The organism is Ruegeria sp. E8 (assembly GCF_056533985.1).
Map to the genome: position 1 here is coordinate 53,385 of NZ_JBQFOY010000012.1, position 56,559 is coordinate 109,943.

Sequence of the window (56,559 nt, forward strand, 5' to 3'; positions counted from 1 at the left end):
GTGGCGCGACCCTGTTTACATCCTCGCGGGATTTGCCGGGGTTCTGAGCATGGGGCTTTTGTTGCTGCAACCGTTGCTGGCGGGCAGAGATCTGCCGGGTTTGTCCGTTATGACAAGCAGACGCGCCCACCGTTGGGTGGGTCTGACTCTGGTGTTGGCCATTTTGGTCCACGTCATCGGGTTGTGGATCACCAGCCCACCGGATGTGGTGGATGCCTTGTTGTTCGTATCCCCGACACCTTTCTCGGCCTGGGGCGTCATCGCAATGTGGGCGGCTTTTGCGGCGGCCTTTTTGGGCGTCTTCCGCCAACGTCTGAACTTGCGGTTTCGTATTTGGCGGCTTAGCCATACCGGGCTGGCCTCGGTGACGATTGTCGGCAGTGTCGTTCACGCCATGCTGATCGAAGGCACGATGGAGATCATGACCAAAACCGCGCTTTGCGTTCTGGTTCTGTTGGCGAGTGTTCGGACACTCGCCAAGCTGAAGGTGTGGAATATCCGTCGGCGCGCTTAGACGCCAAGGCACCAGCGCATGACCGCCTTTTGCGCGTGCAGGCGGTTCTCGGCCTCATCGAAGATGACCGAGTTGGGGCCGTCCATGACCTCGGACGTGGCCTCTTCCTCGCGGTGGGCGGGCAGGCAGTGCATGAACAACGCATCGGGTTTGGCGTGCGACATGAGTTCGGTGTTGACTTGATAGGGACGCAGCAGGTTGTGGCGGCGTTCCTTTGCGGATTGGGAATCGTGCATCGAGACCCAGGTATCCGCCACCACCAGATCGGCACCTTCGACAGCTTTGAACGGATCGCGTTCCACCACGATTTGCGAACCCTTCTGGCGCGCGAAGCCCATGAATTCTTCCTCGGGGTCAAATTGCGCGGGGCCGGTGAAGGTCAGGTTGAACCCGAACTGGCCTGCGGCGTGCAGGAACGAGGCGCAGACATTGTTGCCGTCGCCGGTCCAGACCACCTTTTTGCCCGCGATGGGGCCGCGGTGTTCCTCGAACGTGAGCACATCGGCCATGATCTGGCAGGGATGGGTGCGGTCGGTCAGACCGTTGATAACGGGCACGTCCGAGTATTCCGCCATCTCGGTCAGAATGGTCTCATCAAAGGTCCGGATCATGATCATGTCGACATAGCGCGACAGGACGCGGGCGGTGTCGGCGATGGTTTCGCCATGGCCCAGCTGCATGTCCTTGCCGGACAGCACCATGGTCTGCCCGCCCATCTGGCGGACGCCGACGTCAAAAGACACCCGAGTTCGGGTTGAGGGTTTTTCGAAAATCAACGCGACCATACGGTCTTTCAGTGGCTGATCTTCGTCCAGAGCGGCCTTGGGACGGCCCAGACGCGCCTGTTTCATCGCGCCTGCCTGATCGATCATGGCCCGCAGGTCGGTGGCATCGGTTTTATGGATGTCGAGGAAATGGTTCATTTTGCTTCGCTTTTGACTGATGGCGGGTGGGGGCCAGCCCCCACACCCCCGGAGTATTTGGGAAAAGATGAAGCTCAGGCAGTTGCGAGCTGGGTTTCGACCTGCCTGGCGGTTTTGTCGAGGCGGATCATGGCTTGTGCGATGTCATCCTCGGTCAGTGTCAGCGGCGGCAGCAGGCGGATCAAGTTGTCCGCAGCGGGGACGGTGATGACCTCGTTGTCATAACCCGCATTGACCACGTCGATATTGGCTGGCTTGCATTTCAGGCCCAGCATCAGGCCGGCGCCGCGGACTTCTTCGAACACCTCGGGGTGATCCGCGATCAGACCTTCGAGTTTTTGGCGCAGCAGGCCCGCCTTACGGTTGACGCCTTCGAGGAAGGCGGGCGTTGCGACCTGATCCAATACCGCGCAACCGACAGCACAGCCCAGCGGGTTGCCGCCATAGGTCGAGCCATGGGTGCCCGCAGTCATGCCGCTTGCCGCGTCCTCGGTGGCGAGTACAGCGCCCAAAGGGAAGCCGCCGCCGATGCCTTTGGCGATCATCATGATGTCCGGGGTGATCCCTGCCCATTCATGGGCAAAGAGCTTGCCGGTCCGACCGACGCCACATTGCACCTCGTCAAGGATCAGCAGCAGCCCGTTGTCGTCGCAGATCTGGCGCAGCGCTTTGAGCACGGCATCGGGTACGGGGCGGATGCCGCCTTCGCCCTGGATCGGCTCGATCAGGATGGCGGCGGTCTTGCCGGTGATGGCGTTGGTCACGCCGTCGAGATCTCCGAAGGTCAGGTGCACAAAGCCGGGCAGTAGCGGGCCGAAGCCTTTGGTCATCTTTTCCGATCCGGCTGCGGCGATGCCTGCCGATGACCGGCCGTGGAAGGAGCCGTCGAAGGTTATGATCTCGACCCGCTCGGGCTGGCCTTTGTCATAGAAGTACTTGCGAGCCATTTTCACAGCCAGTTCGCAGGATTCCGTACCGGAGTTGGTGAAAAAGACCGTGTCGGCAAAGGTGTGCTCGACCAGCTTGTCGGCCAGCGCCTGCTGCTGCGGGATGTTGTAGAGGTTCGAGACATGCCACAGCGCGTGGGCCTGCTCCGTCAGCGCATTCACCAACGCCGGATGGGCGTGGCCCAGCGCGTTCACAGCGATACCCGCGCCAAGGTCCAGAAAACGTCGGCCATCCGCTTCGGTCAGCCAGGCGCCTTCGCCCTTCACAAATGTCAGGGGCGCGCGATTATAGGTCGGCAGAACGGACGGGATCATCGGATCATCCTTTTCAGGTAGCTTGAGCCCAAGTGAGTGATACACCGGGGCCGGGTTCGTCAACTGATTTGGTGGGAATTGCGCGGATTTGGACAGCGCAAAGGATCAAACGGGCCGGTTACGCGGTCAGGCGTCGGCGTCGAAGGCGCAGGATATGAGCGTGTTTGATCATGACGCGCCGTATAGCGGGGTGTGTGCGATCTGGGAAGCCCGAAATTCGCTGCCACTGAAAAAACGGATCACGTACATATTTATCGCTTGCCATCTGACACGCACTGGCGCACCGGTGGCCTATGACACCCCCGCGCCATAACCCACCCCTAGCTGCTTTGTTGATCCTGGCCGCCAGCGCTTTGCTTGCCGGAACGACTCTGTTGGCCAAGGCGCTGGGAACGGACGAGTTGGGCCCCGCGCTGCACCCGATGCAGATCAGCCATGGGCGGTTTCTTTTTGCGTTTCTTGTCATCGTTTCGGCCGTTGGCATCCTGCGCCCGCGCCTGAGCCGCCCTCATTGGGGGTTACATGTGGGGCGGACGAGTTTTGGCTGGCTGGGGATCACGTTGATGTTCGCCTCGGTGGCATTCATCCCGATCGCGGATGCCACGGCGATTTCCTTTCTGAACCCGGTTTTTGCGATGATGCTGGCGATCCCGTTGCTGAAAGAGGGCGTTGGCCCGTGGCGCTGGCTGGCCGCAGGGGTGGCGCTGGCCGGGGCGCTGGTGCTGCTGCGCCCGACGCCTGCGAGTTTCCAGCCCGCCGCATTGCTGGCACTGACGGCGGCCGTGGTGATCGGGATGGAGCTGATTTTCATCAAGAAACTCTCGGGTCGGGAAATCCCGATCCAGATTCTGTTGATCAACAACACGATGGGGCTGACCATCGCCTCGGTCGCGGTGAGTTTCGTGTTTCAGGCCCCGACCCCGGCGCAATGGGCCGGGCTGGCAGGAATTGGTGTTCTGATGGCCTGTGCGCAAGCGTGTTTCGTCAACGGCATGGCGCGGGCGGATGCCTCGTTCGTGGCGCCGATCAGCTATGCGACTCTGATCTTCGCGGCGTTTTACGATTTCGCCATTTTCGGTGTGATCCCGGACGAAATCAGCATGATCGGGTCGGCCATTATTCTGACCGGTGGCTTGATTCTGGTCTGGCGCGAGGCGCGGGCGCGTCAGGTTTGAAGGTGCAAGTATTTGTCACCATCGGCTAAAGGTAACTTTCTCTCTGGCGGTGATAGCTTAGGCCTTGAGGCGATAGCCCGTCCGCAACATCTGCCAGGTCGCCGCGCCGACCAGCAGCGTAGCCCCGGTGCAGACAACGATGCCCAGCCAGGGTGAACTGTCCGACACGCCGATCATGCCATGGCGCAGCCCGTCGATCAGGTAAAAAAACGGGTTCACGTGGCTCAGGCGGTTCAGCACCGGCGGTAGCGCCTGAACCGAGTAGAACGTGCCCGACAGGAAGGCCAGCGGTGTAACGACGAAATTGGTAATGGCCGCCATCTGGTCAAACTTGTTGGCGAAAATCCCGGCAAACAGGCCCAGCGCGCCCATGAACGCCCCACCGAGCACGACAAAGATCAGGGCGATCAGCGGGCGTTGCGGCACAATCCCAAGAACCAGCGCCAGCGCGGCGGCGACAACAAAGGCGATCAGCACACCGCGCGCGATGCCGCCCGCAAGATAGCCAAGCAGAATTTCCAGCGGCGACAGCGGCGGCATCAATGTGTCGACGATATTACCCTGCACCTTGGCAATCACCATCGAGGAGGAGGTATTGGCAAAGGCGTTCTGGATCACGGTCATCATCATGATCCCCGGTGCCAGAAAGGTCAGGAACGGAACGCCCATGACATCCGGTCGTCCCGGACCGATGGCAATGTTGAAGATCAGCAGGAACAGCCCCGCCGTCACCAGCGGTGCCAAAAGGGTCTGCGTCCACACGGACAGAAACCGCAGCGTCTCGCGCTGGGCCAGCGTATAGAGGCCCATCCAGTTGACCGCTCCGAAACGGCGTTCGTTCTGTTCTGCGTGAATCTGCATCATCTGCCCCATACCTGATTCGAAGACAGCTTGTAACTCGGGCCGCAGTGTTTAGAATAGGGGGCTGAGACGAATTCCCAAGGCGGCCCGAATCCGGGGCCGCTTTCCGCTTTTGAAAGGCAAATGATGTCCTGGACTGACGAGCGTGTAGAGCTGCTGAAGAAGATGTGGGGCGAGGGCCAGTCGGCCAGCCAAATCGCCAAGGAACTGGGTGGCGTGACCCGCAACGCGGTGATCGGCAAGGTTCACCGTCTGGGCCTGTCCAACCGCGCAACCGGCGCGACCCCGGCCAAGTCTGAACCCAAGGAAAAACCGGCACCCGCGCCCAAGGCCGAGGCCAAGCCAAAGCCCGCGCCCAAGACCGAACCGGCGCGCCCGGCCCCTGCCCCGGCAGCCGAGGCGAAACCCGCCGTTCCGGCCCGTCGTCAGATCATCCCGGCTGGTCAGCCGTTGCCGCCGCAACCGTCGGCCAACGAGATCAGCCCCGAGGCGCTGGCCAAGGTCAACGAGGTCGAGAAGAAGGCCAAGAAGCTGACACTGATGGAACTGACCGAGAAAACCTGCAAATGGCCGGTGGGCGACCCCGCGACCGAGGATTTCTGGTTCTGCGGCCTGCCGGTTGAGGCGGGCAAGCCCTATTGCGAGGCGCATGTGGGCGTGGCCTTCCAGCCCATGAGCTCGCGCCGCGACCGGCGGCGGTGATTGGGATCACTGGAACCTAAATCATTTCTATTGAACGTGAAAAGGGTGCGGGTGCTTCGTCACGCCTCTTGCCGGACGCGTTGCATAGACAGGATCGGCGCAAGGCGTAACTAGCTCGGACAAGGAAAACACCCTCGCTGAAAGCTGCGAGGGTGTTTTAGTTCGGAGCGTCGGCTGTGCGGACAAAGTCGACATTCAGCTCGTATCAATGAACGACTGTTTTCCGGTTCTGGAGCATTAATTGATACCGGATATCAACCTTTAATGACCACGTCATTTACGGCTTTTGGATACTCAGTAATAGCCTCCAAACCATCCTCGGTTATGATGAAACTGTCGCCGACCTGCGCGCGAAAGTCACCGACTGAAACCGACCCGTCAACTGCCAAAACCATCCCCGGTTGCAGAATTGTACGGTCTCCAGTGACCAATTGCGGTTTCTCCAAAAAACTGAACCCGGTTCCACGACCGCACCGGAAAGGGTACTCAAACCCCGCGTTTTGAATAACCTCGGCATAGGCCGCGTGCACAGTTTCCGCAGCGACGCCGGGGCGTAGAGCGCCCAGTGCGGCACGTTGGCTTGCGACGGCGACCTCGTAAATCTCTGCCTGTCGCTGGTCGGCAACTTCGCCTATCCAGAACGTGCGATCAAATCCTAGTTTGAAGCGGTGGAAGTTTGTCATCCCACAAAAGCACAGAAAAACCGGCTCACCATGGCGCATGATGCGCGTGGTGGCACGGTGATGCGTTTTGGTGATCGTTTCGCCCGACGCCATGATCTGCAGGAAATGGGTGTTCGGAGACATATCCGCGTCATCGTAATGATCAGTCAGTAGCTGGGCTGCCTTTCGCGTGCCCGCCTGAGATGTCGCCAGGGCGACTTCAAATTCCGGCACCCCATGCCCAATGGCCGAGCGTCCTGCCGCCATCATTGCCATTGCTACCTGCCCCGCATGGCGGGCAAGTTGCAGTTCTTCGGCGGATTTTATTATGCGCATGTCAGAAAGGATCGATGTCACGTTTGACTGCTGATCGGATGACACCAACGAATCAACAAAGGCACGCACCTGCGGTGGCATATAGTCTGGTTCAATTCCGATATTTTTCGCACCCTTCAGCGCATCGGGCAGTTCGGCCCGCCATTCATCTCCCTTTCCGTCATTCCAAGCAGCGATCCGGTCAACCTTCGCCGTTGAAAGAGCGGTGTTGAGGTCGATCGTCGGCGTAATCAAAAGGCATTCATCTTCCCGAGAGACAACGAGTATAGTTGGGCGACCAAACTCCATGTGCAGGTAGTCGTAGTAGCCGGTCAGATAATAGACATTGTCGTCATCAGTAATCAGAGCAACATCCATTCCGACCTCTTGCATGTGCTTGCGAAATTGGTGAATCCGTTGAGCATGCATCTTCCGTCACCTTCATGAATGGTTTCGTCGAACGGTAGAACGCGATTTACCAAGGGTCCAGAATTACGGGACAGCACAATTTTGCAAAGAAAGCGAAAATTTTCCATCGGAGAGATTAGCCCGTGACCTTTTGCGGAACCTCCCGAACCCGATCTTCGTCCGCCACGCAGCGCTCGTTACTTTGGGCTCGAACCTGACACTGAGGTGTCGGTTACCTTGGAGCCGCTGGTACATGATCAGCCTTTCACTGCGCCGGATGCGACGGCAGGTTCGGCATCGGCACCCAGCCCGGTAGTTCATCCGGCGAGACGGAGACATGCAGCTTTTCGGACCGGTCCTTGCCCACCCTGCGATGCTTGCGCAGCAGGAAAATTTTGCCCCAGCCGCGCCATGTGCCAACCGAGGGCGCATGAACATCGACAGGGAACCGGTCGCGCCACCCTTCGGGCAGGGGCAGGCCATGCAGTTCGGCCTTGTCCAGCATCCAGATCAGGGAAATGTTGCTCAGCGGGCGGGCCTGTTCGAACCCGTTCAACTGCCCGCCGACATCGCCATGGGTGCCGCGGAACCAGACCTGTTCGACGTGGCCCTTGAACTCGGGGGTACATTTCCACAAGACCGGCTCGAACACTTCGCGCGTCTCGTCCAGCCCCATGGCGTGATAGCCGTGGCGGGTGGCGGGGCCAAGCTGGTGGTTGTGGAAGGAATGACGTTCCTCGGCCCAGCGCCAAAGTAGCGGCAGGCGCAGGCCCAACGCCTTGACCGTATCCCAGACACCGATCATTTCGATCGCCACATCCTCGTGACAGAAGGCCTGCCGGAATTCTGCCGCTGCCTTGCCGTTGGCGGCACATTCATAGTGGCGATAAGCTTGTTTGATGTTGCGAACGGTGGCGTGTTCGGCCTTGAGCAAACCAATCGCATCAATCACGCCCGCAAGGCTGCGTACCCCGTAGGCACCGCGTGAATACCCGATGAAATAGATGCGGTCGCCGGGTTTATAGCGGGACGCCAAATAGCCATAGGCGCGGCGAATCTGGCGGTTGATCCCTCGCCCCATCATCACATCCAGCGAGGACTTCCAGCTTTCCCATTGCACACCGGATTCGTAGAACACCGAGACCTTGCTGCCCATCTCGCGGCACAGGTGGTATGTCTGACCTGCATGGGTTTCGAACCCCTGCTCCAGCGTCGACATGGTTCCGTCCAGGATAATGACATGGCTGACGGGTTCGCGGTGAACCGACTCGGCGGAATGTTCGGACCGCAAGGGCCGTCCGAGCCATCCCAGTACCTTTCTACTCAGCCGCGACAGAACCATGCGTCAGCAATTCCCATACTCTGTGAGGTGTGAAAGGCATATCCGCCTGCCGCACCCCGTGATCCCAAAGCGCGTCCTGAACCGCGTTTGCCACAGCGGCCAGCGCGCCCACTGTACCGGCTTCTCCGCACCCTTTCATCCCCATCGGGTTCGAGGTTGACGGAACCGGCACCGAGGTAAACTTAATCATGGGTATGTCCGCCGCACGGGGCAAGGCGTAATCCATAAACGAAGCTGTGAGCAGTTGCCCATGTGCATCGTGCACCACATGTTCATTCAGCGCCTGACCGATGCCCTGCACCACCCCGCCATGCACCTGCCCTTCGGCCAGCATCGGGTTGATAAGATTACCGAAATCGTCAACCACCGTATAGCGATCCACCCGCGCTTCGCCGGTGTAAGAATCGATCACAACCTCGGCAACATGCGCGCCATTGGGATAGCTTCGGGCATCAAGATTGGCGCGGGCCTCATGCTGTAGCAGATCCATGCGCCCGTCGGCGCGCGCCATCTCGGCCGCCTCGGTCAGGGTCGGCGTCAGGTTGGACCCCGGCGCGCGGAATGTCTCGTGGTCAAAACTCACATCACTTTCCTCGACCCCCATCTTATCGGCGAGATAAGGCGTGAATGCGGCGATCATTTTGTCAATCGTGGCCAGAGTGGCCGTGCTTTGCACCGTAACCGAGCGTGATCCGCCGGTGCCGCCGCCATGGGAGAGCCGGTCGGTATCGCCCTGAATAACGGTGATTTTGTCCACAGGGATGCCGGTCTGGTCGGACAGGAAATGAGCGTAAACCGTCTCATGCCCCTGCCCGTTCGATTGTGTTCCGACACAAAGGTTCACCGTGCCATCCTCGCAAAACTCGACCTTCGAGTTTTCGGAAGGGTCCCCCAATATACTTTCGATATAGTAACAAAGGCCCTGCCCGCGGATCAGGCCAAGCTCGGCATCCGCCGCTTTGCGGGCCTCAAAGCCGATGGTCTGGCCAGCAGCGCGATTGAGGATCATGTCGAAATCGCCGACATCATAGGTTTCGCCCGTGGCGGAGGTGTAAGGAAAATCGCCGGGGCGGATGAAGTTCTTGCGCCGCAACTCCCACGGGTCAACGCCCAGCTCACGCGCTGCACGGTCCATCACGCGTTCCAGAACATAGATCGCCTCGGGCCGTCCGGCACCGCGATAGGCATCCACCTGCGTTGTGTTGGTATAAAACCCCTCGACCCGCAGATAGGTGGTTTGCACGTCATACACACCCATCAGCACCTTGCTGAACAGGCTTGTCTGGATCGCCTGCCCGAAATGGCTGTTATAGGCACCAAGGTTCACCTTGCTGTGGACCCGATACGCGGTGATGCGATGATCGGCGTCAAAGGCCAGTTCGGCCAGCGAGGTCAGGTCTCGGCCGTGGTGGTCGGACAGCATCGCCTCGGACCGGTCGGACATCCAGTGAACTGGTTGGCCCAGTTTCATCGCGGCCACTGCAACGCAGAAATATTCGGGATACGGCATCACCTTCATACCGAACCCGCCACCCACATCCGGAGTGGTGACGCGAATGTCGTCGGCATCGAGTTTCAGCTTTTGCACCAGTTGAGCTTTCATTGCCCAAACGCCCTGCCCGCCATAGGAAAAATGCAAACGACCGTTGGACCAATCCGCCTGACACCCGCGCGGTTCCAGTGAGCTGATGATGACCCTGTTGTCCTGCACGTTCAGCGATACGGTATGTGCGGCGGCCTGAAAGGCGGCCTCGGTGGCGGTTTCATCGCCCAGCCCCCAATCAAAGGAGCGATTGTCGGGCGCTTCGGGGTGCAACGGTTCGCCCCCTGCATCCACGTCCAGTTTGGCGAGGCGTTCGTCGGTGTCCATCCAGATCATCTCAACCGCGTCCTGCGCCTGAATCAGCGTGTCCGCGATAACCACTGCCACCGGCTCACCCACAAAGCGCACGCGATCCTTGGCCAGCATGTGCCGGTCCGGAGCGGCGGCTTTGGACCCATCGCGGTTCTGCAAAACGGCAGCGTTCAGCACCGTGTCGATCCCCGTGGTTGCCAGATCATCCAGTGTCATGACCAGCCGCACCCCGTCAGCGGCCCGTGCTGCGTCAAGGTCAAGCGAGATGATATCTCCATGGGCCACTGTGCTGCGAAAGAAGGCGGCATGCAGCGCGTTTTCCGGCACATCGTCATCCATGTAGCGCCCCTGCCCGGTCAGGAACCGTTGATCCTCGGTCCGTTTGACCGGCTGGCTTTTGCCGAACTTTTCCATGGGATGCTCCTGTCGCTGCCTCGGTGGCGACACTAGCCCTGCGCCCGCTTAAGTCCAGCGCCTTGCACGAAGCTGTGTGGCGACACCGATGTCGTAAACGGGATTGCGGGAAGCTGAACAGGGTCCGTAGGCTGGTTTTGGACACAACCTTTTGGAGGTCATTTATGCCCGAACCCATTCCCCTGACTCAGGGCCGTCTGGATGCCCTATCGGTCGAAGCCTACTGGCAGGATGGGTTTGCTTTTCCTATCCCGGTCTTTTCATCGGAAGAAACAGCCCAATTCCGCGCCGAGCTGGAGCAGATCGAGGACACCTGGCGCGAGGCTGACCTGCCGCTGCCGCTGACCATGTACAAGCGCCTGAACGCCCATGTGGTGATGCCGCTGGTGGCACGCATCGCGCTGGACCCAAGGGTTCTGGACGTCGTCGAAGGCGTTCTGGGGCCGGATTTGCTGTTGTGGTCTGCCGAACTGTTCATCAAAGAGCCGCGCACAAAGCAGGTGGTCGGGATGCATCAGGACCTGACCTATTGGGGCATGGGCGAAACGCCTGACCAGATGACCGCATGGATCGCATTGTCCCCCGCCACGGTTGCCAGCGGCTGCATGGATTTTGTCAAAGGCAGTCACAAAAACCCGATCCTGCCGCATAACGACACATTTTCGGACAACAACCTGCTGTCGCGGGGGCAGGAGGTTGCCGTCGATGTGGCGGACGACGACAAGACTCATATCGAATTGCAACCGGGCCAGATGTCTCTGCACCATGGTCTGACAATCCATGGCTCGGGGCCCAATACCTCGGATGATCGACGGATCGGTCTGGCGATCCGCTATCTGAACCCGAACGCACAGCAAAAGGTGGCGGACCGCGACTATGCCGTTTTGGCGCGTGGCGAAGATCGGGTTGGGAATTTCATCCACATCGATACGCCGACAGAGCTGTTTTCGGCACAGGCGTTGGAGCTGCACGCCCGTATCCGGGAAGATCAGGCCAAGGCAATGGCGCATGGGGCCGCACAAAGCACCCGCCTGTACGAAGCAGCGGTGTCCAACACGACGTGAAACCGGAGTTTGTCACCGTGCAGACCCTTCCCCTTTTGCCATCCATTCGCTATTGCAAGCGCTGACCCGAATTTGTTGACGCAGGACGCATCCCATGGCGATGGAAAAGACATTCAACGCGGCCGAGGCCGAGGCCCGCATTTATGAGGCCTGGGAACAGGCCGGAGCCTTCAAGGCAGGCGCGAACAAATCGCGCGACGAAAGCTTTACCATCATGATCCCGCCGCCCAACGTGACGGGTGCGCTGCATGTGGGTCATGCGTTCAACAACACCTTGCAGGACATCCTGATCCGCTGGCACCGCATGCGCGGCTTTGACACGCTGTGGCAGCCCGGGCAGGACCACGCGGGCATCGCGACGCAGATGCAGGTCGAGAAAATGCTGGCTGCGACGCAGCAGCCGGGTCGTCGGGAATTGGGCCGCGAGAAATTCCTCGAGAAAGTCTGGGAATGGAAGGGCGAATACGGCGGCACGATCATTGAACAGCTGAAGCGTCTGGGGTCCTCCTGCGATTGGTCGCGCAACGCTTTCACCATGGCGGGTGCGGCAGGTGATCCGCGCACGGGGCATGAGAATTCTGCGAATTTCCATGACGCGGTAATCAAGGTCTTCGTCGATATGTACGAAAAGGGCCTGATCTATCGCGGCAAGCGGCTGGTCAACTGGGACCCGCATTTCGAAACTGCGATCTCGGACCTTGAGGTCGAGAATATCGAAGTCGCGGGCCACATGTGGCACTTCAAGTACCCCTTGGCCGGCGGTGAGACATATGAGTATTTGGAAAAAGATGAAGATGGGAATGTGATCTTCCGCGAGGAACGCGATTACATTTCGATCGCCACGACCCGCCCCGAAACCATGCTGGGTGACGGTGCAGTTGCGGTTCATCCGTCGGATGAGCGCTATGCGCCAATCGTCGGGAAACTCTGCGAAATCCCGGTAGGGCCGAAAGAACATCGCCGCCAGATTCCGATCATTACCGATGACTACCCCGATCCCGAATTCGGCTCGGGCGCGGTGAAGATAACCGGCGCGCATGACTTCAACGACAACATGGTCGCCAAGCGCGGCGGCATTCCGATGTACCGCCTGATGGACACCAAGGGCGCGATGCGGGCCGATGGCGCGCCCTACGCAGAAGAAGCGAACAAGGCACAGGAATACGCGCGTGGGCGTGAGTTCACCGAGAACGAGATTGACGCGATCAACCTGATCCCCGATCACCTGCGGGGCCTCGACCGGTTCGAGGCACGGGCGAAGGTGGTTGAAGAGATCACTGCTGACGGTCTGGCCGTCATGACCCGCGCGGATGACCCGCGTTTGGGATCGACCGCTTTGAAGCCCGAACACGAAGGTGCCGACAAGCTGGTCCCGTTGGTCGAGAGCAAACCGATCATGCAGCCGTTCGGCGACCGCTCGAAAGTGGTGATCGAGCCGATGTTCACCGACCAGTGGTTCGTCGACGCCGCCAAAGTCGTCGGCCCTGCGCTGGATGCGGTCAAGGACGGCACCGTTAAGATCATCCCCGAGTCGGGCGAGAAGACCTATTACCATTGGCTGGAGAATATCGAGCCCTGGTGCATCTCGCGCCAGCTGTGGTGGGGGCATCAGATTCCGGTTTGGTATGGCCTCGACCTGTCCGCCGACGACTTCATCGACGACGAGAATGACGGCGACCTTGATCTGGTCGAGATGGGCCGTTTGCTGAACGAAGGCGGCATGCTGCACCGTGGCAATGTCATGGAGTGCGCAGCGAGCCTTGAGGCCGTTACCGAGAAATTCCTCGACGACAACGCAAACATTCCCAGCCCGCTGAGCCACGCGACAGTCATCGAAGTCGCCGACAAGCAGGAAGCGATCCATCAATTCGCCGAAAGCCTTGCTCAGTACGCAATCGAACAGGACCCGACCAAGCTGGTCTATCCGGTCTGGCGCGACCCCGACGTCCTCGACACATGGTTCTCCTCCGGCCTCTGGCCTATCGGCACGCTGGGCTGGCCCGAGCAGACCGAGGAGCTGGAGCGCTACTTCCCCACGGACGTTCTGATCACCGGCTTCGACATCCTGTTCTTCTGGGTCGCCCGGATGATGATGATGCAACTGGCCGTGGTCGATCAGATCCCGTTCCACACCGTCTACCTGCACCAGCTCGTCCGCGATGAGAAGGGCAAGAAGATGTCCAAGACCACCGGCAACGTCATTGATCCGCTTGAGATCGTTGACGAATTCGGTGCTGACGCGCTGCGGTTCACCAACGCCTCGATGGCGGCGATTGGTGGCGTGCTGAAACTGTCCCGCGAGCGCATCACCGGCTATCGCAACTTCGGCACCAAGCTGTGGAACGCCGTCCGCTTTGCCGAGATGAACGAGGTCTTCACCGACGCCGTCCCGCAACTGGACGTGGCCGACCTGAAACCCAAAGCCGCCGTGAACCGCTGGATCATCGGCGAAACCGCCCGCGTGCGGGAAGAGGTCGACGCGGCGCTGGAAAGCTATCGTTTCAACGACGCGGCCAACGGGCTCTATGCATTCGTCTGGGGCAAAGTCTGCGACTGGTATGTGGAACTGTCCAAACCCCTACTGCAAGGCGACAACGCCGAGGCGCAGGCCGAGACCCGCGCCACTATGCGCTGGGTACTGGATCAGTGCATGGTCCTGCTGCACCCAATAATGCCCTTCATCACCGAAGAGCTCTGGGGCCTGACAGGCAACCGCGCGAAAATGGTCGTCCACGCCGACTGGCCGACCTACGCCGCTGCTGACCTGATCGACGCGGATGCGGATCGTGAGATGAACTGGGTGATTTCGGTGATCGAAAACACTCGCTCTGCCCGTGCGCAGATGCGGGTTCCGGCTGGCCTCTACGTGCCGATGCTGGTGACCGAGATCGATGCCAACGGCCAAGCCGCCTGGGACCGCAACGAGGCGCTGATCAAACGACTGGCGCGGATCGATAGCCTGACATCGGCGGATGAGCTGCCCAAAGGCACCATCTCGATTGCCGCCCCCGGCGCGTCCTTCGGCCTGCCGCTGGCGGATATCATCGACATAGGCGCAGAAAAGGAACGGCTGGAGAAAGCCAAAGGCAAACTGGCCAAAGAGCTGGGAGGCCTGCGCGGACGCCTGAACAACCCGAAATTTGTGGCCTCGGCCCCGGAAGAGGTTGTGGAAGAGGCCAAAGCCAACCTCGCCGCCCGCGAAGAAGAAGAGGCGAAACTGAACGAGGCGTTGGCCCGTCTGGCCGAAATCGCCTGATCTTCATCTTTTTCCAAATACTCAAATCCCGAACCCCGCCGCACACGCAACGGCGGGGTTTTCTTTTGCACGTTAGGACCTTGCCCGCCCCTGCCCCGGCTTGTTAGCAATCGGCAAAAGCAATCTTCCGAGGTCGGCATGACGCGCACAGCCCCACCGCTCCAGACAGTTTCGACCGGTCTGGTCGTCGCCATCGTCGGCTTCTTCAGTTCCTTCCCGATCGTCTTGCAGGGGTTGGCGGCGATGGGCGCTTCCCCGGCCCAGGCGGCGTCCGGTCTGATGATGGCGGCCATTGCCATGGGCCTGACCGCCATTGTGCTGAGCCTGTGGTACCACCAGCCGATCAGCGTGGCCTGGTCCACGCCCGGGGCGGCTTTGCTGGCCGTTTCCGCAACACCTGCGCTTGGGTTCGCTGAGGCGACGGGCGCGTTCCTCTGCGCGGGAGCACTGACCGTGCTGGCCGGGCTCTGGCGACCATTGGGACGGTTGGCTGCGGCGATACCCACAACGTTGGCGCAAGCCATGTTGGGGGGCGTTTTGCTGCCGCTCTGCATCCTGCCGTTCAAAGCCGCAGTCGAGCTGCCATGGCAAGCCCTTCCAGTGATCCTGACATGGTTCATCGCAGGCCGGATCAATCGTCTGTTCGCCGTACCAGCGGCGGTTGTCGCGGCGGCCGTCGTCGTGGTGTTGAATGCCGGGGATGCGTCCTTGGCGCCGGTGCAGTGGGTCGCGGCACCGGTCTGGATCACGCCCAGCTTCTCTGTGGCCTCAATCATCGGGATCGCCGTTCCGCTGTTCATCGTGACCATGGCAACCCAGAACATCCCCGGCATCGCGGTGATGCGCAGCTTTGGCTATACGCCCCAAACGGGCAACCTGTTCTCGTCCGTAGGCGTCTCCAGCATCCTGTCCTCTCCGTTCGGCGCACCCGCCACCTGTCTGGCTGCAATCACCGCTGCGATGTGTTCGAACGAGGACAGCCATCCGGACACTTCACAGCGCTATTGGTCCGCCGTGATGGGCGGCGTGTTCTATTGCCTGTTCGGCGTGTTCGCGGTGGCAATCACCGGGTTCGCCATTCATGCTGATCCGCTGCTGATGGGTACGCTGACTGGCATTGCCTTGATCGGGGTGATGGCCAATGCCACCTCAGCCGCGCTCGAGGTTCCTGCCGAGCGCGAAGCGGCCATCCTGACCTTTGCCATCACAGCCTCGGGCATCACTGCGTTTGGACTGGGTGCTGCGGTCTGGGGTCTGCTAACTGGCGGAATTGCATATCTGGTGACACAGCGCGTCAGATAGCCGGTTTCATCCCCATTTCGAACCACGTATGATGAACGCATGTTCGGAGCGTTAGGAAAACTGGTCGAACGCCAGATCAAGAAAGCTCAGGCCGAGGGTCAATTGCAGGGTTTGGAGGGCGAAGGCCAACCGCTGCCCGACCGATCCTCGGAAGCGATGAGTGACCCAGCCATCGCCGCCGGTCATCGCATCATGGCACAGGCTGGCGTTTTGCCAGAAGAATTCGACATCAAGAAACAGCTCGATTCAGCGCGCCAGAACTATTCAGCCCTGACTGACCCGGCCGAGCGCAAGGCCGCAATGACCCGCATCGCCGACCTGGAGATGCGCTACAACATGGCCCGCGATGCAAGACGGGCCTTTATGCGTTAATCGTGGTGCAAGAAAGCGCGGCTCGAAACTGAAACAGAGTTTTTTGATGGGTCTTTTGTGTTAGCAAACTGATACCCGTCTGCTTGATGCACCGGCCCGAATTCCAAGCCGCGTCGCGCGGCTTGAGTGCAGAATTCTGCTACATCCGGCACATCGAAAACCAGTTTCACAGCCACCTGCCCCTCTCGAGCGCCCTTGGCTGCAGAGTGCAGCAGAAGATGTACGCCACCAGATTTTGGAACCAGTTCCACGATCCGATCACCCGGATTTCGCAAGACAGCGTAGCCAAAATGCGTTTCATAGAACGCCGCCATCTCGTCCATGCGCTTGGTGTACAACACCAGACGTGTAATTGCAGGAAAGGCGGTCATTTGAACTCGGGCTTCCGGCCCTGCATCTGTGCCATCACGACCTCCATTTGATCCGGCTTGCCGATCAGTTCCACTTGTTCGGCAGATTCCGCCATCAGAACCTCGGCGCGAGCTTGAGATTCAGCGACTTCGATCAGGCGCTTGGCAGCGCGTATGGCCGAGGGGCTTTGACCAGCGATGTTTTCGGCAATGGCCAGCGCCTCGGTCAGTGGATCATCCGATAGCTGCGTGACAAGGCCCCATTCCGCAGCCTGCGGGGCACCGATCGGTCGGGCCGTATAAGTCAGCAGGCGCAGTACATCCGAACGGACCAGCCGGGGAAGCAGGACCATGCCGCCCATGTCCGGGATGATGCCCCATTTCATCTCCATCACGGCCAGTTTCGCCTCGGGGTGCGCAATGCGAACATCCGCGCCCAGCGCGATTTGCAGACCGCCGCCATAGGCCACACCCTGAATGGCGCAGATCACCGGGACAGGGACACGACGCCAGATCAGCGCCAGTTCCTGCATCTCGTTGGCGTCTTCATGGCTGCGGGCCATCAGCCATTCGGTTGGATCGATATGGGCCATCTTGGCAAAGCTTGCCATGTCGAGCCCGGCGCAAAAGCTTTTGCCTTCACCCGAAAGGACCACGGCGCGGGCGTTCGAGGCGGCAACCTCCTGCCCGGCGGACAGCAGCGCCTTGATCATCGCGTCATCCAGCGCGTTCATCTTGTCACCACGGGTCAAAGTGACATGGGCTACGTGATCTTGGTAGGTGACGGATACGCGTGACATGGGGGACCTCCCGAAATTCAATTGTGGCAACCATGCCCGGCCCGGCTGTCGAATACCACTGCGACGTCAGGGCAAATCGCTGACAGGCATCCGCCCGAACCAAGGGGAGTCGAGGGTCATGATGTAGAGCTGATCGCCGACGATCTTGCCGCCTGTTGTGATGCCCATGCGGCCCTGCGGGTCCTGCACCGTGCGCAGGATGGTGCCGTTGCCATCGAACTGAACCATCATGCCGCGATGAATCGGTGCCGGGCGCACGGCCGGGCCCAGTCGCCAGATCACCTTGCGCAGGAACGGGTATGGCATCAGCGCCTCGGACGGGACTCGCGGGCTGGCGAAAGCCATCCAGTAGGTGCCATCGCCCTGTGCTTCGATGTTGTCGGGATAGCCGGGCAGGTTTTCCAGCAGGATCTCTTGCTGACCGGCTTTCGGTCCGGTCAGCCACAGCTTATGCACCCGCGCACGACCGGTTTCCGCGATCAGCAGAAAGTCTTCATCCGGTGAAAGGGCAACGCCGTTGGTGTAGACAAATCCTTCGGCAATCTTCTCGGTGGTGCCGTCAGGTGTGTGGCGGGCGACGTAGCCTGTATCGGACTGCTCCCAAATGGTCAGGACCGAGGTCGGCTTGGTCCCGCCCATGGTTTCCGGGTCAAACCGGTCAGAGGAGTTCGAGAAATAGATCGTGCCATCCTGCGCCACGTCCAGTTGGTTGGCATAGATCACCGGGGCGCCGTTGATGTCTGCAACCACAGGTTCCAACGTACCCGGGCCAGTCCAGCGCATCACGCCCCGAAAGCTGTCGGCGATGTAAAGCGCGCCATCAGGTCCGGCCTTGAGGCCCAGAGGACGTCCGCCAAGTTGGTCGACCTCAACAGGTTCAGCCCCGTCGATGCGGTAGAGGGTGCCTGACAGGCTGGTCGTGTAGATTGTGCCGTCGGGCATGACGGCAATGTCTTCCGGGCCGACCTCATCCCCCGGCAAGTGGATCAGCTGGGCCGCGTCCAGCGCCGTGTTTTCTGCAAAATCCCCCGTGAAACCGGCGTCTTCTGGCATCTCGGCAGCGACGGGCGCGACCGGCACGGGCCAGAACAGAAGGTAGGCAAATCCGAAAAGAAGTATGGCCAAGAGAATGCGCATTTGCGCTCCTATATTTCAAATCTTTCCCAGCGCGCCCAAAACGTGGTGCGCGCTTGCTCAATGATCGGGCTTGGGGTTATCTGCGAACATGACCGGACCTCGATACACCCCGCTTGCCCAATCCCTGCCCGCCACCGTGCCCTTTGTGGGCCCCGAAACGCAAGAGCGTCAAAGGGGTGCACCGTTTGTGACGCGTCTGGGTGCGAATGAAAGCGTGTTTGGCCCCTCACCCCGCGCCATTGAGGCGATGGCGCAGGCGGCGCCCGATATCTGGATGTATGGCGACCCCGAGAACCATGATCTGCGCCATGCGCTGGCAGATCATCATGGAGTGGCGCCAGAGAATATCGTTGTGGGTGAAGGGATTGACGGGCTTCTGGGTTATCTGGTGCGTCTGATCGTCGGACCCGGAGATGCCGTTGTCACCTCGGACGGGGCCTATCCGACCTTCAACTATCACGTGGCGGGGTACGGTGGCGAACTTCACAAGGTGCCTTACTCGGGCGATCACGAAGACCCGGCAGCCCTGTTTGCCAAGGCGGCTGAGGTTGATGCCAAGCTGGTGTATCTGGCCAACCCGGACAATCCGATGGGAAGCTGGCATTCCGGCGCGGATATTGTGGCTGCAATGGACGCGCTGCCGGACGGATGCCTGCTGGTTCTGGATGAGGCTTATGTCGAATGCGCACCGGAAGGAACGGCGGCACCGGTCAGCGCTGATGACCCTCGGGTGATCCGGATGCGGACCTTCTCGAAGGTCTATGGCATGGCGGGTGCGCGGGTTGGCTATGCCTTGGGTGCGCCGGAACTGATCGCAGCTTTCAACAAAGTGCGCAATCATTTCGGCATGAACCGCGCAGCGCAGGCCGGGGCTTTGGCGGCTTTACATGATGGCACTTGGCTGGAGCACATTCAGGCACAGATCGCAGAGGCGCGCGAGCGGATAGGTGTGATTGCCCGGGAAAACGGGTTGGGCCCCTTGCCGTCGGCCACCAATTTCGTGGCGATTGATTGCGGACGTGACGAGGTGTTTGCCAAGGCGGTGCTGGATGCGCTGGTCGCGCAAGGGATTTTCGTACGGATGCCGTTTGCAGCGCCGCAGAACAGGTGCATTCGGGTGAGTTGCGGCGAGGCATCCGATCTGGATGCCTTTGCGACCGCTTTGCCCAAGGCGTTGGCGGAGGCGCAGTCTCGGACTGGCTGATCATTGCTCCATTGGGTTCGCAAGCAAAGGGGGGCTGTCTGCCCCCCATCGCGCTGAAGCGCGATTCCCCCCGAGGATATTTGTGGCCAGATGAAGAGGCGGATCAGAGCAGTGCGTCGATGGGGGTTCAGGCGGCGAGCACGGCGGCCGCGGCTTCGAGGGCCCCTTTGCCACGCGGGATATCAAGTGCGGCCATGGCCGTTTCCATTCCGCCCAAAATGGCCATCACCATCTGCCCGTTGACATGGCCCATGTGACCGAGGCGGAAACAGCTGTCATAGTCCTCCATCCCCAACCCGATGCCCAGCGTCAGGCCCAACTGGTTTTCGGTGAATGCGCGCAGCGCTGTTCCGCGGCCATCGGTCAGGCGCAGAGCGGTGACGGCGTGGCTGCGGTAAGCGCGGTCGGCGACATTAAGGTGCAACGCGCCTTCTTCGGCCCATGTCTCGCACGCTGCCCAAATGGCCTTGGCCAAATGTTCGTGGCGGGTCCAGACCTGTTCGATCCCTTCCGAGTGGATCAGGTCCAGCGCGGCGCGTAGACCGTACAAATGGTGTGTGGGCGCGGTGCCGTTGAAATACTGATAGAACAGGTCCGGATTGGCGCGTGGCTGCCAGTCCCAGTATTGCGACACGCGCGGCATGGCGGCGCGCTTGGCCTGCGCCTTTTCGTTGAAGAAAACAAAGCCGACACCTGCCGGTGTCATCAGACCTTTCTGACAGGCAGTAACCGTGACATCGACGCCCCATTCATCCATCTGGAACCGGTCGCAACCCAGTGAGGCGATGCAGTCCGCCATCAACAGCGCGGAGTGGTCCAGATCGTCCAGAAGCTTGCGGAGCGCCGGAATGTCGTTGCGGATCGAACTGGAGGTATCCACATGTACCGCCAGAACGGCTTTGATCTGATGGTTGTCATCGGCGCGCAAAGCGTCTGCGATCCGGTCGAAATCCCAGGCAGAGGAAGTTCCGAAGTCGATCAGTTGCACCTTTGCCCCGACACCCTCGGCCGTGTCTGCCCAACCATGGGTGAACCGACCCGAAGCGGGGGCCAGAACGGTCTCGCCGGGGGCGATGACGTTGGACAGCGCCGCCTCCCACGTGCCATGGCCGTTGGCGATATAGATGGCGACGTCGTGTTGTGTTCCCGCGACCCGACGCAAATCGCGGGTCAGTGCAGGCATCATGTCGATCAGTTCGCCATCATAGATATTGGGCGACGGGCGGTGCATCGCTTGCAAAACCGCGTCCGGCATGACCGAAGGGCCCGGAATGGCCAAATATGCCCGCCCCTGGGAAAGGGAACCTGTCTGTGTCATGGGATCAACCTGTATGAATTGACGCCCACATTACCGAGGGGCCGCGCGGCGTCAATCCGCCAGTTTCGAAGCCTCGCGCGCAAGGGTCTCGATCCCGGCCCAGTCGCCGTTTTCGACCATGTGCTTTGGCGCTACCCAGCTTCCGCCGGCGCATACCACGTTGGGCAAAGACAGGTAGTCGCGGGCATTGGATGGGGATACGCCGCCGGTCGGACAGAAGCTGATTTGCGGCAGCGGCGCTCCGATTGCCTTGAGCGCGGGCGCACCGCCCGAGGCTTCGGCCGGGAAGAATTTCAGCATGTCATAGCCTTTTTCCAGCAACGCCATTGCCTCGCTGGCCGTGGCAGCACCGGGCAGCAGCGGCAGGCCCTCGGCCTCACACGCCGCGATCAGTGTGTCGGTCGCACCCGGAGAGACACCGAATTGCGCGCCCGCTTCTTTGGCGGCGCGGACGTCTTCGGGCGTGATCAGCGTGCCTGCGCCCACGACGCCACCGGGCACCTCGGCCATGGCGCGGATCGCGTCCAGGGCGGCCGGTGTGCGCAAGGTGACTTCCAGTGCGGGCAAGCCACCGGCAACCAGCGCCTCGGCCAAAGGGCGGGCCTGAGCGGCGTCATCGACGACCAATACCGGGACAATGGGCGCAAGCGCGCAGATTTCGCGGGTGCGTTGGGTTTTCGACATCTCTTATGCTCCGAATATGCTGGCGCCTGTGTCGGCAGACCCGACGTTCTGCCGGAACGCGCCGAAGAGGTCGCGCCCGACACCGTGTTGATTGGCGGACAGATCAGCGGTTGCCGGTGCGCGGTCGAGAACGCCGGGGGTGAGGATTTCCAACTCGCCCTTGACCGCATCGACACGCAGCAGGTCGCCATCTTGCAAATAGGCGATGGCTCCGCCGTCCAGTGCCTCGGGGCAGACATGGATGGCGGCGGGCACCTTTCCGGATGCGCCGGACATGCGGCCGTCGGTGACCAGCGCGACTTTCTGCCCCCTGCCTTGCAGGATAGACAGGATCGGAGTCAGCGAGTGCAGTTCGGGCATCCCGTTGGCCTTTGGTCCCTGAAAACGCACAACCACGATGACGTCATCAGTGAACTTTCCGGCCTTGAAGGCGGCTTTGACCTCATCCTGGTCGTGGAACACCCGCACGGGCGCTTCAACGACCTGATGTTCGGGCGCGACGGCTGATACTTTCATGACCCCGGTGCCCAGATTGCCGGTCAGGCGCGACAGGCCGCCGGTGGGCTGGAACGGGTCATTGGCCGGGCGCAGAATCTTTTCGTTCAGGCTGTGACCCGCGCCGTCCTGCCAGATCAACTCGCCTTCGATCAGCTTGGGTTCCTTGGTGTAATTGTGCAGGCCCTGCCCTGCGACGGTGAGCGTGTCGGGATGCAGCAAGCCATCCTCGAGCAGCGTACTGATCGTGTATCCCAGACCGCCAGCGGCATGGTAATGGTTCACGTCGGCCAGACCGTTGGGATAGACCCGCGCGACCAGCGGCACGACGGCAGAGATGTCGGAAAAATCTTCCCAATCCAACACGATACCACCCGCGCGCGCCATGGCGATCAAGTGGATCAGCAAGTTGGTGGACCCACCAGTGGCCATTAGGCCAACGATGCCGTTGACGAAGGCACGTTCGTCCAGAACCTGGCAAACGGGCGTGTAGTTGTTGCCCAAAGCGCTGAGCGACAGGGCGCGGCGGGCGCCTTCTTCGGTCAGAGCATCGCGCAAAGGTGTGTTCGGATTGACGAAGCTGGAACCGGGCAGGTGCAGGCCCATGAACTCCATCAGCATCTGGTTGGTGTTGGCAGTGCCATAGAAGGTGCAGGTGCCGGGGCCGTGATAGGCGGCCATTTCGGCGGCCATCAGTTCCTCGCGGCCCACCTCTCCGGCGGCGAATTTCTGGCGGATTTTGGCCTTTTCGTCGTTCGGCAAGCCGCTGGTCATCGGACCGGCGGGCAGGAAGACCGCAGGCAGGTGACCGAATGCCTGCGCGCCGATGATCAGACCGGGGACAATCTTGTCACAAACCCCAAGAAACACAGCAGCGTCATAGGTGTTGTGGCTGAGCGCCACGCCGGTCGCCAATGCGATCACGTCGCGCGAGAACAGCGACAATTCCATCCCTGCTTCGCCTTGCGTGACACCGTCACACATGGCTGGCACGCCCCCCGCCACCTGCGCGGTTCCACCAGCGGCGCGGATCGCATCGCGGATCAGGGCGGGATAGCGTTCAAACGGCTGATGTGCCGAGAGCATGTCGTTATAGGCGGTGACGATGCCCAGATTGCCCGCAGTGCCGGTGGCCATCGATTGCTGGTCTTCGCCTGCGCCCGCATAGGCATGGGCCTGACCGCTGCAGGACAGGTGCGCACGTGCGGGGCCCTTGGATTTGGCCTGCTCCATCCGTTCCAGATGCGGGCCGCGCAGGTCGGCGCTGCGGTCGATGATGCGTTTGGTGACGTCGGATATGACAGAGTGAACCATGATTAACCTCCGATCTGACGCCAGCGGCGCCCATCGCGATGCATCAGCATCAATGCTTCTTCGGGGCCTGAACTGCCTTGATCATACCTTGAGGGGCGATCACCGCGTTGTTCCCACCCCTGAATGATGGGATCGACCCAGGCCCAGGCGGCTTCGGCCTCGTCCCCGCGCATGAACAGGGTCTGATCCCCACGGATGACGTCCATCACCAGACGCTCGTAGGCGTCCGGCGCTTGCGCCTCGGCCCCCAGGGCGTCAGCAAAACTCATGTCCAGTGCAACGTCCGACAGGCGGAAACCGCCCGGCCCTGGATCTTTGATCGTCGTGCGCAAAGTGATGCCCTCGTCCGGTTGTAACCGGATCACCAGCACGTTGCCATGCAGCGGGCCGACATTGGGGAAGATCGTATGCGGTGGGTCGCGGAAGAACACCGCAATCTCGGATTCCCGCGCGCGCAGGCGTTTTCCGGTGCGCAGGTAAAACGGCACGCCTGCCCAGCGCCAGTTGCCCAGATGCACTTTGAGTGCAATGAAGCTTTCGGTGCGGCTGGCTGGGTTGCCGACGTGATCGACATACCCGCCCTCGCCCTTTTCTGCGCGATACTGGCCACGCGCAATGTCAGCTTGAGCCACGGGTTCCAGCGCTTCGATCACCTTGACCTTTTCGTCGCGCACCGCGTTGGGCGAGAATTTCGACGGTGGTTCCATCGCGGTCAGACACAGCAACTGCACCAGATGGTTCTGAACCATGTCCCGCATCGCGCCGGATTGATCGTAGTAGGCCCCGCGCCCCTCGACACCCACTGTTTCAGCCACGGTGATCTGCACATGGTCGATATGAGTCGAGTTCCAAAGCGGCTCAAACAACGAGTTCGCAAAGCGCAGCGCCATCAGGTTCTGGACGGTTTCCTTGCCCAGATAATGATCGATCCGGTAAATCTGATGTTCTTCGAAACAGGCGCGCAAGCCTTCGTTCAGCGCCTTGGCCGAAGCCAGGTCGTGCCCGAACGGCTTTTCGACAACGATGCGGCTGTCAGGCGTCGCTAGGCCAACGTCATGCAGCCGTTGCGCGATGCCTGAAAACAGGCTTGGACCGACGGACAGATAAAACGCCCGCACGACATCATCGCGTACCAGTTTTTTCAGATCGGACCATCCTGCCTCACCCAGAGCGTCCACAGGCACGTATTCGACATGGGCCAGGAACCGATCCAGTGTCTCGTTGGAAAACCCTGGAGCGTATTGCTGCATCGATTTGCGGACCTGATCGCGAAACCCATCGCTGTCCATATCGGAACGCGCCGTGCCGATGATCCGTGCCCCGTCGGGCATTTGCCCAACCTCAAAGCGATGGTACAGGCCCGGCAGGATTTTACGTTGCGCCAGATCGCCGGTCGCGCCGAACAGCACCAGATCGAATGGCTCTACCGGAATTACGCGTGAAACCATCTCGGGCTCCTTTTGACTTTACCGATATCAGCTTAGCACGGCGAGATACTGCGCAAAACATGATATGTTATCGCTAACATTGTTTGCCTGATAAAAAGACCCCGCGAAAAAATCAAGCATAGTTTGTGGAATTCGGGGCGTTTTGCACATTAAGTCTGGTTGCGCAGCCATTCCATCACCGCGGGACGCACGGATTGTTCGCCACGGTGGCGTGCATCGGCGATGATTTTGCGAACCTCCGTCAGGTTGGATCGCAACAGCAGGCTTTTGACCGGGCCAATCGAGGCCGGCCGCATCGACAGCGTCCGTATCCCCATCGCGGCAAGACACAGCGCCTCAACCGGGCGACCGGCGTCTTCACCGCAGAAACTGAGCGGAGTGTCCGAGATATCGCAGCGTTCCACGATTCTCTCCATCAGGCTCAGGAAGCTGACATTCAGCGTGTCATAGCGGCGCCGAACCAGTTCGTTTTCCCGGTCAGCCGCAAAGAAGAACTGCTTGAGGTCATTGCCACCGATCGAAATAAAATCGACCTCGTCAAAGAACTTCTGCGGCGAAAAGGCGAGCGACGGGGTTTCCAGCATCGCGCCGACTTCCAGCGTTTCGGGCAGCACATGGCCCAGCCGCTTTTCACGCTCGATGGTTTTGTTCACCTCCCAGCGCGCTTCGCGGAATTCTTCGGCCTGCGCGACAAATGGGAACATGACGGTCAGAGGTCGTCCGTTGGCGGCGCGCAGCAGGGCCTGTAGCTGCATCCGCATGACACCGCGCTTGTCCAGTCCGACTCGAATGGCGCGCCACCCCAGGGCAGGGTTCGGTTCGGCCACGTGTTTCATATAGGGCAGCACCTTATCCGACCCGATATCGAGCGTGCGGAACACCACCCTTTTGTCCACTGCCGCGTCCAGAACACGCTTGTATTGCGTGACCAGCTCGGACCGTTTCGGCATCTGGTTGCGGATCAGGAACTGCAATTCGGTTCGGAACAGGCCGACGCCTTCGGCCCCAGAGGTGCCAAGCGACGGCAGATCGGCCATCAGACCCGCATTCATCACAAGATTGATCCGCGATCCATCCCGCGTCACGCATGGGGTTTCACGGATCGAGGCATAGCGTTCCTGCGCCTTGGCCTGCATTGCGATCTTGTCGCGGAACGCACCAACCACACTGTCTTCGGGGCGCAGATGTACGACACCGTGATCGCCATCGACCAGTATGTGGTCCCCGTTCAGCGCTTCGGTGGTGATCCGGCCCACATGTACGACCAAAGGAATCGCCAGAGCCCGTGCCACAATGGTGGCGTGGCTGCCAACGGACCCTTCCTCGAGCACGATCCCTTTCAACGCCCGCCCGTATTCCAACAGGTCGCCGGGGCCGATATTGCGTGCGATCAGGATCGGGTCGGGCGGCAGATCGGCACTGTCGGTCTTGCCCTGCCCCGTCAGGATGCGCAGCAGACGATTGCTGAGATCGTCCAGATCCGCCAGCCGTTCGCGCAAATATGGATCGGTGACCTGCCCCATACGCGCACGTGCCTGAGATTGCTCTTTCTCGACCGCGGCTTCGGCGCTGAGGCCCAGCGCAATATCCTCTTCCATCCGCCGCATCCAGCCTTTGGAATTGGCGAACATGCGATAGGCTTCCAGGACCTTCAGTTGTTCCTTGTCGCCGCCCTGCGAAATCTCGAGCATCTTGTCGACACCGACCCGCAGTTCATCGACAGCTTCGACCAAGCGCTCGCGTTCCTTGTGCGGATCTTCGGCAATGGGATTGGTGACAACCACGCGGGGTTCATGCAGCCAGACATGCCCCTCGGCAGAGCCTTCCTGCGCAGGGCCGCCGCGCAGCAGAACCGATTGCTGGTGCAGCGGTGACAAGGCCGCGCCCTCGCCGACGAATGCGCCCAACTCGGCCATTTCGGCCAGGACCATCGCCACCACTTCCAGAGCGTAGATCTCGTCTGCAGAAAACTCGCGCGCCTCGCGGGACTGGACGACAAGAACGCCCAGTTTTTCACCAAGACGCTGGATCGGAACGCCCAGGAAAGACGAATACCGTTCCTCGCCGGTTTCCGGCATGTAGCGGAAGCCTTTCTCGGATGGTGCGTTGGGGGTGTTCACCACCTTGCCGAATTTGGCAACGCGCCCCACAAGCCCTTCACCCATACGCATCCGGGTCTTGTGGACCGCTTCCGGGGACAGACCTTCGGTCGCGCACAGTTCCAGCGTTTCTTCATCGCGGAACAGGTAGACCGAGCACACCTCGGCCCTGATGCTGTCAGCGATCAGATGGGTGATCCGGTCCAGTCGTTCCTGACCGGCGGCTTCGCTCGCCATCTCTTCGCGCAAGCGCCGCAGCAGCTTGCGGGATTCTGTTTCCGTGCCGTCCACCATGGCCCAACCGATTTAGTGTGTCAGGCGAAACCTTTGGCCGATCAGCTCAGGCCGCCTTGTCCAGTTCAAAGGCATCATGCAGTGCCTGAACGGCAAGTTCCATGTATTTCCTGTCGACCAACACGGAAATTTTAATCTCGGAGGTTGTAATGACCTTGATGTTGATCCCCTCATCCGAGAGCACCTTGAACATTTTGGCCGCCACACCCGATTGCGAGCGCATGCCAATGCCCACGACCGAGACCTTGCAGACGTCATCGTCCGTGACCAGTTCGGCGTAGTTCAACTCGCCCTTTTCCTTGATGCCCAACAGCGCCTTTTCGGCGCGGGCGACCTGATCGGTCGGGCACGAGAAGGTCATGTCTGTGCGCCCTTCGTCCGAGATGTTCTGGACGATCATGTCGACGTTTACACCTTCTTCGCTGAGCGCCGAGAAGATGGTCGTGGCGATGCCGGGACGGTCCGCCACGGAAACAACGGTCATTTTCGCCTCGTCGCGGGAATAGGCCACACCGGCCACAACATTGGATTCCATGATATCCTCCTCGTCGCAGACCAGCGTACCGGCCTCGTCGGATTGTTCCTCGAAACTTGAAAGAACGCGCAGTTTCACCTTATACCGCATCGCCAGCTCGACCGAGCGGGTTTGCAGCACTTTCGCACCCAGCGATGCAAGTTCGAGCATTTCCTCGAACGAGATTCGGTCCAGTTTCCGCGCCTTTTCGCAAACGCGCGGATCGGTCGTGTAAACGCCGTCCACATCCGTGTAGATGTCGCAGCGTTCGGCACCAAAGGCGGCCGCAAAAGCAACCGCAGTCGTGTCCGAACCACCCCGGCCCAGCGTGGTGATGCGGCCTTCGGGGCTGATGCCCTGGAAGCCCGCGACAACGGCCACGCGCATACCTTCGCCGAATTTCTGGTTCAGGTTATCGGTCGGGATTTCCTCGATCCGAGCCTGGCTGTGGGCGCTGGTGGTCATCAGCGGCACCTGCCAGCCCTGCCAGCTGCGCGCGGGGATGTCCATTTCCTGCAAGGTCAGGGCCATCAGACCGGCGGTAACATTCTCGCCCGAGGACACGACGGCGTCGTATTCGCGCGCGTCAAACAGGGGCGATGTCTCATTCACCCAGCCCACCAGTTCATTCGTCTTGCCCGACATGGCCGAGACGATGACGATCACGTCATAGCCTTTGGCAACTTCAACACCGATACGCTTGGCGGCGCGGCGGATCCGGTCCAGATTGGCGACTGACGTGCCGCCGAATTTCATAACAAGTAAGGGCATGGGGGCAAAAGTCTCCGCGCCTTGGATTTGACGTTCCGTGCCTCATAAGCGAGGGGCACCGCAAGGGCAAGGGCGCAAAGGAGTTCTGCCTGCGGCGCAGGGCCGCTTTACATTGCTCAGGTGCAGTGTCAGCCTATGAATAACAACCAAATCAAGAGGTTCCTCATGTTTCGCCTAGCCTTTGCCTTTGCCCTTTTGTCGTCACCAGCACTGGCCCAGGTGGCAAGCGTTGCCGGAACCGACGGCCAGAACGCACTGGGCACAATTCCGTGCGCTGCAAATGCCGGTGATCCCGTTCAAAGCTGCAATGCTGAGCTGCGCCGCCATGACGACGGTACGATAACGGTGGCAGTAGGTCTTGGGGGCGGCGAGGTCCGGCGCATCTATTTCAAGGATGGCGTGCCTGATTCCAGCAGCTCGACCTCGAAGATGTCTTATGAAACGCGCGGCGATTTGATGGTTGTCTATATTGAACCCGGCGAGGTTTATGAAATTCCCAAGGCCGCGCTGACGTCTCAGTAAGCGTGCGGTTGCCCGTCATAGGTCTCGAAACAGCCGGTGGTATTCAGTGACAGGGCATCAAAGCGTTCGATCAGGCCGGACACGGCCTGATCCACGTCGATATCGGCGGCCTCACCGCCCATATCCGTCTGAACCCAGCCCGGGTGATAGATGCCAACGGCAATACCTTCGTCTTTCAAGTCCGCCGCCAGATTCCGCCCCAGATTCAAAGCCGCCGCTTTGGATGCGCGATAGGCATAACTGCCGCCCGGTGCGCGGGTATGTGACGCCATTTGCGATGACAGGATCGCCACCTTGCCGCCCGACGCGCGCAGATTGGGCAACAAGGCCTGTACCGTCAGAAAGACACCCGTGACATTGACTGCAAAGCTTTGCGCCCACATATCGGCCGGGTAGTCGTTGAGCGTGTGTTCCTTGTCCAGATAAACGCCTGCATTGCAAACCAGCAGATCAACGGGCTGGCCTTGCAACCGTTCCGCCATAGCCGACTGCTGCCCGGGATCAGACACATCAAGGCGAATCCGCAAGCTGCCATCGCGCGCCGTTCCGGTGACATTTTCCCCCCGGCGAGTGTAGCCCTGCGCCAGAGATTGCCCGATGCCCCGATTGGCGCCGGTGATCACGATGTGCATGGATTAGTTGGTCTTTCTGCTGGGGACGAACGGCAGCGGTGCCACCGGCACGCCGTCTTCGATCAGCGATTTCGCCTCATCCGGCTTGGCCTCGCCATAAATGGCGCGGTCCGGAGCCTCACCCAGATGGATCTTGCGCGCTTCGCTGGCGAAATCCTTGCCCACATAGTCCGAGTTCTCTTCGACATGGCGGCGTATCTCGGCCAGTGCCTTCTCGATTTCTGGCGATGGGGTGGCAACGTCGATATTCTCTTGCGCGGCGGGCAGGTTTTCGTCTTTCTTCAACGCGTTTCGCGCCGGGCGAACACGTGGCGTCATGATCGCCTTTTCAACCTGCGTACACCCGCAAACCGCGCAGGTGACCATATCTGCAGCAGCCAGCTTGTCATAGGCTTCTGCGGATTGGAACCAACTGTCGAATGTGTGGCCTTCGCTACATTTCAACGCGTATTGAATCATGTTCAGTCCAAAAAAATGATTGGCAAATAGATACCGATCAAGGTGACAATAGCAAGCCTGTCAGATGCTATCTTAATGTGTGTACGGCTTAAAGTCGCGCAACAATTCGGCAAGCTCGGGCGAACGGACCTTTTGCGCTGCCTTTTTGGGCGAAAACCACTTGCGCCTGCGCTCTGCTTTTTCGGGATACTTCTGCGACAAAGCCCGTACATGCACCGGGAACACATCGACAAGGCACAGGATCGGGGTGCGGTTCGCATGATGTTTGTGGTGCAGGAATTGCCCCAGTCTGGGCCCGCAATATTGGCCGGTCACACCCGCTTCCTCCCACGCTTCCTGCATTGCGGTGTCCTGCGCGCTCAGTCCGGGAATAAGCCATCCTTTGGGAATGATCCACCGCTGTGACCTGCGGGTCGTGATCAGCAGGATTTCAGGGCAACCGCGTTTGATCCGATAGCACAAGGCCGAGGATTGCCGCAAAACAGGCGGCTTAGCAGCTTTGGGCAGGTCATGACGCAACAGCCTTGCGTTCATTGAGTGACATCCCTTCCCGGCCAAACACCGTGCCAGCCCGCCAAACAGACTTATTTAGCGGCCAGTGCCCACAAAGCTACCACATGATGTGCTTTCCGCCAAGGCAGTGGCTTCTACAAGGGTGTTGCCTACATACGGGCAGAGAGTTGCCGCACCAGATCGTCATGCGGGATATCGGCATCAATCGCCAGCCGCCGCAAACCGAAATGCACGCGCGCGATCTGTTGATAATACCGCGTGTAAACGTAGTTCGTCCCACCACCGGCCAATGCCCCGAGGACGGGAACCGACTGAGCCGCCAGTTTATGTCCCAGGACAACCGAAAAGCGCGGCGCAACGGCGGCAATCAGACGTTGCATCGCCGGTCCTGTCAGGGTCAATCGCACCGAGAAAAAGCCCATATCCGCGCCATCATCATGCGAAAGCGGGCCTGATGCGGACAGAACCCGCACACAATCGAACTTTACGTTTTCCGCTGCAGGATCAAACCCTTCGCGCGCTGCTGCCCCCTGAATGGCGCGCAACAGCATGGCTGTCGTCGCAGGCAACTCCATCAGGGCTGTCGAAACGCCGCCCAGCCCTCCGGCTGCGCCCATGGCCGTGGTGACGGCTGTATTCACCCAAGGCTGCTGATCCGGCACTGCGCGCCGTGACCCCTGCGCTGCATGCATCGCCAGCCACAAAGCCTGCTCGGTTGCGCCGGTCAGGCCATTGCGCACCGGTTCCGGTAGTTGTTCCAGCAATGACTCGGCGGATCCGCCCAGTTTGTTCAAAAGTTTGACACCGGTCCCTCCGGCGGATCGATAGTGATCCGCCAAACGATCCAGTTCGGCCTCGGCATCCACGTTTTCGACAAGAACCACGTTCTGCATTCACGCCCTCCTGCCTATCAACATCGGCGTTGTGCCGCGTGGATTCAATAGGTCAGCGGCTCCAGCGGGTCACCTCACCCTGCACCCCGGACCAGACGCCCGGCATCAATTCCAGCCCCAAAACACGGTCAGGGTTCGTGGGCGGTGGCATCTCAACCCCCTGCAAGCGCGCGAAGCCAAATCGCCGGTAATAGGGTTCATCGCCGACCAGCATGACCCGTTGCCATCCACGAGTTTGCCCGGCTTCTACACCTGCGTGGATCAGATACCCGCCCAGACCTTCGCCCTGATGGGTGGGGTGTACAGCCACCGGCCCCAACAGCAAAGCGTCGTGATCGCCGACATGGACAGGCCAGAACCGGATGGCCCCGGCCAGAATGCCCTGACCGTCGCGCGCGACCAGCGACAGGCCCGCAACCGGCGGCACATCATCGCGCAATCGATAAGACGACAAAGCCTCGCGACCCGGCGCAAAACACAGGTCATAGAGGGCCTCGACCTCCCACCAATCGTCCGGCTCTTCCGGCCTGATCCCGAATTGCTGCACCCTGCCCTCTTTTCCTTGCTGGAATTCGCCCTAGCACTTCGCTACGCCTTGGGCAAACGCTTGGAGATCAGATGTTCTATCGCCCCGAAGACGGCCACGGCCTGCCGCACAACCCGTTCAACGCCATTATCACGCCGCGCCCGATCGGCTGGATTTCCACCCGAGATGCGGATGGGGTCAACAATCTGGCACCCTATTCCTTTTTCAACGGTGTCGCCTATACGCCGCCGCAGGTGATGTTTGCCACGACCGGCAGCAAGCACGATCAGAACGGGGGCAAGGACAGCATCGCCAATATCGAATCCACAGGCGTGTTCTGCGTGAATGTCGTCGCCCATGCGCATCGGGATGCGATGAACGCCAGTTCCGCAGGGCTGCCGAAAGAAGTGGACGAGTTTGCACATGCCGGGCTGTCACCCATCGAATGCGAAACCATTCCCTGCGCCAGAATTGAAGGGGCCCCAGCCGCGCTGGAATGCAAACTGACCCAGATCGTCACCCTGCCAGGCGAGGCCAACCGGGTCGTATTTGGAGAAGTGACCGGTATACATTTGCACGACGATCACATCCGGGACGGCAAGTTCGACGTGACCTCGTTCCGACCCTTGGCGCGGCTCGGGTACCGGGATTACTCGGTCGTATCCGAGTTGTTTTCACTCAACCGCCCGGACGATTGACGTGTTCCGGGGGCGCTGCCCCCGCCGCGCTGCGCGCGCCTCCCCCGGGATATTTTTTGGCCAGATGAAGCAGGGGATCCTTTATTCATCTGGCTTCAAATATCCCGGAGCGCGAGGCAGAGCCTCGCAACAGAGTCAGTGTCCGCCCAAAATCCCGGTTCGGACTGAGTAATCGACTGCCAGTTCGTAATCCGGGTCATCGTCACTGTCGACCATCAGGTGACCGGCCTTGTTCAGCAGCTTGTGGCAATCGCGGCTCAGGTGGCGCAGCATAACGCGTTTTCCTGCCGCTTCATATTTTGCAGCGATGTTTTCGATGGCCTGAAGGGCAGACTGATCCACCACACGGCTTTCAGCGAAATCGACGATGACCGTTTCAGGATCGTTCGGGACATCGAAGAGTTCGATAAATCCATCAGAGGACCCGAAGAACAGCGGACCCTGGATTTCGTAAACCTTCGCGCCTTTTTCGGTCTCGGAGTCGCGAGTGACCGCGTGAATGCGTTTGGCGTTGTTCCAGGCATAGGCCAGCGCCGAGACGATGACACCGACCACAACCGCGACCGCGAGGTCCTCCATCACCGTCACAACGGTCACCAGAACGATGACGAACGCATCGGTCATAGGCACTTTGCGCATGATCTTGAACGAGTTCCAGGCGAATGTGCCGATCACCACCATGAACATAACACCAACCAGAGCGGCCAGCGGGACTTGTTCGATCAGAGGCGAGGCGAACAGAATGAAGACCAGCAGGAACAGCGCCGCAGCGATGCCCGCGATACGGGTACGGCCGCCGGATTTAACATTGATCATCGACTGTCCGATCATCGCACAGCCGCCCATGCCACCGAAGAACCCGGTCACGATGTTGGACGCGCCCTGAGCGATACATTCCTGTGAGGCCCCGCCGCGTTTGCCGGTAATCTCACCCACAAGGTTCAGGGTCAGCAGGGATTCGATCAGGCCGATGGCCGCCAGAATGACGGCATAGGGCAGAATGATCTCAAACGTTTCCCAGTTCAGCGGAACCATCGGGATATGGAACGCAGGCAAGCCGCCTTCGATCGAGGCCAGATCGCCAACGCGCGGCACGTCAAGGCCAAACCCGATCACCAGTGCGGCGACCACCAGAATACCGGCCAGAGGCGCAGGAATGATGCGCGTAATCCGGGGCATCACCCAGATCACCGCCATCGTCAGCGCAACAAGGCCCAGCATGGTGTAAAGCTGCGCGCCTGAAAGCCATTCGCCCCCGCTCATCCCGTGACCGGTGTTTTCCATGGTTCCGGGCACTTTGAACTGCCCCATCTGGGCCAGAAAGATCACGATGGCCAGACCGTTTACAAAGCCCAGCATCACCGGATGTGGCACCAACCGGATAAAGCGCCCCCAGTGCATCGCCCCCGCGATTACCTGAAGAATCCCCATAAGAACAACGGTCGCGAACAGGTATTCCACACCATGCTCGGCCACCAACGCAACCATGACCACAGCCAGCGCGCCGGTCGCGCCCGAGATCATGCCGGGCCGTCCGCCGATCAGGGCCGTGATCAAACCCACCAGAAACGCCGCATAAAGACCGACCAACGGGTGTACACCTGCCACGAAGGCAAAGGCCACGGCCTCGGGCACCAAGGCAAGGGCCACGGTCAGGCCGGACAGCAGTTCAATCCGCAGGCGGGAGAAGGTCAGCCCCTCATCCGGCACCCAGCGCAGATCGGGTATGGCGACGCGTTTGGCAAAACTTGCCAGCAGGGCTCGGGGCATGGATCAGTCCTATAGGGTTTTATGTTCGCGCGAAGGCGGTGTTGTAGCGGGCGCGCGCGCTTTGAGCTACCGCAATAAGTGGGATGCAGCCATGCAGTCAACACATGACTTGGCCTCTCGGCAACGTGATTTGCGGGACCGAGCTCAGGCAACCAATTGTGAGGTCATGCGTTGGATCATGCTCTTTCTCTTTTCAGCCCTTCCCGCCCTCGGGCAGGACCTTGAGGGCAATGACACAGCCGGGAACTGGCGGGTGACGCATCATGAGATTTTCGGGATCTGGAACTCCATCTGTGACGAGCGAGAAGAAAACGGTGCGCTGCGCCAGCGGTGTTACATTCGACGGGCAGAGGTGTTTTCACTGCGGCCCAAATTTGCTGCGCAGTTCGTGTTCATCACGCCCGAACCCGAAGGCTTTAAGATTGAATTCGGGATGGAGCCCGGCACCCTTTTCAACCCGTCAGGGTTTCGTATCGACAAGGGTGGCGACACCGTCTGGCGCACGCGGCGTCCCGGGTGCCTGACAGGGCTTGGTTGCACGTTCGAGGACCAAGGCGCGCAAGAGCTGCTGGATGCCATGCTGGCCGGAGACGCGTATCGCTTTGTTTTCCGCGACCGGCACGGGCAATCGCAGGATCTGACCTGGCCGCTGGACACGTTCGGTACGGCCTGGGCTGATTTCACTGCGCAATCTCGGCGGCGTAACCTGTTGGCGGGGCAGGAATAGACCTCTTGTCAAATCCGGGCAGAGCCCGCACAAATTCAATATCAGTTACTCAGGCGGAGCAGGATAGTGACCCAAACCAAGATTGCCGTCATTGGCGGATCAGGCATTTATGACATCGATGGGCTGGAAAACGCGGAATGGGTAGAGGTCGAGACCCCATGGGGCAAACCTTCGGACCAGATCCTGACCGGGTCGCTGGGCGGTGTCGATATGGCCTTTTTGCCCCGTCATGGGCGTGGCCACGTGCATTCACCGACCGATGTGCCGTATCGCGCCAATATCGACGCATTGAAACGGCTGGGTGTTACGGACGTAATCTCGGTTTCGGCCTGCGGGTCGTTTCGTGAGCATATGGCCCCCGGCGATTTCGTGATTGTCGATCAGTTCATTGACCGGACTTTTGCGCGGGAAAAGAGCTTTTTCGGCACCGGATGCGTCGCCCATGTCAGCGTCGCGCATCCCACCTGCCCGCGCCTGTCGGACGCCTGCGAAACAGCGGGTAAGGCTGCTGGCATCACCATCCATCGCGGTGGCACCTATCTGGCGATGGAAGGACCTCAGTTCTCAAGCCTCGCTGAATCGAAAATGTATCGCGAGCAATGGGGCTGTGACGTGATCGGCATGACCAACATGCCCGAAGCCAAGCTCGCCCGCGAGGCCGAGCTGTGCTACGCCTCGGTCGCGATGGTCACTGACTATGACAGTTGGCATCCCGACCATGGCGAGGTGGACGTGACGACCATCATCGCCACCCTGACCGGCAATGCCGACAAGGGCCGTGCGATGGTCAAGGGTCTGCCCGCCCTGCTGGGGGCTGAGCGCGCGCCCTGCCCGCATGGCTGCGATCGGGCACTGGAATTTGCCATCCTCACAGCCCCCGAGAAGCGCGACCCGGCACTGCTGGCCAAGCTGGATGCGGTTGCTGGGCGGATTCTCTAGGGTCTGCGAACTGATTTCAGTTCTGTGGCAAACTGTCCTGAACGGTTTGCCACAGACCGTGCGCCCACAAATCACCATGTGTACCACCGGTGATGGTAAAGAGCTGAACCGTATCCTCAGCCATTGCAGCAAGGGCTGTCCCATGGTGCACCGGAACGGTTTCGTCATCCGTGCCGTGGAAGATCAGTGTCGGCACGTCAATCTCGTCGATCACGTCGCGCGTGGCAAACTGGTCTTTCATCAAGGCTGAGACCGGCAACCAGGGGTACCGTTCAGCGGCCACATCAACCGTCGCGGTAAATGGTGCCTCAAGCACCAGCAATTCGGCCGAAGGTCGCTGTACCGCAACCGCCGCTGCAACAGCGGTCCCAAGGCTTTGGCCGTGCAGAACGATCTTTTCCCCAGCGAGGTCCAGTTGGTCGAACAGCTCAAGTCCGTCCGAGATCAACGCTGTCTCAGAGGGTGCCCCAGCACTGCCCGGATACCCCCGATAGCTGGGCGCAAGCAGGCCGTGACCGCTGTTCAGTATCTCTCTGAACCGATCCGCGCGGTCCCCGAGGTTTCCGCTTTGGCCATGGAAAAACAAAACAGTCGGCGCGCCTTCGATCGCCGCGGGGGCGGACCAGATGGTCAATTCTGTTCCGTCCGCCATGGATGCCGTCGAGACATCGATATCAGCCAAACCAATTGAGGCAGGCTCGGGCAGCACGCCGGATGGTTTGAACAGCAGCGCGCGCTGGTTCAGGTACATGTATCCGACTGCAGTGGCGTAGAGCGCTCCAATCAGGAAGATCAAGGTAATACCCGCGATCTTCCATCGGCCGGTCGTTCGACCCGTCTTTGATACTTGCCCGGGATATGCGTGCTGGCTCTGTTCCATCGCAACCTCATTTGCATCCGTTCGCACCATAGACTGGTAAAGAACTTGTGCAATTCAAGGAATATGGAGAAGGTTTAATCTTGGCTTAAAACAGAATTTTCCTGGTACTGAGCCAACCAATCTGCCAGTCAAGCGCATCAGTTTTCCAGAGACGGAAATGCGAGTCACCTCAGAAAAATGCGTCAGCTTTGGGCTGGAATGTTCACGACTTTCGGGCGACCAAGTTGAGCCGCCCGAAAGCATGGTCGTTACGGTCGGTCTATTCGATCCGAACCAAATCCCAATCTGCTTTCTTCCGCGTCAGCCACCCGATTTTGAGAACTTGATGTTGCGGCACAGGATTCATGCACTCCGCATCACAACCTTTCGGGATAATGCTGGAACGCGAAAGCTGAACCATCTGCGGACGGTCGGGATCATCCGGCGAAAAGTAGACCATATCCACGATGAACACGGACTGATCCGGCATGCGGACATGTTCGACGACCTTGTCCCGACATGCGGCTTCAAGCTCTGAGCTCAGCTCATCTGCACGGAAGGTCTTGGTGAACTCCCAAACAACGCTGGCTTTGTCCATTTGCATTTCGGCAAGGATTTTTTCACCGACAAACTGACCAACCTGCGAGATCGCATCATTCAGACCCAGACCCCAATCATTGATCCCGGCGAACCTGACGGGGGTCTTCGGATACTCGTCAGCCTTGTGCAGTGTACACAGCTTGATGGGGGAAAAATCACCTGTGCCGTGATTAAAGGCATAGGCGTCCCCCGGTAGGGGACTGTCCAGCCGATGGGCCGGGATGCTGTTACGGTCATAGCGCAGGTCCGCTTCATCCGCATCCAGAATCAAGGGTGTGCTGAAGGCCAGGATCGCGATTACCGCAGCGATTCCAATCAGGTATCCCGCCCGTTTACGAACAACATCGAAAATATTTGGGAAGGTCATGGCTGATCCTTCACGATTGGACAACACAGATCTCCGCCACAATCCTTGTAGCCATCCGGGCACCCCTGAGCCAGCAGATATGTCGGAACAACAACGAACAGAAGGAGCGAAAGCCCCGCAGCGAAACGTTTCATGGTCAAATTCCTTCTAAAAAACGAGCATAATATAACATAAACGTGTACAAAAAGCGAGTCAGTCACGCACCTGCAGCCTTGACAAGCCGCACAATTGACTTTCCTCCGTCTTCGGATTTTGCTGCGTGAAAATCGAATTCTGATGAAGGTCTGAAATTGATGCCCCTGGAACTCTGGTTGGCCTTTGTCGCCGCGTCTACGGCTTTGCTGCTGATCCCCGGCCCAACCGTGTTGTTGGTGCTTAGCTATGCTCTGTCCAAAGGGCGCAGTGTGGCGGTGGCTTCGGCCACAGGGGTCGCACTGGGCGATCTTGTCGCGATGACCGCCTCATTGCTGGGATTGGGTGCCCTTGTTCTGGCCTCGGCCACATTGTTCTCTGTCCTAAAATGGGTCGGCGCAGCCTATCTGGTCTGGCTGGGGATCAAACTGTTGCGCAGCGCCCCGGCAGGTGGTCTGGGCCCGGTCGATACCGGCAGAGATGTCACCGCACACAGCGTGTTCGGTCACGCGGCGGCCGTCACAGCGCTGAACCCGAAATCCATCGCCTTCTTCATCGCCTTCGTACCGCAATTCCTGCGCCCAGCTGACCCGCTTGGCCCTCAGTTCGTCATCCTGATCGCTACATTTGTAGGGCTGGCTTGGTTAAACGCGCTGGCCTATGCCCTTCTGGCGGACAGGTTGCGGCGTCTGATTGGCCGGGCCAATGTGATCACCGCAATGACACGGTTTGGCGGGCTGACGTTGATCGGAATGGGTGTGGCCACGGCAGTCCTGCGCCGCCCGGCCTGACACTGCGTTAGTTTTCCGCGTTTTCTTTCATGAAACTGCGGATAAACCTGCGGATTTCGCGCGCTGCTGACGTATCCAGTTCCTTGCAAAGCTCGACAAATGCGTCGCGCTCATCCTTGTCCAGGCGTAAGACCAACTGACTGTTTTTCTTGGTCGATCCCTTGCCGTCTTTCTTAGCCACGCGCGTTGTCCCCCAACAGACCTTGCAATTTAAGGCGATGCATTGTATATACATAGCATAGTGATTGTCGTTATCGGGCACTTAACAACAATAAAAGGAATATGGCAATGAACCTTCATGCTGCTCAAGCATTTCTTTTGCGGGATCAACGCAATTGGCGCAAACCGCACCTGTCGTGGCTGCCTGCCACACTGTACCGGTACTATGGCCTGCCCAAGGCCAAAATCTCGCACCGGTCCTGATCCGCGCGATTGAAATGTTCCTTGCATGGTCAACCCTCATGGGCCAAACACAATGGTGGTGTTTGACGCAATATAGGCTGGCCCATGTCCAGGAACAAAACTGTTAAAGATTACATCCGTACCATCGTCGATTTCCCGCATGAGGGGATCATGTTTCGCGACGTGACCACCTTGTTTGCCGATCCGCGCGGGTTTCGAATGGCCATTGACCAGATGCTGCACCCCTATGCCGGTGAGCAGATCGACAAGGTTGTGGGCCTTGAGGCGCGCGGCTTTATTCTGGGCGGCGCGATTGCGCATCAACTGAGCCTGGGCTTCGTTCCGATCCGCAAAAAGGGCAAACTGCCCGGCACCACGATCAGCCAAGATTACAAGTTGGAGTACGGCGAAGCGATCGTCGAAATTCACGACGATGCCATTCAGCCCGGCGAGAAGATTCTGGTGGTGGATGACCTTTTGGCCACGGGCGGCACTGCGGCAGCGGGTATCAAACTGATCGAACGACTTGGGGGCGAAATCGTATCATGCGCGTTCATCATCGACCTGCCCGAACTTGGCGGGCGCAAGGTGCTGGAAGACATGGGCATGGACGTGCACGTTCTGTGCGAATTCGAAGGTCTGTGACCTTAGATCCATCACAACAACGTGATTGGAAACCGAAGGCCGCGCTGGCTTAGCGCGGCTTTTCTTTTGGTCAATCCACGACACAGCTCACAATCAGTGATCTTGTTGCGACTATGCCGCGTACCCCGAGTGATGCTGCTTTAAGCATTCTAACCTTGGGAGATTACGTTATGTTCCGCAAATTCGCAGTCGCCGGTGTCGCTTCGATCCTGTTCAGCACAACCGCCCTGGCAGATGGCCATGGCAAAGACATTGTCGACACCGCTGTTGCAGCTGGCAGCTTCGAAACGCTTGTCGCCGCCGTGCAAGCCGCCGAACTGGTGGACACATTGAAAGGCGAAGGTCCGTTCACAGTGTTTGCCCCCACCGATGAAGCCTTTGCTGCACTGCCTGAAGGAACCGTCGAAAACCTGTTGAAGCCTGAAAACAAGGACCAGCTTGTTGCGATACTGACATACCATGTGGTGCCGGGCAAAGTCATGTCAGGTGATCTGAGCGATGATATGACCGCCGCAACCGTACAAGGTGGCGAAGTCACCATCGATCTGGATTCCGGCGTCATGGTGAATGACGCCAACGTTGTTCAGGCCGACATCGAAACCAAGAACGGAGTGATCCATGTGATCGACAAGGTGATCCTGCCCGCGTCGTAACACACGGATCGAACACGGCCCATCCCCGGGGCCGTGTTCACCCCTTCAGAACAGCGCCGGGGTTCATGATGCCCTGCGGATCCAGAGCCGCCTTGATGGCCCGCATCGCAGACAGCTTCACCGGATCGCCATAGCGTTCCAGATCGCCGGTCTTCAAGCGCCCTACCCCGTGCTCGGCACTGACCGATCCGTCGAAGGCAGCGACCAGATCATGCACGGCCTGCTTGATCACACCTCTCAGGTCTTCGAACTCCGACCTGCTGCGCCCTTTGGGCGGGAACACGTTGTAGTGCAAATTACCGTCCCCCAGATGGCCGAAACAATTGATCCGGAATGGCCCTAGACCAGCGATCACCTCTCCCCCGTCACGAATGAAGTCGGGAATTCTGGAAATCGGGATCGAGATATCATGACTCGACACCGACCCGATCAGGCGGTTGGCCTCGGGGATGTGTTCGCGCACCGACCACAGATCAGCCCGCTGCGCTTCGCTTTGGGCAATCACACCGCCCCGAACCAGGTCAAGCCTTTCTGCATGGTCGTAGAGGGTCTCCAGCGCGTCAGAAGGCGACTGCCCTTTCGCCAGCCCAAGTTCGATTAAGACACTCCAATCCGGGGGAGTGCTGAACGGTTGCCGGACATCCGGCAGAACCTCAGTCAGAAAATCCAGCCCCTGCCGGTGGATCAGTTCAAACGTGCTGACGGCCTCGCCCACCTGATCCCGTGCCAGGGCCAGCAGTTCGATGGCCGCGTCGGGTGAGGTCACCTGAAAGGCCGCCGTGCCCACAGCAGCTGGCCGCGGAAACAGCTTGAGAGATGCCGCGGTGATAATCCCCAGCGTCCCTTCTGCCCCGATCAGCAGGTTGCGCAGATCATACCCTGTGTTGTCCTTTCGCAACCGGCTAAGACCATGCCAGATTTCACCATTGGGCAGTACAGCCTCGAGACCAAGACACAGATCGCGGGCGTTGCCATAGCGCAAGACATTGACGCCCCCGGCATTGGTCGACAGGTTGCCCCCAATCCGGCAGGATCCCTGCGCCGCCAGTGATAGCGGGAACAATCGATCCGCCGCCTCGGCTGCGGCCTGCACGTCCTGAAGAACGGCGCCGGCTTCGGCAATCAGGATGTTTTCCGATGGGAAGACGGATCGAATGGCCGTCATCCGTTCCAGTGAGATCAGCAAAGGCGCCGGGCCATCTGGCATCACCTGACCGCCCACCAGCCCAGTACCGCCGCCATAGGGCACAACCGGCACCCGTTCGCCCGCAGCCAACCGCACCAGCGCCGCAACCTCTTCGGTTGTGCGGGGTAAAGCCAGCAGGCCGACCTGTCCGGCAAACCGCCCGCGCGGTTCTTCCAGATACCGTTCTTCCACAGGGCGCAGCACACCATCGCCCAGTTTCGTACGGATCAACGCGGCAATTCGCTCATCAGCGGGATTCAAACTCATACGCTTTCATTGCCCAACCGATGCAACTGCGGCAAGCCCTATTCCAGATCAATCAGATAGCGCGGCTCCAGCACCACAACCGTTGGCCGATCCGGCAAATCGCGCAGCGATACGGTGATCTCCGACACCCCGTCGCGCTCAACCGGAAACGTATCGCGGATGTCCACTAGGAACCGGTCAAGCGAAAACCCCGAGAACCAGTGCATCGGAATGATGACAGAGCTTTTCAACCGTTTCAAAACCGAGATCATGTCTGGCAGAGGCATAGTGGTCCCTCCGTCAACCGCGGCCATGACCACATCCAGCCGCCCAAGCGCGGCAAACTGTTCATCAGACGGGACATGATGCAGGTGTCCAAGATGGCCGATACACAACCCCTCGACCTCAAACACGAAAATCGAGTTCCCCCGTTCCTCGACCCCGCCATAGACCGAGCGGATATCGGTCGAGACATTGCGCACCAGCATCTCTCCCAGATCAAGATAATGCTCGATGCCCTGCCCGAACTCGCCCCATCCCGGCAGGACATGCGGGATCGCCGGATCGGGATGAGCGGTCCAATGGGTGCTGTGAGCATGGTTCATCGTCACGACATCTGGGATCAGATCCGCACTGCCGATAAAACCGGTGAAATCGGTCACCGCATTCAACCCGCCTCGGGTCTGGATCATGAAAGACGCGTGCGCGATATAGCTGATCCGTACCGAGAATTCCGGTACCGGATCCTGCCACGCCGCTTTGTGCAGATACTCAATTCCGGGCGCCGCATCGGCGATCGCGATACAATGGCTCGGCCGCCGCTCCTGCGCTAAGGCCCCGCCCGAAATCACCATCAATGCCGCAACCAACCAGCGCATATCCGTAGTGTAGCGCAGAACGCCCGCAAGTCATGCCCCTTGTTCATCTGGCCAAAAATATCCCGGGGGAGGCGCGGCCTGCCGCGACGGGGGCAGAGCCCCCTACCCAGCGTCGGTTTTACCGCGCCGGTCGGACCGCAAGCTGGCATAGAGAACATGCGTCCGCCACCGCCCGTTGATCTGCAGATAAGACTGCGCCACGCCTTCGTATTTGAAAGCCGAGCTTTCCAGCAACCCGCGCGACGCCCGGTTTTCTGGCAGGCAAGCGGCCTCGATCCGGCTCAGGTCCAGGCGGGTAAAGGCATGGTGGACCATGGCCCCGATCGCCTCGCGCATATAACCCTGACGGGCAAAGGCCTGACCGGTCCAGTATCCCAAAGTACCCGCCTGTGCCGGACCGCGACGGATGTTGTCCAGCGTGATGGCGCCAACCAACACGCCGTCTTCACGACGAAACAGGAAAAGCGGAATCGCCGTCCCACCCGCGACCGAGCGCTGTGCCCAATACACGCGATTGGTAAAGGATTTGCGGCTCAGATGGTCCTTGGCCCAGATCGGTTCCCAAGGGGTCAGATATTCTTTCGAGGCGCGCCGCAACGCAGCCCAGTCGTTGAAATCGGAATGTACAGGAGGGCGCAAGCTGAGCCGCGCGGTTTCGAGTTTCAGCTTGCGTCTGCCCAACAGCATCACGCCGCCCGCCTCTCCTGCAGGTCAACCAGCGTCGGCGCGCCCGAGACCGGACCGTAGAGCGCCAGCGCCGCCGGGGCCTGTACGGCCATCTGTTCGGCAAAGGCCCGCACATCTGCGGTGCTGACCGCATCGATTTTGGCAACCGTGTCCTCAAGCGAGGGCACCCGACCCCAGATCTGCACCAGTCGCGCCAACCGTTCCGCCCGGTTCGAGGGGCTTTCCAGCCCCATCAACATCCCGGCCTTCATCTGCGCGCGAGCACGGGCGACCTCTTCAGCGCTCATGTCTTCGGCGGCGCGCTTCATCTCATCGATGGTGATGGTGGCCAGTTCCGCAACCTGATCGGCGGACGTACCGGCATAGATCGTCGTCGTGCCGGTATCGGCATAAGCCCCGGTCTGCGCAAAGATCGTATAGCAGAGCCCGCGAGTCTCGCGCACTTCCTGGAACAGACGCGAGGACATGCCCCCGCCCAGAGCGGTGGAATAGATCTGCGCCGTGTAGATCGCGTCATCCCGATAGCCGGGGCTTTCCAGTGCCAGCGCAAAATGGGCCTGTTCCAGCTCTTTCTCCTGCCGGGCTTCACCGCCGGTGAACCGCGCCGCTTCGGGGATCAAACCCCTGCACGGCCGCAAGTGGCCGAACATCTCTTCGGCCATTTTCATCAGAGCGTCGTGATCCACGGCACCAGCGGCAGACAGGATCATCTGTTCCGGCCCATAATGCTCGGCCACGAACCCCGACAAATCCTCGCGCGAAAAGGCACTGACCCGCTCGGTCGGGCCCAGAATGGTGCGGCCCAAGGGCTGATCGTGATAGCTCTGTTCTTGCAGCCAATCAAAGATCACATCGTCGGGCGTGTCAAAGGCCTGACCGATCTCTTGCAGGATCACACCACGCTCGACCTCGATCTCGCGCGGGTCGAAAACCGGGTTCAGAACAATGTCACCGATGACATCCATCGCCAGCGCGACATCATCTTTCAGAACCCGCGCGTAATAGGCCGTCACCTCACGCGAGGTATAGGCGTTGATGTAACCGCCCACATCCTCGATCGCCTCGGCGATTTGCAGCGCCGAACGGCGTTCGGTTCCCTTGAACGCCATATGCTCAAGGAAATGCGCGATGCCGTTCTGCTCGATCCGCTCGTGCCGCCCACCGGCGGTCACCCAGATGCCGATTGCCGCAGATTGCAGCCCCGGCATATGTTCACTGACGATACGAAACCCGTTCTCCAGTTGGTCCTGTCTGACAGTCACTCAGCAATGTGCCTTCTGATATGATCCTCAAGGGCACCCAGATCGTTGGCGATGCGGGTCACCCGTTCCGGACGTTCATACAGATCAGACATGCGGGATGGAAGAGGTGGATGTACATCGCTCGCCTTCTCGACCGCAGCCGGGAATTTTGCCGGATGCGCGGTGGCCAGCGTGATCATCGGCACGTCCGCCGCGCGGTGATCTTCGGCCACCTTGATGCCGACGGCAGTGTGCGGGCAAACCAGCTCGGCGCTGTGGGCCAGGGTCGACTTGATCGTCGCCAGAGTTTCATCCTCGGAGACACGGCCTGAGTCAAAATTCTCACGCAGGGCCTCCATCGCGCCCTGGCTGACGTTGAAGCCACCGGACTTGAGTTCGTCCATCAACTGCGCCACGGCACTGCCATCCTCGCCATAGGCATAGTACAGCGCCCGTTCAAAGTTCGAGCTGACCTGAATATCCATCGAAGGGCTGATCGAGGGGATCGTGTCGCCTTTGAAATACCCTTCTCCCGACAGACAACGGTGCAGGATGTCGTTCTGATTGGTCGCCACCACCAGCCGGTCAATCGGTAAACCCATCCGCTTGGCGATGTAGCCGGCAAAGATGTCGCCGAAATTGCCGGTCGGTACGGTGAAACTGACCTTGCGGTGTGGCGCACCGAGGCTGGTGGCTGCCGAGAAATAATAGACCACCTGCGCCAGCACCCGCGCGAAGTTGATCGAGTTTACGCCCGCCAGTTTGACCCCATCGCGGAAGTCGAAATCGTTGAACATGTCCTTCACGGCGGCCTGACAATCGTCGAAGTCACCATCGACGGCCAAGGCATGCACGTTGCTATCCGCTGGCGTGGTCATCTGACGGCGCTGTACTTCGGACACACGGCCATGCGGGAACAGGATGAACACGTCGACCGCATCCAGCCCCCGGAACGCCTCGATCGCCGCCGAACCGGTATCACCGCTGGTCGCGCCCACGATGGTCACACGGTCCCCACGTCGTTTCAGCGCCACCTGAAACAGCTGGCCGATCAGCTGCATGGCGAAATCTTTGAAAGCCAGCGTAGGGCCGTGGAACAGTTCCAGCAGGAAGTGGTTCTCGTTCAGCTGCTTCAAAGGCGCGCGGGCGTCGTGGCCGAAGCCTTCATAAGCGCGGGCGATTATTGCCTTGAACTCATCCTCGGCAAAGGACCCGCTGACATAGGGCCACATCACGCGGAAGGCGATCTCCTCGTACGGCAAACCGGCCAGCGCCGCGATCTCGTCCTGCGTCATCACCGGAATCTCGGCAGGCAGGTACAGGCCGCCGTCACGGGCCAGCCCGGTCAGCATCGCCTCTTCAAAGCTCAGTTCGGGCGCCTGCCCGCGGGTCGAGATGTATTTCATCGCTCGTCACTCTCAGAATTGGCGCGGTTGCGCCACAGGAAATAACCGGTCATCGCGGCCCAGACCAGAGCCAGACCAAACCAAGTGATTGCATATTGCAGGTGATCGTTCGGGATACCCGCCGTGTCGACAGGCAGGGGTGTTATTCCGGGGTCGGTTTGCGAGCGAGCGATCAGCAGCACCGGCTCTGCCCCCAACGCCGCCGCCAGATTTGGCACATCGCGGGCAAACCAGATGTTGTCATCGATATCCGGCTCGGGCGTATAGCTGTCGATCTCATCCGGCCAGTGCAGATTGCCTGTCACTTCCATCGGGCCGTTCAGGCGGTCGTCCTGTTTGGCGGTCGTGGGTACAAAGCCCCGGTCCACCAGAATAGTCCGGTCCTCGGTGCTGAACGACTGGATGATGCGGTACCCTGCCCCGACCTGTTTGACCGAGACCAGAACGTGGATTTCGCCCGGCTCCATATCTCCGGTAATGGTAACCGGCAGGTATCTGTCCTCATCGGGTGCCACGCTGTCGGGCAGTGCCACCGGGTCGGCAGAAATGCGGGTTTCGATTTCGGCCAGAACGCCCTGTTTCCATGCCAGTCGTTGCATCTGCCAAATGCCCAGCGACAGCAGCACGCCCAGACCGGCGAGGCCGAAGATCAGCAGAAACAGAATGCGGCGCATGGCGGGGCGAAACCTTGTTGCAGAAACCGGCGTCTTGTTAAGGGCGGAGCGGGCGAAAATGCAACCACGCAATTGTATGGGGCGCAATCTTGCGCCTCTTGGGCGCTTTGCGTTTGTTTTGCATCGTAATACGCTACCTCTCCCTTCGGTCGACTGCGTATTCCGATAAAGTTCCCAAGTTGAAACGCAAAGCGCCCTGATCGAGAAAAAGCCGCCCCAAAGGGCGGCTTTTGCAATTGGATTACCTGACCGGCGTTACATCAGCGGGGCCTGACCCCAGATGTAGACGGCGAAGAACAGGAACAGCCAAACAACGTCAACGAAGTGCCAGTACCATGCGGCCGCCTCGAACCCGACATGCTTTTCAGGGGTGAAGTCGCCCCGAAGCGCCCGGATCAGGCAGACGGACAGGAAGATTGTGCCGATGATCACATGGGCACCGTGGAAGCCGGTTGCCATGAAGAAGTTCGAGTAGAACTGATCACCGCCGAACTTCCAGCCTTCATGGGCCAGCAGTTCGTAATATTCGAAGGCTTGCAGGAAGGTAAACGCGATACCCAGAACGATACCGATGGCCAGACCATTGATCAGCGCCTTGCGATCATTGTCATGCACCAGCGCGTGGTGAGCCCAGGTGATCGCACAGCCCGACAGCAACAGGACCAGCGTGTTGATTAGCGGCAGGTGGAACGGATCAACCGCGTGAATGTCCGGCTGGATGTATTCGGTGCCGGCATAGTCGTACATCGGGTACATGCGATGTTTGAAGAACGACCAGAACCAGGCGAAGAAGAACATCACCTCGGACATCACGAACAGGATGAAGCCATAGCGCAGGCCGATGCGCACGACCGGCGTGTGATCGCCCTGACGGCTTTCGACCACCACTTCGGACCACCAGGCGAACATGGTGTACAGCACCGCAACCAGACCGGCCCAGAACATCCACGGCGTGATGCCATGCATCCAAAGGACGGCTCCGAACAGCATCACAAAGCCACCGACGGCTCCGATCAGAGGCCAGATCGACGGGGCCAGAATGTGATAATCGTGGTTTTTAGCGTGTGCCATCAGCGTCCCTCACCTACAGGCGTTAGTTCGTGTTTGTGTCTGCCTGCGTTTCAAGGGCGGCATAGCCCTCGGGCAGGTCAATTTCGTAGAATGTATACGACAGAGTGATCGTATGAACATACTTTGCTTCAAGATCTTCGACCAATTCAGGGTCGACGAAGAATGTTACCGGCATCTCAACCCGTTCGCCGGGTTGCAGCACCTGCTCTTCAAAGCAGAAACAGGCAATTTTCTGGAAATACCCACCCGCCGAATAGGGTGCCACGTTGTAGGAGGCCTGACCGGCAATCGGGCGGTCCGTCGGGTTATACGCCTCGTAGAAGGCCAGCCCGGTTTCACCGATGCGCACTTCCATCTCGCGAACAACCGGCTTGAATTCCCAGGCCATATCCCTGGCCTTGGACGCGTCAAACCGCACGGTAATGGTGCGATCCAGAATGTCTTCGGGGGCCGCTTCGGCAACGCCTGTGGTGCCGCCAAATCCCGTTACACGGCAGAACCAGTTATAGAACGGGACCGCCGCCCAGGCCAGGCTGCCCATCAGGACAACCACGCCCACGGTTTGAGCGACCGTTTTCTGAGGTCCGGACAACGCCATCAGTTCTGAACCTCCTGCGTGGCCATATTGAAATCAGTGCCCGAGACCTTGACGATGGTCAGGCCAAAGATGATCACGATAAAGGCCGCCAAAGTCAGGCCAACACCCAGATTGCGGCTGAACCGGCGCTGATGCAGTTCGTGGCTTTTTCGCAAGCTCATGACCATCCTCCCAAACCGTAGGGTTTCAGCAAGGCTTCGGCCAGAATGGCACCGAAATGCAGGAACAGGTAGAGAAGCGACAGCTTGAAGAAGCTACGCTCGACCTTGAAATTATCAGCTTCCGAGTCATCCTCGGTCCGACGTGAAATCCGCCAGGCACCACGCAGGAACAGCGCGTTCAACACCAAAGCAACGGTCAGATAAATCGGACCACCGATGCCCGAGAACGCGGTCCCTACAGCCAGAATCGCCAGCAGGGCCGTGTAGACAAGAATATGAACACGCGTCGCGCGGCGACCATGCGTGACGGTCAGCATCGGCACGCCCGCATCGTCATAGTCCGAACGCATGAACAGCGCCAGTGCCCAGAAATGCGGCGGTGTCCACATGAAGGTCAGGGCGAACATCAGCCATGGCTCAACCGTCATGGACCCGGTTGCCGCCACCCAGCCAATCACCGGCGGGAAGGCTCCTGCTGCGCCACCGATCACGATGTTCTGCGGCGTCGAGCGCTTCAGCCACATCGTGTAGACAACGACGTAGAAAAAGATGGTAAAGCCCAGGAACGCGCCCGCGAACCAGTTGGTCGCAAGGCCCAGCATGATCACCGACAGGCCGGACAGCGCAAGACCGATAGCCAGCGCCTCGCCCTCTTCCACCTTGCCGGACGGGATCGGACGACCTTTGGTGCGCTTCATCACCTTGTCGATATCCGCGTCCCACCACATGTTCAGCGCGCCGGATGCGCCGCCACCGATGGCGATGAACAGAATGGCGCAAAAGCCGACAAAGGGATGAACGGGGACAGGAGCCGCCAAAAGGCCGACCAGAGCCGTGAACACGACCAAAGACATCACGCGCGGCTTCAGCAGGGCAAAGTAATCGCCAAAGCTGGCCTCGTCCGCCTGGGCGGTCGCTGTGCTGGCATTGATGCTTGCGTCGGTCATTTCGGGTCCTTTGGGGCGAAAGCTGCGCGGTCTACCCGCACAGCCAGCTTTTCTTGTCAGGCGGGCTTTAACCCGCCCTTAGAGTGATCAGTTCGAAGCGACCTGATAGCTTTGCGGCAGACCCGCATATTCGTCGATCGCGCCTTGCAGCCACTCGTCATAGACTTCCTGGCTGACCACTTTGACGGTGATCGGCATATACGCGTGGTCCTTGCCGCAGAGTTCGGAGCACTGACCGAAGTAAACGCCTTCTTTCTCGGCTTCGAACCACAGCTCGGCCAAACGTCCGGGCACACCGTCCTGCTTCACGCCGAAGGACGGGATGGTCCACGAGTGGATCACGTCAGACGCGGTGACCTGCATCACGATGACCTTGCCAACCGGTACGACAACAGCGGTGTCGGTGGCCAGCAGCCATTCGTCATCGCTGTAACCTGCATCCGCCAGCTTGGCGCGCATGGCATCATCCAGAACAAACGGGGTCACGTCCGCATCGGCAGGGCGCGAACCTTCGTCCAAAGTGGCCGGGTGGCCCAGAAGATAGCTGTCGAATGCAAAATCGTGATCGACATATTCATAGGTCCAGTACCACTGGTTGCCGACGACTTTGATGGTGATGTCACCTTCGGGAATTTCCTGCTGTTTGAACAGAACCGGCAGCGAGAAGGCACCGATGAAGACCAGAATCAGGATCGGACCAAGGGTCCAGGCGATTTCTACCGGAGTGTAATGAGAAAAACGTGCTGGCTTGGGGTTAACACGTTCGTTGTAGCGCACGATGCAATAAACCAGCAAACCGGCAACCAGCAGGCAGATGACAGTGATGATCACCAGAATCATGCTGTCGAGACGCTGAATTCCTGTGGCAAGGCTGGTGGCCGAGGGCTGAAAACCCATGCCGCCGTCAACCGGTTTGCCAATAATCTCAAGCTCCTGAGCCATGGCGGGAAGGCTGGAGAGGGCTGTCATAAACCCTGAAAGCATCAAAGCATTCTTCATGTTCTGTCCTGATCGTTTGATCTTTGCGTCCCTGGCGAAAAGGTGTGAATCGGTCGCACCTCTCCCGTTGTCTTTGGCCGCGTTAAAAACCATATTCCGTCGGGTAGATAAAGCAAAATGCTTGCGTCAAACAGACGCTATTTTTGATCTGGATCAAACCCGAAAGGTCCCAACCCATGTCCGACGCCCCGTTTCGCCCCTTTGAAAGCGCTCTCCCGCAGGATGAAGCGCTGACCATATTGCGCTCGGCCACGGATGGCGCCGAGGACGGAGAGCTGTTTGTCGAGCGGCGGAAATCCGAGTCTCTGGTGTTCGATGACGGGCGTTTGCGCACGGCGTCTTACGATGCGTCCGAGGGGTTTGGCCTGCGCGCCGTGCAAGGCGAAGTGGCCGGATACGCGCATTCGACAGATGTCTCGATACCTGCATTGAAACGGGCTGCTGAAACCGCGCGGCTGGCGGTTGGTGAGGGAGGCGGGACTTTGGCCGAGGCTCCTCGCTCGACCAATACCCGACTGTATACGGATGAAGACCCGATCGAATCTGCCGCGTTCCCGGTCAAGATCGAGACATTGCGCGAGATCGATGCCTTTGCCCGTGATCTGGACCCGCGTGTTGTTCAGGTCAGTGCCACGATTGCAGCAGCCGTGCAGGAAGTTGAGATTCTGCGGCCCGATGGCGTCAATGTGCGTGACGTCCGGCCCATGACCCGCGTGAATGTCTCGGTGATCGTCGAGCAAAACGGCCGCCGCGAAAGCGGATCGGCCGGTGGCGGCGGCCGGGTTGGCCTGAGCGGGTTGATCGATCCCGCCGATTGGCAGGCCAAAGCCCGCGAGGCGCTGCGGATCGCGCTGGTCAATCTGGACGCGGTCCCGGCCCCTGCTGGCGTCATGGAAGTCGCGCTTGGCCCCGGCTGGCCCGGCATTCTGTTGCACGAGGCCATTGGTCACGGGCTCGAAGGGGATTTCAACCGCAAAGGAAGTTCGGCCTTTGCCGGGCTGATGGGGCAGCAGATTGCATCAAAGGGCGTGACTGTGGTGGATGACGGTACGATTGCCGACCGTCGCGGCTCGATCAGCGTGGATGATGAGGGCACTCCCAGTTCCCGCACGGTGCTGATCGAGGATGGGATCCTGACCGGTTACATGCAGGATCGCCAGAACGCCCGGTTGATGGGTGTCGCGCCCACTGGCAACGGGCGGCGGCAAAGCTATGCGCACAAGCCCATGCCGCGCATGACGAATACAATCATGCTGGGGGGCGAGGCTGATCCTGCGGCTCTGGTCGCGGATATCAAGGATGGCATCTGGGCGGTCGGTTTCGGCGGTGGTCAGGTGGACATCACCAACGGCAAATTCGTTTTCTCCTGCACCGAGGCGTATCGCGTCGAAAACGGCAAGATCGGCGCGCCCGTCAAAGGGGCCACGCTGATCGGCGATGGCCCTTCAGCATTGAAGCGTATCCGTGGCCTCGGCAATGACATGGCTCTGGACCCGGGCATGGGCACCTGCGGCAAGGACGGGCAATGGGTGCCGGTGGGTGTCGGCCAGCCGACCGTTTTGATGGACGGGCTGACTGTTGGCGGCTCGGCGGCCTAAGTCGGGTTTTGGTTGAGAAAGTGGCGCAAGGTTAACCCTGCGCCGCTTTTTTTGCGAAAATTCAAATTGGCGACTACGGTCGCCACGACCATCAAGGGGATTTTCTTACTATTTTTTCATATACTTGGATGGTTTTCGTCTTACCAAGTCGGAAAAATCGTTTCTAATTTTCGACGATTCACACGCTGTTAACCGCATGTCCCGTAAACCAGTTCTGCAACAAGGCGGAGCAACGGATGACCGAAGAACAGCTATCTTCCAATCACCCCCCACTCCCACCCACCACGGAAGAGGACAGGTTTTCGTGGCTTCGTCTGTTGCGCTCGCGCAAGGTTGGTCCGGCGACGTTTCGTCGGCTGCTGCGCGAACATGGCTCGGCGCAGAACGCGCTGGCCGCGCTGCCCGAAATGGCACGCGCCGCCGGAATAGAAGGGTACGAAACCTGCCCCCCCGGCGTGATCGAGGCGGAACTCAAGGCTGCAAAAGCGGCAAAAGCGCGGCTTTTGTGCCTTGGGTCCGCCGATTTCCCGGAAGCTTTGAATGATCTGAACGATGCCCCCCCTATCCTTTGGGCGGTGGGGGAGGTTTCACTGTTGCAGAAACCCACAATTGCAATGGTCGGTGCGCGAAACTGTTCCTCGTTGGGTGCGCGGATGGCGCGTGGATTGGCCACGGAACTGGGCGGCAAAGGGCACGTAATTGTGTCTGGCCTGGCACGCGGGATCGACACGGCAGCACATATGGCGGCGCTGGATACCGGTACGGTCGCTGTGATGGCCGGTGGCGTGGATGTGATCTACCCCGCTGAAAACACGGAACTGGCCCATGATATTGCCTCCAAAGGGTTGCGTTTGTCAGAGCAACCGATGGGCGTGACGCCGCAGGCTCGGCACTTTCCGCGCCGCAACCGGATCATTTCGGGCCTTGCACAGGCCGTTGTCGTGGTTGAGGCGGCTGCCAAGTCCGGCAGTCTGATCACTGCGCGGGACGCCCTGGATCAAGGGCGCGAGGTTCTGGCGGTGCCCGGTCACCCCTTCGATGCGCGGGCTGCGGGTTGCAACCTGTTGATTCGCGATGGCGCCACGCTGGTCCGATCTGCCGAAGACGTCATTGAAGCCCTGCCACAAAAGGGCGTTTTGTTTTGTCGGCAACCCGAAACACCCACTGTAACTACCGCGCCCCCCGCACGGGACCTGCATGTACAAATCCTCGAACGGTTGGGGCCATCGCCCATTGCCGAAGACCAATTGTTGCGCGACATCGCGACCTCAGCCGGTGAGCTTGGCCCGGCTCTGGTTGAACTTGAACTGGATGGGCGAATCCAGCGTCAACCCGGCGGCTTGCTGTCGCTGGCAGGTTGATCTTGTCACCCTCCGGATGCTTTGAACAAAAAATCAAAGCCGTGATAGCGTGCTGAAATCACGGCGCTTTTCAGACTGTAAAAGGAACGCATTGACAATTCCTTCTTGCCCCACACATTTTGCACCACCATAGAAGGCGCCAAATTCGTCGAGCGAGGTTTCCCCTTAAATGCCCGTAGTTGTTGTAGAATCTCCGGCCAAAGCAAAAACAATCAATAAGTATCTGGGCCCTGACTACACTGTTCTGGCCTCTTACGGCCATGTGCGGGACCTGCCGCCAAAGGACGGATCGGTTGATCCGGACCATGAATTTTCGATGACATGGGAGGTTGGCAATGACAGCCGCAAGCATGTCAAAGCCATCGCCGACGCACTGAAAGAAGACAACGCCCTGATCCTCGCCACCGACCCCGATCGTGAAGGCGAGGCGATCAGCTGGCACCTGCAGGAGGCGCTGACCAAACGCCGCTCGATCAAGAAAGACACACCGGTCAGCCGCGTGACCTTCAACGCCATCACCAAAGAGGCCGTAACCCAGGCCATGCAAAACCCGCGCCAGGTCGACATGCCGCTGGTTGAGGCCTATCTGGCCCGGCGTGCGCTGGACTACCTGGTGGGGTTCAACCTTTCGCCGGTCCTCTGGCGCAAGCTGCCCGGCGCGAAATCCGCTGGACGGGTTCAATCAGTCTGCCTGCGCCTGATCGTCGAACGCGAGATGGAGATCGAGGCATTCAAACCGGTCGAATATTGGTCCGTTCGCGCCTTGTTCGAAACACCGCGTGGCCAGACCTATGAGGCGCGTCTGGTCACTCTGGCCGGGAAAAAACTGGATAAGCACGATCTGGCCAACGCCACACAGGCGGAACTGGCGGTTCAGGCGATCACCAGCCGTGCGCTGTCTGTCACCTCGGTCGAGGCCAAGCCCGCCGCCCGTAACCCCAGTGCGCCGTTCATGACCTCGACCTTGCAACAAGAGGCCAGCCGCAAGTTCGGTATGGGCGCTCGTCACGCGATGCAGGTGGCGCAGCGGCTTTATGAGGCCGGGTACATCACCTATATGCGGACCGACGGTATCGACATGGCACCCGAGGCCGTTGCAGCCGCGCGCGACGCGATTGCGGATCGTTATGGCGCGGAATACGTGCCCGACAGCCCGCGCATTTATAAGAACAAGGCCAAGAACGCACAGGAAGCGCATGAATGTATCCGCCCGACGGATATGTCGCGCGACGCAAAGGCGCTGAAAGTCACGGATGAGGATCAGCGCAAGCTTTATGACCTGATCTGGAAGCGCACCATCGCCTGTCAGATGGCCGCCGCCCGGTTGGAACGCACCACGGTCGAGATCGGCAGCGATGACGGTCAGGTCGGTCTGCGCGCCACGGGTCAGGTCGTGATGTTCGATGGTTTCATGCGTGTCTACGAAGAGGGTCGCGATGACGTCGCGGACGAAGACGAAAAGCGTCTGCCCCAGATCATGCAGGGCGATCCGGCGCGTTTTGCCAAGACCTCGCTGAAGGATCAGTTCACCAAGGCGACCAGCGACAGTGGTGACAGGATCGCGAAAGAGGCAATTCTGTCTGACAACGAATCCGTTCTGGCCTTGCAGCACCACACCCAGCCGCCACCGCGTTATACCGAGGCGACGCTGGTCAAGCGGATGGAAGAGCTTGGGATCGGGCGCCCATCAACCTATGCCTCGATCGTAACCACGATTCAGGATCGCGAATATGTCCGCAAAGACAAGAACCGGCTGATCCCCGAGGAAAAGGGCCGGATCGTCACGATCTTTCTGCTGAATTTCTTCCGGCAATATGTTGGCTATGAGTTCACGGCCAATCTGGAAGAAGAACTGGACGACGTCAGCGCCGGGGATCGCGATTACAAAGATCTGCTGGGCAAGTTCTGGCGCGATTTCTCGGCTGCGATTGGCGAGACCTCGGAACTACGCATTTCCGAAGTGCTTTCGAAACTGGATGAGGCGCTGGCCCCACAGCTATACCCTCCGCGCGAGGACGGATCAGACCCGCGCGTCTGCCCGAAATGCGGCGTGGGTCAGTTGCACCTGAAAACCTCGCGCACCGGTGGGTTCGTGGGCTGCGGCAACTACCCCGAATGTACCTATACCCGCCCCATCGCGGGTGAAGGCGCAGAAGGTGATGAGCGGTTGCTTGGCGAAGACGCCGGTGATGAGATCTGGCTTAAATCCGGTCGCTTTGGTCCTTATGTTCAGCGCGGCGAACCCACGCCCGAGAACAAGAAGCCGCCCCGTGCCTCATTGCCGCGCGGGTGGAGCAAGGATGACATGGATCTGGACAAAGCCCTGACGCTGCTGTCCCTGCCCCGTCAAATCGGCGAGCACCCTGAGGGCGGCATGATCAGCTCGAATTTTGGTCGGTTCGGCCCTTATCTGATGCATCAATTGCCGGAAGAGGCGAAGCCGGTTTATGCCAATCTCAAGGACCCCAATGATGTGTTCGAGATCGGCATGAACCGCGCCGTGGAGCTGCTGGCCGAAAAACG

The 56,559-nt window shown here is 59.8% G+C and carries 55 protein-coding genes (2 of these 55 running past the window's edge); 19 read left to right on the forward strand and 36 right to left on the reverse strand.

Features of this window, described 5'->3' with window-relative positions:
• Positions 1-514, forward strand: the 3' portion of a protein-coding gene (locus tag ACR0LF_RS15470) for a ferric reductase-like transmembrane domain-containing protein (RefSeq protein ID WP_480581136.1). The gene continues 83 nt to the left of window position 1, outside the view; 514 of the gene's 597 nt are visible here — the last part of the coding sequence; its start codon lies beyond the left edge, outside the window; its stop codon occupies positions 512-514.
• Here ACR0LF_RS15470 and argF read toward each other — a convergent pair.
• Positions 511-1,437, reverse strand: a complete 927-nt coding sequence (gene argF / locus ACR0LF_RS15475; RefSeq protein WP_480580979.1) for an ornithine carbamoyltransferase — start codon at positions 1,435-1,437, stop codon at positions 511-513. The genes ACR0LF_RS15470 and argF overlap by 4 nt on opposite strands.
• Positions 1,438-1,511: 74 nt before the next feature.
• Positions 1,512-2,699 carry an acetylornithine transaminase gene (locus tag ACR0LF_RS15480; RefSeq protein WP_480580981.1) on the reverse strand — a complete coding sequence of 396 codons (1,188 nt, stop codon included), beginning with the start codon at positions 2,697-2,699 and terminating at the stop codon, positions 1,512-1,514.
• A gap of 293 nt (positions 2,700-2,992) precedes the next feature.
• On the opposite strand from ACR0LF_RS15480, the gene ACR0LF_RS15485 reads away from it, so the two are divergent.
• Positions 2,993-3,874, forward strand: coding sequence for a DMT family transporter (locus ACR0LF_RS15485; RefSeq protein WP_480580983.1), 882 nt, complete (start codon positions 2,993-2,995; stop codon positions 3,872-3,874).
• A 57-nt stretch (positions 3,875-3,931) separates the two neighbouring features.
• On the opposite strand, the gene ACR0LF_RS15490 is transcribed toward ACR0LF_RS15485, so the two are convergent.
• Positions 3,932-4,735 (reverse strand): ABC transporter permease, encoded by an 804-nt coding sequence (locus ACR0LF_RS15490; protein ID WP_480580985.1) that lies wholly within the window; start codon positions 4,733-4,735, stop codon positions 3,932-3,934.
• 126 nt (positions 4,736-4,861) lie between these two features.
• Here ACR0LF_RS15490 and ACR0LF_RS15495 point away from each other — a divergent pair, with 126 nt between their 5' ends.
• Positions 4,862-5,437, forward strand: coding sequence for a GcrA family cell cycle regulator (locus tag ACR0LF_RS15495; RefSeq protein ID WP_480580987.1), 576 nt, complete (start codon positions 4,862-4,864; stop codon positions 5,435-5,437).
• Between the two features lie 254 nt (positions 5,438-5,691).
• On the opposite strand, the gene ACR0LF_RS15500 is transcribed toward ACR0LF_RS15495, so the two are convergent.
• From ACR0LF_RS15500 to ACR0LF_RS15510, 3 genes are all read right to left on the reverse strand, one after another.
• Entirely contained in the window at positions 5,692-6,843 is a 1,152-nt protein-coding gene (locus ACR0LF_RS15500) for a M24 family metallopeptidase (protein ID WP_480580989.1), read from the reverse strand.
• Positions 6,844-7,087: 244 nt separating this feature from the next.
• Positions 7,088-8,164, reverse strand: a complete 1,077-nt coding sequence (locus ACR0LF_RS15505; RefSeq protein ID WP_480580991.1) for a DUF2235 domain-containing protein — start codon at positions 8,162-8,164, stop codon at positions 7,088-7,090.
• Entirely contained in the window at positions 8,142-10,433 is a 2,292-nt protein-coding gene (locus ACR0LF_RS15510) for a xanthine dehydrogenase family protein molybdopterin-binding subunit (RefSeq protein ID WP_480580993.1), read from the reverse strand. The genes ACR0LF_RS15505 and ACR0LF_RS15510 overlap by 23 nt, the downstream gene beginning before the upstream one ends.
• A gap of 164 nt (positions 10,434-10,597) precedes the next feature.
• Here ACR0LF_RS15510 and ACR0LF_RS15515 point away from each other — a divergent pair, with 164 nt between their 5' ends.
• The 4 genes from ACR0LF_RS15515 (at position 10,598) to ACR0LF_RS15530 (ending at position 16,427) form a co-directional block, all read left to right on the forward strand.
• Entirely contained in the window at positions 10,598-11,497 is a 900-nt protein-coding gene (locus tag ACR0LF_RS15515; protein WP_480580995.1) for a phytanoyl-CoA dioxygenase family protein, read from the forward strand.
• A 94-nt stretch (positions 11,498-11,591) separates the two neighbouring features.
• On the forward strand, positions 11,592-14,753 hold the full coding sequence (locus ACR0LF_RS15520) for a valine--tRNA ligase (RefSeq protein ID WP_480580997.1): 3,162 nt from the start codon (positions 11,592-11,594) through the stop codon (positions 14,751-14,753).
• Between the two features lie 138 nt (positions 14,754-14,891).
• Entirely contained in the window at positions 14,892-16,055 is a 1,164-nt protein-coding gene (locus tag ACR0LF_RS15525) for a benzoate/H(+) symporter BenE family transporter (RefSeq protein WP_480580999.1), read from the forward strand.
• A 39-nt stretch (positions 16,056-16,094) separates the two neighbouring features.
• Positions 16,095-16,427, forward strand: a complete 333-nt coding sequence (locus ACR0LF_RS15530) for a DnaJ family domain-containing protein (RefSeq protein ID WP_480581001.1) — start codon at positions 16,095-16,097, stop codon at positions 16,425-16,427.
• Here ACR0LF_RS15530 and ACR0LF_RS15535 read toward each other — a convergent pair.
• The 3 genes from ACR0LF_RS15535 to ACR0LF_RS15545 form a co-directional block, all read right to left on the reverse strand.
• On the reverse strand, positions 16,424-16,798 hold the full coding sequence (locus ACR0LF_RS15535) for a VOC family protein (RefSeq protein WP_480581002.1): 375 nt from the start codon (positions 16,796-16,798) through the stop codon (positions 16,424-16,426). The two genes, ACR0LF_RS15530 and ACR0LF_RS15535, sit on opposite strands and share 4 nt — an antisense overlap.
• A complete protein-coding gene (locus ACR0LF_RS15540; RefSeq protein WP_480581004.1) occupies positions 16,795-17,577 on the reverse strand; it encodes a crotonase/enoyl-CoA hydratase family protein in 783 nt (260 codons plus the stop codon). The genes ACR0LF_RS15535 and ACR0LF_RS15540 overlap by 4 nt, the downstream gene beginning before the upstream one ends.
• A 66-nt stretch (positions 17,578-17,643) precedes the next feature.
• The gene (locus tag ACR0LF_RS15545; protein ID WP_480581006.1) at positions 17,644-18,714 is read right to left on the reverse strand and encodes an SMP-30/gluconolactonase/LRE family protein; all 1,071 of its coding nucleotides are present in this window, start codon (positions 18,712-18,714) and stop codon (positions 17,644-17,646) included.
• A gap of 88 nt (positions 18,715-18,802) precedes the next feature.
• On the opposite strand from ACR0LF_RS15545, the gene ACR0LF_RS15550 reads away from it, so the two are divergent.
• On the forward strand, positions 18,803-19,918 hold the full coding sequence (locus tag ACR0LF_RS15550; protein WP_480581008.1) for a pyridoxal phosphate-dependent aminotransferase: 1,116 nt from the start codon (positions 18,803-18,805) through the stop codon (positions 19,916-19,918).
• Between the two features lie 127 nt (positions 19,919-20,045).
• Here ACR0LF_RS15550 and ACR0LF_RS15555 read toward each other — a convergent pair whose 3' ends face one another.
• The 6 genes from ACR0LF_RS15555 to ACR0LF_RS15580 form a co-directional block, all read right to left on the reverse strand.
• Positions 20,046-21,236 carry a pyridoxal-phosphate-dependent aminotransferase family protein gene (locus ACR0LF_RS15555; RefSeq protein ID WP_480581010.1) on the reverse strand — a complete coding sequence of 397 codons (1,191 nt, stop codon included), beginning with the start codon at positions 21,234-21,236 and terminating at the stop codon, positions 20,046-20,048.
• Positions 21,237-21,287: 51 nt separating this feature from the next.
• Positions 21,288-21,920, reverse strand: a complete 633-nt coding sequence (locus ACR0LF_RS15560) for a bifunctional 4-hydroxy-2-oxoglutarate aldolase/2-dehydro-3-deoxy-phosphogluconate aldolase (protein WP_480581012.1) — start codon at positions 21,918-21,920, stop codon at positions 21,288-21,290.
• Positions 21,921-21,923: 3 nt separating this feature from the next.
• Positions 21,924-23,729 (reverse strand): phosphogluconate dehydratase, encoded by a 1,806-nt coding sequence (gene edd / locus ACR0LF_RS15565; RefSeq protein WP_480581014.1) that lies wholly within the window; start codon positions 23,727-23,729, stop codon positions 21,924-21,926.
• A 2-nt stretch (positions 23,730-23,731) separates the two neighbouring features.
• The gene (gene zwf / locus ACR0LF_RS15570) at positions 23,732-25,177 is read right to left on the reverse strand and encodes a glucose-6-phosphate dehydrogenase (RefSeq protein ID WP_480581016.1); all 1,446 of its coding nucleotides are present in this window, start codon (positions 25,175-25,177) and stop codon (positions 23,732-23,734) included.
• Positions 25,178-25,326: 149 nt separating this feature from the next.
• Positions 25,327-27,570: a phosphoenolpyruvate--protein phosphotransferase gene (gene ptsP / locus ACR0LF_RS15575; protein WP_480581018.1), complete on the reverse strand. Its 2,244-nt coding sequence runs from the start codon at positions 27,568-27,570 to the stop codon at positions 25,327-25,329.
• A gap of 46 nt (positions 27,571-27,616) precedes the next feature.
• Positions 27,617-28,855 (reverse strand): aspartate kinase, encoded by a 1,239-nt coding sequence (locus ACR0LF_RS15580; RefSeq protein ID WP_480581020.1) that lies wholly within the window; start codon positions 28,853-28,855, stop codon positions 27,617-27,619.
• A gap of 165 nt (positions 28,856-29,020) precedes the next feature.
• Here ACR0LF_RS15580 and ACR0LF_RS15585 point away from each other — a divergent pair, with 165 nt between their 5' ends.
• On the forward strand, positions 29,021-29,377 hold the full coding sequence (locus ACR0LF_RS15585) for a hypothetical protein (RefSeq protein WP_480581022.1): 357 nt from the start codon (positions 29,021-29,023) through the stop codon (positions 29,375-29,377).
• Here ACR0LF_RS15585 and ACR0LF_RS15590 read toward each other — a convergent pair.
• The 5 genes from ACR0LF_RS15590 to ACR0LF_RS15610 all read right to left on the reverse strand — a co-directional run bounded on the left by ACR0LF_RS15590 (position 29,371) and on the right by ACR0LF_RS15610 (position 32,421).
• Positions 29,371-30,009 carry an SDR family oxidoreductase gene (locus ACR0LF_RS15590; RefSeq protein ID WP_480581024.1) on the reverse strand — a complete coding sequence of 213 codons (639 nt, stop codon included), beginning with the start codon at positions 30,007-30,009 and terminating at the stop codon, positions 29,371-29,373. The two genes, ACR0LF_RS15585 and ACR0LF_RS15590, sit on opposite strands and share 7 nt — an antisense overlap.
• Before the next feature lie 3 nt (positions 30,010-30,012).
• Entirely contained in the window at positions 30,013-30,468 is a 456-nt protein-coding gene (locus ACR0LF_RS15595; protein ID WP_480581026.1) for a DUF1178 family protein, read from the reverse strand.
• Positions 30,469-30,540: 72 nt separating this feature from the next.
• Positions 30,541-31,002, reverse strand: a complete 462-nt coding sequence (locus ACR0LF_RS15600; protein ID WP_480581028.1) for an NUDIX hydrolase — start codon at positions 31,000-31,002, stop codon at positions 30,541-30,543.
• A gap of 128 nt (positions 31,003-31,130) precedes the next feature.
• Positions 31,131-31,874, reverse strand: a complete 744-nt coding sequence (locus ACR0LF_RS15605) for an EcsC family protein (RefSeq protein WP_480581029.1) — start codon at positions 31,872-31,874, stop codon at positions 31,131-31,133.
• Between the two features lie 52 nt (positions 31,875-31,926).
• Positions 31,927-32,421, reverse strand: a complete 495-nt coding sequence (locus ACR0LF_RS15610) for a GNAT family N-acetyltransferase (RefSeq protein WP_480581031.1) — start codon at positions 32,419-32,421, stop codon at positions 31,927-31,929.
• A 71-nt stretch (positions 32,422-32,492) separates the two neighbouring features.
• On the opposite strand from ACR0LF_RS15610, the gene ACR0LF_RS15615 reads away from it, so the two are divergent.
• A complete protein-coding gene (locus ACR0LF_RS15615; protein WP_480581033.1) occupies positions 32,493-33,098 on the forward strand; it encodes a flavin reductase family protein in 606 nt (201 codons plus the stop codon).
• Between the two features lie 135 nt (positions 33,099-33,233).
• On the opposite strand, the gene ACR0LF_RS15620 is transcribed toward ACR0LF_RS15615, so the two are convergent.
• Entirely contained in the window at positions 33,234-34,868 is a 1,635-nt protein-coding gene (locus tag ACR0LF_RS15620; protein WP_480581035.1) for a SulP family inorganic anion transporter, read from the reverse strand.
• Positions 34,869-34,959: 91 nt separating this feature from the next.
• On the opposite strand from ACR0LF_RS15620, the gene ACR0LF_RS15625 reads away from it, so the two are divergent.
• On the forward strand, positions 34,960-35,595 hold the full coding sequence (locus ACR0LF_RS15625) for a hypothetical protein (RefSeq protein ID WP_480627532.1): 636 nt from the start codon (positions 34,960-34,962) through the stop codon (positions 35,593-35,595).
• 66 nt (positions 35,596-35,661) lie between these two features.
• Complete coding sequence (locus ACR0LF_RS15630) at positions 35,662-36,534, forward strand: S-methyl-5'-thioadenosine phosphorylase (protein ID WP_480581039.1); 873 nt, start codon at positions 35,662-35,664, stop codon at positions 36,532-36,534.
• Between the two features lie 16 nt (positions 36,535-36,550).
• On the opposite strand, the gene ACR0LF_RS15635 is transcribed toward ACR0LF_RS15630, so the two are convergent.
• The 3 genes from ACR0LF_RS15635 to ACR0LF_RS15645 all read right to left on the reverse strand — a co-directional run bounded on the left by ACR0LF_RS15635 (position 36,551) and on the right by ACR0LF_RS15645 (position 38,494).
• Positions 36,551-37,414 carry an alpha/beta hydrolase gene (locus ACR0LF_RS15635; protein WP_480581041.1) on the reverse strand — a complete coding sequence of 288 codons (864 nt, stop codon included), beginning with the start codon at positions 37,412-37,414 and terminating at the stop codon, positions 36,551-36,553.
• A 259-nt stretch (positions 37,415-37,673) separates the two neighbouring features.
• Positions 37,674-38,360 (reverse strand): hypothetical protein, encoded by a 687-nt coding sequence (locus ACR0LF_RS15640; protein ID WP_480581043.1) that lies wholly within the window; start codon positions 38,358-38,360, stop codon positions 37,674-37,676.
• Positions 38,357-38,494, reverse strand: coding sequence for a hypothetical protein (locus ACR0LF_RS15645; protein ID WP_480581045.1), 138 nt, complete (start codon positions 38,492-38,494; stop codon positions 38,357-38,359). The genes ACR0LF_RS15640 and ACR0LF_RS15645 overlap by 4 nt, the downstream gene beginning before the upstream one ends.
• 159 nt (positions 38,495-38,653) lie before the next feature.
• On the opposite strand from ACR0LF_RS15645, the gene ACR0LF_RS15650 reads away from it, so the two are divergent.
• Positions 38,654-39,283 (forward strand): LysE family translocator, encoded by a 630-nt coding sequence (locus tag ACR0LF_RS15650; RefSeq protein ID WP_480581047.1) that lies wholly within the window; start codon positions 38,654-38,656, stop codon positions 39,281-39,283.
• Between the two features lie 7 nt (positions 39,284-39,290).
• Here the strand turns inward: ACR0LF_RS15650 and ACR0LF_RS15655 are convergent, their stop codons facing one another.
• Complete coding sequence (locus ACR0LF_RS15655) at positions 39,291-39,464, reverse strand: hypothetical protein (protein ID WP_480581049.1); 174 nt, start codon at positions 39,462-39,464, stop codon at positions 39,291-39,293.
• Between the two features lie 107 nt (positions 39,465-39,571).
• On the opposite strand from ACR0LF_RS15655, the gene ACR0LF_RS15660 reads away from it, so the two are divergent.
• The 3 genes from ACR0LF_RS15660 to ACR0LF_RS15670 all read left to right on the forward strand — a co-directional run bounded on the left by ACR0LF_RS15660 (position 39,572) and on the right by ACR0LF_RS15670 (position 40,983).
• Complete coding sequence (locus ACR0LF_RS15660) at positions 39,572-39,706, forward strand: hypothetical protein (RefSeq protein WP_480581051.1); 135 nt, start codon at positions 39,572-39,574, stop codon at positions 39,704-39,706.
• An 84-nt stretch (positions 39,707-39,790) separates the two neighbouring features.
• Entirely contained in the window at positions 39,791-40,330 is a 540-nt protein-coding gene (locus ACR0LF_RS15665; RefSeq protein WP_480581053.1) for an adenine phosphoribosyltransferase, read from the forward strand.
• Positions 40,331-40,500: 170 nt separating this feature from the next.
• Positions 40,501-40,983: a fasciclin domain-containing protein gene (locus ACR0LF_RS15670; RefSeq protein WP_480581055.1), complete on the forward strand. Its 483-nt coding sequence runs from the start codon at positions 40,501-40,503 to the stop codon at positions 40,981-40,983.
• A 37-nt stretch (positions 40,984-41,020) separates the two neighbouring features.
• Here the strand turns inward: ACR0LF_RS15670 and ACR0LF_RS15675 are convergent, their stop codons facing one another.
• The 11 genes from ACR0LF_RS15675 to coxB form a co-directional block, all read right to left on the reverse strand.
• Positions 41,021-42,436, reverse strand: a complete 1,416-nt coding sequence (locus ACR0LF_RS15675; protein WP_480581056.1) for an FAD-binding oxidoreductase — start codon at positions 42,434-42,436, stop codon at positions 41,021-41,023.
• Positions 42,437-42,474: 38 nt separating this feature from the next.
• Positions 42,475-43,293 carry an MBL fold metallo-hydrolase gene (locus ACR0LF_RS15680; RefSeq protein WP_480581058.1) on the reverse strand — a complete coding sequence of 273 codons (819 nt, stop codon included), beginning with the start codon at positions 43,291-43,293 and terminating at the stop codon, positions 42,475-42,477.
• A gap of 102 nt (positions 43,294-43,395) precedes the next feature.
• Positions 43,396-43,980 carry a GNAT family N-acetyltransferase gene (locus ACR0LF_RS15685; RefSeq protein ID WP_480581060.1) on the reverse strand — a complete coding sequence of 195 codons (585 nt, stop codon included), beginning with the start codon at positions 43,978-43,980 and terminating at the stop codon, positions 43,396-43,398.
• Positions 43,980-45,242, reverse strand: coding sequence for a M16 family metallopeptidase (locus ACR0LF_RS15690; protein WP_480581062.1), 1,263 nt, complete (start codon positions 45,240-45,242; stop codon positions 43,980-43,982). Before ACR0LF_RS15690 ends, ACR0LF_RS15685 begins: the two co-directional genes overlap by 1 nt.
• The gene (gene thrC, locus ACR0LF_RS15695; RefSeq protein ID WP_480581064.1) at positions 45,239-46,627 is read right to left on the reverse strand and encodes a threonine synthase; all 1,389 of its coding nucleotides are present in this window, start codon (positions 46,625-46,627) and stop codon (positions 45,239-45,241) included. The genes ACR0LF_RS15690 and thrC overlap by 4 nt, the downstream gene beginning before the upstream one ends.
• Positions 46,624-47,301, reverse strand: a complete 678-nt coding sequence (locus ACR0LF_RS15700) for an SURF1 family protein (protein WP_480581066.1) — start codon at positions 47,299-47,301, stop codon at positions 46,624-46,626. The genes thrC and ACR0LF_RS15700 overlap by 4 nt, the downstream gene beginning before the upstream one ends.
• Positions 47,302-47,556: 255 nt before the next feature.
• Positions 47,557-48,372 (reverse strand): cytochrome c oxidase subunit 3, encoded by an 816-nt coding sequence (locus tag ACR0LF_RS15705; RefSeq protein WP_480581067.1) that lies wholly within the window; start codon positions 48,370-48,372, stop codon positions 47,557-47,559.
• Positions 48,373-48,394: 22 nt separating this feature from the next.
• Positions 48,395-48,970 carry a cytochrome c oxidase assembly protein gene (locus ACR0LF_RS15710; RefSeq protein ID WP_480581069.1) on the reverse strand — a complete coding sequence of 192 codons (576 nt, stop codon included), beginning with the start codon at positions 48,968-48,970 and terminating at the stop codon, positions 48,395-48,397.
• Positions 48,970-49,131 (reverse strand): hypothetical protein, encoded by a 162-nt coding sequence (locus ACR0LF_RS15715; protein ID WP_162896804.1) that lies wholly within the window; start codon positions 49,129-49,131, stop codon positions 48,970-48,972. Before ACR0LF_RS15715 ends, ACR0LF_RS15710 begins: the two co-directional genes overlap by 1 nt.
• Positions 49,128-50,078, reverse strand: a complete 951-nt coding sequence (gene cyoE, locus ACR0LF_RS15720) for a heme o synthase (RefSeq protein WP_480581071.1) — start codon at positions 50,076-50,078, stop codon at positions 49,128-49,130. The genes ACR0LF_RS15715 and cyoE overlap by 4 nt, the downstream gene beginning before the upstream one ends.
• Positions 50,079-50,165: 87 nt before the next feature.
• Entirely contained in the window at positions 50,166-51,077 is a 912-nt protein-coding gene (coxB, locus tag ACR0LF_RS15725; protein ID WP_480581073.1) for a cytochrome c oxidase subunit II, read from the reverse strand.
• A 176-nt stretch (positions 51,078-51,253) separates the two neighbouring features.
• Here coxB and tldD point away from each other — a divergent pair, with 176 nt between their 5' ends.
• The 3 genes from tldD to topA all read left to right on the forward strand — a co-directional run.
• Positions 51,254-52,675, forward strand: a complete 1,422-nt coding sequence (gene tldD / locus ACR0LF_RS15730; RefSeq protein WP_480581075.1) for a metalloprotease TldD — start codon at positions 51,254-51,256, stop codon at positions 52,673-52,675.
• A 236-nt stretch (positions 52,676-52,911) separates the two neighbouring features.
• Positions 52,912-54,036 carry a DNA-processing protein DprA gene (gene dprA / locus ACR0LF_RS15735; protein ID WP_480581077.1) on the forward strand — a complete coding sequence of 375 codons (1,125 nt, stop codon included), beginning with the start codon at positions 52,912-52,914 and terminating at the stop codon, positions 54,034-54,036.
• 169 nt (positions 54,037-54,205) lie between these two features.
• On the forward strand, positions 54,206-56,559 hold the 5' portion of the coding sequence (gene topA / locus ACR0LF_RS15740) for a type I DNA topoisomerase (protein WP_480581079.1). The gene runs 283 nt beyond the window's last position; only the first 2,354 of its 2,637 coding nucleotides appear in the window; the start codon lies at positions 54,206-54,208; its stop codon lies off the right edge, out of view.

Bases quoted from the DNA above. Each gene is read 5' to 3' on its own strand.
- argF (WP_480580979.1), bottom strand. From the start codon at position 1,437: ATGAACCATTTCCTCGACATCCATAAAACCGATGCCACCGACCTGCGG.
- ACR0LF_RS15480 (WP_480580981.1), bottom strand. From the start codon at position 2,699: ATGATCCCGTCCGTTCTGCCGACCTATAATCGCGCGCCCCTGACATTT.
- ACR0LF_RS15485 (WP_480580983.1), top strand. From the start codon at position 2,993: ATGACACCCCCGCGCCATAACCCACCCCTAGCTGCTTTGTTGATCCTG.
- ACR0LF_RS15490 (WP_480580985.1), bottom strand. From the start codon at position 4,735: ATGCAGATTCACGCAGAACAGAACGAACGCCGTTTCGGAGCGGTCAAC.
- ACR0LF_RS15495 (WP_480580987.1), top strand. From the start codon at position 4,862: ATGTCCTGGACTGACGAGCGTGTAGAGCTGCTGAAGAAGATGTGGGGC.
- ACR0LF_RS15500 (WP_480580989.1), bottom strand. From the start codon at position 6,843: ATGCATGCTCAACGGATTCACCAATTTCGCAAGCACATGCAAGAGGTC.
- ACR0LF_RS15505 (WP_480580991.1), bottom strand. From the start codon at position 8,164: ATGGTTCTGTCGCGGCTGAGTAGAAAGGTACTGGGATGGCTCGGACGG.
- ACR0LF_RS15510 (WP_480580993.1), bottom strand. From the start codon at position 10,433: ATGGAAAAGTTCGGCAAAAGCCAGCCGGTCAAACGGACCGAGGATCAA.
- ACR0LF_RS15515 (WP_480580995.1), top strand. From the start codon at position 10,598: ATGCCCGAACCCATTCCCCTGACTCAGGGCCGTCTGGATGCCCTATCG.
- ACR0LF_RS15520 (WP_480580997.1), top strand. From the start codon at position 11,592: ATGGCGATGGAAAAGACATTCAACGCGGCCGAGGCCGAGGCCCGCATT.
- ACR0LF_RS15525 (WP_480580999.1), top strand. From the start codon at position 14,892: ATGACGCGCACAGCCCCACCGCTCCAGACAGTTTCGACCGGTCTGGTC.
- ACR0LF_RS15530 (WP_480581001.1), top strand. From the start codon at position 16,095: ATGTTCGGAGCGTTAGGAAAACTGGTCGAACGCCAGATCAAGAAAGCT.
- ACR0LF_RS15535 (WP_480581002.1), bottom strand. From the start codon at position 16,798: ATGACCGCCTTTCCTGCAATTACACGTCTGGTGTTGTACACCAAGCGC.
- ACR0LF_RS15540 (WP_480581004.1), bottom strand. From the start codon at position 17,577: ATGTCACGCGTATCCGTCACCTACCAAGATCACGTAGCCCATGTCACT.
- ACR0LF_RS15545 (WP_480581006.1), bottom strand. From the start codon at position 18,714: ATGCGCATTCTCTTGGCCATACTTCTTTTCGGATTTGCCTACCTTCTG.
- ACR0LF_RS15550 (WP_480581008.1), top strand. From the start codon at position 18,803: ATGACCGGACCTCGATACACCCCGCTTGCCCAATCCCTGCCCGCCACC.
- ACR0LF_RS15555 (WP_480581010.1), bottom strand. From the start codon at position 21,236: ATGACACAGACAGGTTCCCTTTCCCAGGGGCGGGCATATTTGGCCATT.
- ACR0LF_RS15560 (WP_480581012.1), bottom strand. From the start codon at position 21,920: ATGTCGAAAACCCAACGCACCCGCGAAATCTGCGCGCTTGCGCCCATT.
- edd (WP_480581014.1), bottom strand. From the start codon at position 23,729: ATGGTTCACTCTGTCATATCCGACGTCACCAAACGCATCATCGACCGC.
- zwf (WP_480581016.1), bottom strand. From the start codon at position 25,177: ATGGTTTCACGCGTAATTCCGGTAGAGCCATTCGATCTGGTGCTGTTC.
- ptsP (WP_480581018.1), bottom strand. From the start codon at position 27,570: ATGGTGGACGGCACGGAAACAGAATCCCGCAAGCTGCTGCGGCGCTTG.
- ACR0LF_RS15580 (WP_480581020.1), bottom strand. From the start codon at position 28,855: ATGCCCTTACTTGTTATGAAATTCGGCGGCACGTCAGTCGCCAATCTG.
- ACR0LF_RS15585 (WP_480581022.1), top strand. From the start codon at position 29,021: ATGTTTCGCCTAGCCTTTGCCTTTGCCCTTTTGTCGTCACCAGCACTG.
- ACR0LF_RS15590 (WP_480581024.1), bottom strand. From the start codon at position 30,009: ATGCACATCGTGATCACCGGCGCCAATCGGGGCATCGGGCAATCTCTG.
- ACR0LF_RS15595 (WP_480581026.1), bottom strand. From the start codon at position 30,468: ATGATTCAATACGCGTTGAAATGTAGCGAAGGCCACACATTCGACAGT.
- ACR0LF_RS15600 (WP_480581028.1), bottom strand. From the start codon at position 31,002: ATGAACGCAAGGCTGTTGCGTCATGACCTGCCCAAAGCTGCTAAGCCG.
- ACR0LF_RS15605 (WP_480581029.1), bottom strand. From the start codon at position 31,874: ATGCAGAACGTGGTTCTTGTCGAAAACGTGGATGCCGAGGCCGAACTG.
- ACR0LF_RS15615 (WP_480581033.1), top strand. From the start codon at position 32,493: ATGTTCTATCGCCCCGAAGACGGCCACGGCCTGCCGCACAACCCGTTC.
- ACR0LF_RS15620 (WP_480581035.1), bottom strand. From the start codon at position 34,868: ATGCCCCGAGCCCTGCTGGCAAGTTTTGCCAAACGCGTCGCCATACCC.
- ACR0LF_RS15625 (WP_480627532.1), top strand. From the start codon at position 34,960: ATGCAGTCAACACATGACTTGGCCTCTCGGCAACGTGATTTGCGGGAC.
- ACR0LF_RS15635 (WP_480581041.1), bottom strand. From the start codon at position 37,414: ATGGAACAGAGCCAGCACGCATATCCCGGGCAAGTATCAAAGACGGGT.
- ACR0LF_RS15640 (WP_480581043.1), bottom strand. From the start codon at position 38,360: ATGACCTTCCCAAATATTTTCGATGTTGTTCGTAAACGGGCGGGATAC.
- ACR0LF_RS15645 (WP_480581045.1), bottom strand. From the start codon at position 38,494: ATGAAACGTTTCGCTGCGGGGCTTTCGCTCCTTCTGTTCGTTGTTGTT.
- ACR0LF_RS15650 (WP_480581047.1), top strand. From the start codon at position 38,654: ATGCCCCTGGAACTCTGGTTGGCCTTTGTCGCCGCGTCTACGGCTTTG.
- ACR0LF_RS15660 (WP_480581051.1), top strand. From the start codon at position 39,572: ATGAACCTTCATGCTGCTCAAGCATTTCTTTTGCGGGATCAACGCAAT.
- ACR0LF_RS15665 (WP_480581053.1), top strand. From the start codon at position 39,791: ATGTCCAGGAACAAAACTGTTAAAGATTACATCCGTACCATCGTCGAT.
- ACR0LF_RS15670 (WP_480581055.1), top strand. From the start codon at position 40,501: ATGTTCCGCAAATTCGCAGTCGCCGGTGTCGCTTCGATCCTGTTCAGC.
- ACR0LF_RS15675 (WP_480581056.1), bottom strand. From the start codon at position 42,436: ATGAGTTTGAATCCCGCTGATGAGCGAATTGCCGCGTTGATCCGTACG.
- ACR0LF_RS15680 (WP_480581058.1), bottom strand. From the start codon at position 43,293: ATGCGCTGGTTGGTTGCGGCATTGATGGTGATTTCGGGCGGGGCCTTA.
- ACR0LF_RS15685 (WP_480581060.1), bottom strand. From the start codon at position 43,980: ATGCTGTTGGGCAGACGCAAGCTGAAACTCGAAACCGCGCGGCTCAGC.
- thrC (WP_480581064.1), bottom strand. From the start codon at position 46,627: ATGAAATACATCTCGACCCGCGGGCAGGCGCCCGAACTGAGCTTTGAA.
- ACR0LF_RS15700 (WP_480581066.1), bottom strand. From the start codon at position 47,301: ATGCGCCGCATTCTGTTTCTGCTGATCTTCGGCCTCGCCGGTCTGGGC.
- ACR0LF_RS15705 (WP_480581067.1), bottom strand. From the start codon at position 48,372: ATGGCACACGCTAAAAACCACGATTATCACATTCTGGCCCCGTCGATC.
- ACR0LF_RS15710 (WP_480581069.1), bottom strand. From the start codon at position 48,970: ATGGCGTTGTCCGGACCTCAGAAAACGGTCGCTCAAACCGTGGGCGTG.
- ACR0LF_RS15715 (WP_162896804.1), bottom strand. From the start codon at position 49,131: ATGAGCTTGCGAAAAAGCCACGAACTGCATCAGCGCCGGTTCAGCCGC.
- cyoE (WP_480581071.1), bottom strand. From the start codon at position 50,078: ATGACCGACGCAAGCATCAATGCCAGCACAGCGACCGCCCAGGCGGAC.
- coxB (WP_480581073.1), bottom strand. From the start codon at position 51,077: ATGAAGAATGCTTTGATGCTTTCAGGGTTTATGACAGCCCTCTCCAGC.
- tldD (WP_480581075.1), top strand. From the start codon at position 51,254: ATGTCCGACGCCCCGTTTCGCCCCTTTGAAAGCGCTCTCCCGCAGGAT.
- dprA (WP_480581077.1), top strand. From the start codon at position 52,912: ATGACCGAAGAACAGCTATCTTCCAATCACCCCCCACTCCCACCCACC.